Source organism: Streptomyces sp. NPDC000404, assembly GCF_040300365.1.
In the GTDB taxonomy this organism is placed as follows: Bacteria; Actinomycetota; Actinomycetes; order Streptomycetales; family Streptomycetaceae; genus Streptomyces; species Streptomyces ramulosus.
In genome coordinates this window covers 230,687-288,357 of the sequence record NZ_JBEPDN010000013.1, presented here as the reverse complement: position 1 = coordinate 288,357, position 57,671 = coordinate 230,687, and the positions used below count along the sequence as shown (strand labels likewise).

The 57,671-nt window shown below is 72.1% G+C and carries 39 protein-coding genes, 1 tRNA gene and 1 pseudogene (2 of these 41 running past the window's edge); 21 read left to right on the top strand and 20 right to left on the bottom strand.

Annotation, left to right across the window (positions count from 1 at the left end):
- The 12 genes from ABT345_RS25495 to ABT345_RS25440 form a co-directional block, all read right to left on the bottom strand.
- Window positions 1-423 carry the 5' portion of a right-handed parallel beta-helix repeat-containing protein gene (locus ABT345_RS25495; RefSeq protein WP_345092151.1) on the bottom strand. 3,039 nt of this gene lie to the left of the window's left edge, so only the first 423 of its 3,462 coding nucleotides appear in the window; the start codon lies at window positions 421-423; the stop codon falls past the left edge of the window.
- A gap of 55 nt (window positions 424-478) precedes the next feature.
- The gene (locus tag ABT345_RS25490) at window positions 479-2,020 is read right to left on the bottom strand and encodes a hypothetical protein (RefSeq protein WP_345092148.1); all 1,542 of its coding nucleotides are present in this window, start codon (window positions 2,018-2,020) and stop codon (window positions 479-481) included.
- Between the two features lie 101 nt (window positions 2,021-2,121).
- Complete coding sequence (locus tag ABT345_RS25485) at window positions 2,122-16,635, bottom strand: WXG100-like domain-containing protein (RefSeq protein ID WP_345092145.1); 14,514 nt, start codon at window positions 16,633-16,635, stop codon at window positions 2,122-2,124.
- Window positions 16,632-16,964: a hypothetical protein gene (locus ABT345_RS25480; protein WP_345092142.1), complete on the bottom strand. Its 333-nt coding sequence runs from the start codon at window positions 16,962-16,964 to the stop codon at window positions 16,632-16,634. The genes ABT345_RS25485 and ABT345_RS25480 overlap by 4 nt, the downstream gene beginning before the upstream one ends.
- Before the next feature lie 118 nt (window positions 16,965-17,082).
- A complete protein-coding gene (locus tag ABT345_RS25475; RefSeq protein ID WP_502965934.1) occupies window positions 17,083-17,433 on the bottom strand; it encodes a YbaB/EbfC family nucleoid-associated protein in 351 nt (116 codons plus the stop codon).
- On the bottom strand, window positions 17,339-19,501 hold the full coding sequence (locus tag ABT345_RS25470; protein WP_345092136.1) for a hypothetical protein: 2,163 nt from the start codon (window positions 19,499-19,501) through the stop codon (window positions 17,339-17,341). Before ABT345_RS25470 ends, ABT345_RS25475 begins: the two co-directional genes overlap by 95 nt.
- A gap of 81 nt (window positions 19,502-19,582) precedes the next feature.
- Window positions 19,583-20,098, bottom strand: a complete 516-nt coding sequence (locus ABT345_RS25465) for a hypothetical protein (protein WP_345092133.1) — start codon at window positions 20,096-20,098, stop codon at window positions 19,583-19,585.
- A 156-nt stretch (window positions 20,099-20,254) separates the two neighbouring features.
- Window positions 20,255-20,566 (bottom strand): WXG100 family type VII secretion target, encoded by a 312-nt coding sequence (locus ABT345_RS25460; RefSeq protein ID WP_345092130.1) that lies wholly within the window; start codon window positions 20,564-20,566, stop codon window positions 20,255-20,257.
- A gap of 93 nt (window positions 20,567-20,659) precedes the next feature.
- Window positions 20,660-20,983 (bottom strand): WXG100 family type VII secretion target, encoded by a 324-nt coding sequence (locus tag ABT345_RS25455; RefSeq protein WP_345092128.1) that lies wholly within the window; start codon window positions 20,981-20,983, stop codon window positions 20,660-20,662.
- 105 nt (window positions 20,984-21,088) lie between these two features.
- Complete coding sequence (eccB, locus tag ABT345_RS25450; RefSeq protein WP_345092125.1) at window positions 21,089-22,606, bottom strand: type VII secretion protein EccB; 1,518 nt, start codon at window positions 22,604-22,606, stop codon at window positions 21,089-21,091.
- A gap of 154 nt (window positions 22,607-22,760) precedes the next feature.
- Window positions 22,761-24,155 (bottom strand): type VII secretion integral membrane protein EccD, encoded by a 1,395-nt coding sequence (eccD, locus tag ABT345_RS25445; protein ID WP_345092122.1) that lies wholly within the window; start codon window positions 24,153-24,155, stop codon window positions 22,761-22,763.
- Between the two features lies 1 nt (window position 24,156).
- Complete coding sequence (locus ABT345_RS25440) at window positions 24,157-24,456, bottom strand: hypothetical protein (RefSeq protein ID WP_351323394.1); 300 nt, start codon at window positions 24,454-24,456, stop codon at window positions 24,157-24,159.
- A 242-nt stretch (window positions 24,457-24,698) separates the two neighbouring features.
- On the opposite strand from ABT345_RS25440, the gene eccCa reads away from it, so the two are divergent.
- Window positions 24,699-28,595, top strand: a complete 3,897-nt coding sequence (gene eccCa / locus ABT345_RS25435; RefSeq protein WP_345092119.1) for a type VII secretion protein EccCa — start codon at window positions 24,699-24,701, stop codon at window positions 28,593-28,595.
- Window positions 28,596-28,889: 294 nt separating this feature from the next.
- On the opposite strand, the gene ABT345_RS25430 is transcribed toward eccCa, so the two are convergent.
- Both ABT345_RS25430 and ABT345_RS25425 read right to left on the bottom strand, forming a co-directional pair.
- Window positions 28,890-30,089 carry a S8 family serine peptidase gene (locus ABT345_RS25430; RefSeq protein ID WP_345092117.1) on the bottom strand — a complete coding sequence of 400 codons (1,200 nt, stop codon included), beginning with the start codon at window positions 30,087-30,089 and terminating at the stop codon, window positions 28,890-28,892.
- A gap of 175 nt (window positions 30,090-30,264) precedes the next feature.
- Window positions 30,265-30,981, bottom strand: a complete 717-nt coding sequence (locus tag ABT345_RS25425) for a class I SAM-dependent methyltransferase (RefSeq protein ID WP_386459911.1) — start codon at window positions 30,979-30,981, stop codon at window positions 30,265-30,267.
- 222 nt (window positions 30,982-31,203) lie between these two features.
- On the opposite strand from ABT345_RS25425, the gene ABT345_RS25420 reads away from it, so the two are divergent.
- The 5 genes from ABT345_RS25420 (at window position 31,204) to ABT345_RS25400 (ending at window position 36,671) form a co-directional block, all read left to right on the top strand.
- On the top strand, window positions 31,204-32,109 hold the full coding sequence (locus ABT345_RS25420; RefSeq protein WP_345092111.1) for an ABC transporter ATP-binding protein: 906 nt from the start codon (window positions 31,204-31,206) through the stop codon (window positions 32,107-32,109).
- A gap of 1 nt (window position 32,110) precedes the next feature.
- A complete protein-coding gene (locus ABT345_RS25415; RefSeq protein ID WP_345092108.1) occupies window positions 32,111-32,863 on the top strand; it encodes an ABC transporter permease in 753 nt (250 codons plus the stop codon).
- Window positions 32,864-32,940: 77 nt separating this feature from the next.
- Complete coding sequence (locus tag ABT345_RS25410; protein WP_345092105.1) at window positions 32,941-34,200, top strand: sensor histidine kinase; 1,260 nt, start codon at window positions 32,941-32,943, stop codon at window positions 34,198-34,200.
- A complete protein-coding gene (locus ABT345_RS25405) occupies window positions 34,193-34,834 on the top strand; it encodes a response regulator (RefSeq protein WP_345092102.1) in 642 nt (213 codons plus the stop codon). The genes ABT345_RS25410 and ABT345_RS25405 overlap by 8 nt, the downstream gene beginning before the upstream one ends.
- A gap of 331 nt (window positions 34,835-35,165) precedes the next feature.
- Window positions 35,166-36,671 (top strand): FAD-dependent monooxygenase, encoded by a 1,506-nt coding sequence (locus ABT345_RS25400; RefSeq protein WP_345092099.1) that lies wholly within the window; start codon window positions 35,166-35,168, stop codon window positions 36,669-36,671.
- A gap of 128 nt (window positions 36,672-36,799) precedes the next feature.
- Here ABT345_RS25400 and ABT345_RS25395 read toward each other — a convergent pair whose 3' ends face one another.
- Window positions 36,800-37,588, bottom strand: coding sequence for an alpha/beta fold hydrolase (locus tag ABT345_RS25395; protein ID WP_345092096.1), 789 nt, complete (start codon window positions 37,586-37,588; stop codon window positions 36,800-36,802).
- A 125-nt stretch (window positions 37,589-37,713) separates the two neighbouring features.
- Here ABT345_RS25395 and ABT345_RS25390 point away from each other — a divergent pair, with 125 nt between their 5' ends.
- Window positions 37,714-38,352: a TetR/AcrR family transcriptional regulator gene (locus ABT345_RS25390; RefSeq protein ID WP_345092093.1), complete on the top strand. Its 639-nt coding sequence runs from the start codon at window positions 37,714-37,716 to the stop codon at window positions 38,350-38,352.
- Between the two features lie 67 nt (window positions 38,353-38,419).
- On the opposite strand, the pseudogene ABT345_RS25385 reads toward ABT345_RS25390, so the two are convergent.
- Both ABT345_RS25385 and ABT345_RS25380 read right to left on the bottom strand, forming a co-directional pair.
- Window positions 38,420-39,081 (bottom strand): annotated as a pseudogene (locus tag ABT345_RS25385) (class I SAM-dependent methyltransferase).
- A 188-nt stretch (window positions 39,082-39,269) separates the two neighbouring features.
- Window positions 39,270-40,259 (bottom strand): GlxA family transcriptional regulator, encoded by a 990-nt coding sequence (locus ABT345_RS25380; protein WP_345092090.1) that lies wholly within the window; start codon window positions 40,257-40,259, stop codon window positions 39,270-39,272.
- 74 nt (window positions 40,260-40,333) lie between these two features.
- Between ABT345_RS25380 and ABT345_RS25375 the strand changes: the two genes are divergently transcribed.
- Window positions 40,334-40,921, top strand: coding sequence for a cysteine hydrolase family protein (locus ABT345_RS25375; protein ID WP_345092087.1), 588 nt, complete (start codon window positions 40,334-40,336; stop codon window positions 40,919-40,921).
- Between the two features lie 143 nt (window positions 40,922-41,064).
- On the opposite strand, the gene ABT345_RS25370 is transcribed toward ABT345_RS25375, so the two are convergent.
- On the bottom strand, window positions 41,065-41,601 hold the full coding sequence (locus ABT345_RS25370) for a GNAT family N-acetyltransferase (protein WP_386459882.1): 537 nt from the start codon (window positions 41,599-41,601) through the stop codon (window positions 41,065-41,067).
- Window positions 41,602-41,791: 190 nt separating this feature from the next.
- Here ABT345_RS25370 and argC point away from each other — a divergent pair, with 190 nt between their 5' ends.
- The 5 genes from argC to ABT345_RS25345 all read left to right on the top strand — a co-directional run bounded on the left by argC (window position 41,792) and on the right by ABT345_RS25345 (window position 46,836).
- Window positions 41,792-42,820, top strand: coding sequence for an N-acetyl-gamma-glutamyl-phosphate reductase (argC, locus tag ABT345_RS25365; RefSeq protein ID WP_345092084.1), 1,029 nt, complete (start codon window positions 41,792-41,794; stop codon window positions 42,818-42,820).
- An 85-nt stretch (window positions 42,821-42,905) separates the two neighbouring features.
- Complete coding sequence (gene argJ / locus ABT345_RS25360; RefSeq protein WP_345092081.1) at window positions 42,906-44,084, top strand: bifunctional glutamate N-acetyltransferase/amino-acid acetyltransferase ArgJ; 1,179 nt, start codon at window positions 42,906-42,908, stop codon at window positions 44,082-44,084.
- Window positions 44,085-44,145: 61 nt separating this feature from the next.
- Complete coding sequence (gene argB, locus ABT345_RS25355) at window positions 44,146-45,072, top strand: acetylglutamate kinase (protein WP_345092078.1); 927 nt, start codon at window positions 44,146-44,148, stop codon at window positions 45,070-45,072.
- Window positions 45,069-46,286 carry an acetylornithine transaminase gene (locus tag ABT345_RS25350; RefSeq protein ID WP_345092075.1) on the top strand — a complete coding sequence of 406 codons (1,218 nt, stop codon included), beginning with the start codon at window positions 45,069-45,071 and terminating at the stop codon, window positions 46,284-46,286. The genes argB and ABT345_RS25350 overlap by 4 nt, the downstream gene beginning before the upstream one ends.
- 7 nt (window positions 46,287-46,293) lie before the next feature.
- The gene (locus ABT345_RS25345) at window positions 46,294-46,836 is read left to right on the top strand and encodes an arginine repressor (protein ID WP_345092072.1); all 543 of its coding nucleotides are present in this window, start codon (window positions 46,294-46,296) and stop codon (window positions 46,834-46,836) included.
- A 143-nt stretch (window positions 46,837-46,979) separates the two neighbouring features.
- On the opposite strand, the gene ABT345_RS25340 is transcribed toward ABT345_RS25345, so the two are convergent.
- On the bottom strand, window positions 46,980-47,309 hold the full coding sequence (locus ABT345_RS25340) for a TraR/DksA family transcriptional regulator (protein ID WP_345092069.1): 330 nt from the start codon (window positions 47,307-47,309) through the stop codon (window positions 46,980-46,982).
- A 440-nt stretch (window positions 47,310-47,749) separates the two neighbouring features.
- On the opposite strand from ABT345_RS25340, the gene ABT345_RS25335 reads away from it, so the two are divergent.
- From ABT345_RS25335 to ABT345_RS25305, 7 genes are all read left to right on the top strand, one after another.
- Window positions 47,750-48,712, top strand: coding sequence for a HAMP domain-containing sensor histidine kinase (locus ABT345_RS25335; protein ID WP_345092066.1), 963 nt, complete (start codon window positions 47,750-47,752; stop codon window positions 48,710-48,712).
- Window positions 48,709-49,377, top strand: a complete 669-nt coding sequence (locus ABT345_RS25330) for a response regulator (protein ID WP_345092063.1) — start codon at window positions 48,709-48,711, stop codon at window positions 49,375-49,377. Before ABT345_RS25335 ends, ABT345_RS25330 begins: the two co-directional genes overlap by 4 nt.
- A gap of 76 nt (window positions 49,378-49,453) precedes the next feature.
- Window positions 49,454-50,116: a hypothetical protein gene (locus ABT345_RS25325; RefSeq protein ID WP_345092060.1), complete on the top strand. Its 663-nt coding sequence runs from the start codon at window positions 49,454-49,456 to the stop codon at window positions 50,114-50,116.
- Window positions 50,117-50,182: 66 nt separating this feature from the next.
- Window positions 50,183-52,627 (top strand): protein translocase subunit SecD, encoded by a 2,445-nt coding sequence (gene secD, locus ABT345_RS25320; protein ID WP_345092058.1) that lies wholly within the window; start codon window positions 50,183-50,185, stop codon window positions 52,625-52,627.
- 439 nt (window positions 52,628-53,066) lie between these two features.
- Window positions 53,067-54,161, top strand: coding sequence for an ABC-three component system protein (locus ABT345_RS25315; protein ID WP_345092056.1), 1,095 nt, complete (start codon window positions 53,067-53,069; stop codon window positions 54,159-54,161).
- A complete protein-coding gene (locus ABT345_RS25310) occupies window positions 54,158-54,619 on the top strand; it encodes an ABC-three component system middle component 2 (RefSeq protein WP_345092053.1) in 462 nt (153 codons plus the stop codon). Before ABT345_RS25315 ends, ABT345_RS25310 begins: the two co-directional genes overlap by 4 nt.
- The gene (locus ABT345_RS25305) at window positions 54,612-56,456 is read left to right on the top strand and encodes a hypothetical protein (RefSeq protein WP_345092050.1); all 1,845 of its coding nucleotides are present in this window, start codon (window positions 54,612-54,614) and stop codon (window positions 56,454-56,456) included. The genes ABT345_RS25310 and ABT345_RS25305 overlap by 8 nt, the downstream gene beginning before the upstream one ends.
- Window positions 56,457-57,321: 865 nt before the next feature.
- Here the strand turns inward: ABT345_RS25305 and ABT345_RS25300 are convergent.
- Window positions 57,322-57,395, bottom strand: a tRNA-Pro gene (locus ABT345_RS25300).
- Between the two features lie 188 nt (window positions 57,396-57,583).
- Between ABT345_RS25300 and ABT345_RS25295 the strand changes: the two genes are divergently transcribed.
- Window positions 57,584-57,671 carry the 5' end (the start) of a DUF488 domain-containing protein gene (locus ABT345_RS25295; RefSeq protein ID WP_345092047.1) on the top strand. 305 nt of this gene lie beyond the right edge of the window, so the window shows 88 of its 393 coding nt (coding positions 1-88); its start codon is at window positions 57,584-57,586; its stop codon lies beyond the right edge, outside the window.

Below are 57,671 nucleotides of genomic sequence, written 5' to 3'. Positions count from 1 at the left end.
GACGACGATGCCGGCGCCCTTGGGGTTGGTCACCTCGCAGTGGCGCATGGCGAGGGTGCCGGTGTCGCGGGCGAGGACGGTGGCCCATGCCGCGCCGCCGACCTCGCAGCCGTCCAGCTCCAGCTGGCCGTCGGCCACGTCCACGGCCGGGCGCTCCGGGTCGCTGCCGTGCACCACCAGACCGGTCAGCTTCACCGCCTCGGCGGCCACCGTGACCGCGGAGCCGGTGCGCGGCGCGATCCGCACCGTGCCGAGGCCCTCCGCGGCGACGACGGTCACGATGCCGGTGAACACCAGCGCCTCGGCGTACCGGCCCGGGGCCACGGTGATCAGCGCACCGCTCGGCGCCGCCTGCACCGCCTCCGCGATCGTCGCGAACGCCCCGGACCCGTCTGGCCCCACGGCCAGCACCTGACGGCTCATCGCCGCTAACTCCCTCCAGGGCCCGACGCCGCGTCGGCGCCGGGCCCGAACGTGCTCACTCTGCGCGGCATTCGGCCTTCACCTGGGCGGCGGCGACGTGCGCCAGCGTCGAGGTGTCGCCCTCCCAGTCCTGCCCGGCGTTGGTCACCCGGAGGGTGAACCGGCCGCCCTCCACGTGGACCGTGGTGCCGAGCACCCAGCTTCCCTTGTTGCGAGGCTGGTCGATGTGGAACCCGGCGAGGTCCCCGCCGTACCACTTGGTGCCCTTGTGCACCGAGTATCGCGCGGGAGCCCCGCCCACCTCCACCGGGCTCTTGCCCTGGGGGATGTAGACGGAGATACGGCAACTTGCCGACTTCATCCCGGAATTGAACTGCCAGTACGCGGTCACGTCCGAGTCCGGCGAGTCCGCGTCGCCGGACATCGGTATCGCCCGCGAGCCGCCGCCGCATCCCCCGGCCGTCGACCCGCCGGTCCGCGTCAGCCACCCCTCCTTGCCGTCGCCGTACGCACCGATCTCGCGGTACGCGGCGGCGCCGGTGTTCGCGCAGGTCGGACCGGCGAACGCGGTGAAGGTGCGGGTGGCCAGCGTCCGGGTGTGCGTCTCGGCGGTGGAGCCCTTGTCGTCCGCGCCCGCCTTGCCGCCGTGGTCGGGGGCGTCGGCGGTCGGGTCGGTGCGGGGGGTCGTGTCGCCGTCGGTGTGCGGGCCGGAGCCGGCACCGCCGGCGCTGCCGTCGCCGGGGGCGTTCGCGTTGCCGGCGGGGGCGTCGCTGTCCGTCCGGGGGGCCGTGCCGCCGTCGTCGCGGACGCCGCCGGGGACGGGCACGAAGCCCTTGCCGCCGTCGCTCCCGGCGTCCGGCAGCGGCTGCGTCAGATCACCGGCGGCGTTCGCCGGCGACGCGGCGAAGGACTTGCTCAGCGCGGAGATCGCGAACGGCGCGCCCAGCAGCACCACCCCGGCCAGCGCCGCGCCCGCCACCACCCCGGGCGAGACCCGGCCGCCGCTCTCCGCCTTGGCGCCCGCGCCCGCCGCGCCGCCTGCCGCACCGGCCGCCGCGCCCGCCGCCGCGTCCATGCGGCGGAAGAGGCCGAGGCCGCGCCGCCCGGCGGACGCCTTCTTCCCGGCGGCCGCCGCACCGGCCGCACCGGCCGCACCGGCCGCACCAGCCGCCTCGGCCGCGAGGGGCTCGGTGGCCTCCGCCGCGGCCGCACCGTCGTCCGCCGCCGCGCCGTCCGCACCGGGCTCGGCCCCGGCCTCGGCGCCCGCCCCGGCCTCCGCCTCCGCCTCCGCCGCTCCGGGCAGCGGCGCACCGGGACGCAGCACGGTCGCCCCGGCGGCCGCCGGGGCCTCGTCCGCGGTGTCCGCCGCGGGCTCCGGCTGCTCCTGCTCCGGGCGCAGGGCCGTCCCGCCGGCCGGGGGCTTCGCGGTGCCCGCCGACGCGGTGGGGGCGCTCGTGGCCGGGGTGCCGTCGCCGCCGGCCGGGCCGTGCTCCGGCCGGGTCCGCGGTGCGTCGGTCGCGGGCGCGGGGGTGTCGCCGGTGGCTCCGGCGGCACCGGCCTCTTTCGCGCTGCGGGAGTTCGCCGTCTCGTCGCTCATGATGAGTTCCGCTTCACTCGTCGGGTGTTCGGGTGGGGGGTGTGGGCACCGCCGCGCGGGACGCGGAGGGGGCGCTGCGCCCGGCGGTGGCCCGGCCGCGGTCAGTAGTGCTCCATCGCCTCGTCCAACGCCGTGTTGACCGCATCGGCCCAGCGCTTGAGGCCTGCCGGCTCCTTGGGCAGTTCCAGCAGGCCGGGGGCGTCGGGCTCCGGCGTCTTCGGGCGTGGCCCGTGGGCGGCGAGGGCGTCGCCCGGCAGGTCGAGGTGGAGCAGGAGCGCCGCGCCCGCCCCGCCTTCCCACCGGGCCAACGCGTCTAGTTTCGCCGCCTGTTCGGGCGTGAGGTGCGGTTTCACATAACGATCGAGGAACTGCTGACGGCCCATCCGCTCGCCGCCCACCAGCACGTCGTCGCCGTCGGCCGTCAGATGGACGGTCTGCCGCTGGTCGTCCGGATCCGTGTCCTGCGCCGTCAGCAGCGCGTCCCGCATGGCCTGCTGCTGCGCCTCGTTGGCCTCGCCGTAGGGGTGCGGCGGGACGTACCAGCCGGACTCCACCCGGATCGCGCCGGGTCGCACCCCGCCGACGCCGCGCAGCACCGCCTCGGGGCTGAAGCGCAGCTGCAGCGCGTCGTTCAGCGTGAAGGTCCCCTCGAAGACGTTCTTCCCGGAGATCTTCGGCTTCCCGAAGGCGTCGAACGTGCCGTACGTGGCGATCTTCACCACCACGTCCACGGAGGTCGGCGTGTGCCGCTGCCAGTGCACGGTGCGGTCGATCGAGCTCTTCTGCACCGCGACCTGGCCACCGGAGTCGTTCTCCAGCGTGTGCGTCACCGACGAGGACGCGGCGAACGCCTGCTTGACGCCGTGGAAGCTGCCGCTGACGCCGCCGCCCAGCTTGCTGCCGACGTTGTCGGTGTGCGCATCGATGTCGTTCTGCAGGTCGTAGTCCGCCCGCTCCCCGGTGCCCTGGTGCCAGCCCTGCGACAGGCCCAGATCGCGGGGCCGGAACTCGACGGTGAGCTGCGCGTGGGTGTGCGTGGCCACCCCGCCCTCCGCGGTGATGCGCACCGGGAACGTCGCGGTCTGCGTGGTCGGCGTGCCAAGGCCGGTGCGCGCCATGTGGCGGGCCAGCTCCCGGGCGCCGATCAGCTGCTTGAGCTGCACATGGCCGCCGTGCCGGGGGTCGGCGAACACCTTGGGCGTGCCGGGGTGCGTGGCCAGCTGCTCCATCAGATCGGTGAACAGCGTGTGCCCGGCCTTCTCGTCCATGTCCACCAGCACGTCGTGGCCCAGGAACTCGTGGGACGTGATGGGGGACATCGGGGTGGGCGCGCCCTCCACCGGGACCGGCAGTTCGGACCGGGGGACGAAGACCTCCTCGTGGACCGGAAGGACGATCCGGTGCGGTTCCTTGCGGCCGGGGGCGAACAGGGTGGCGACCTTGTCGACGCCCGCCCCGATGAGGTGGGCCCTGCCGAGCAGCAGCGCGTCGACCAGCTGCGAGGCGTGCGTGAAGCTCTCGACGGACAGCGTCAGGTGGGCATCGGCCTCGTAGACGAACAGGTCCTCCGCGCCGGTGGTGTACGCGTCGTGGCGGCGGACCATGACGCTGGCGTTGTTGGCGACGCCGTCCCCGGTGGTGCGGGTGAAGGACGCGGACACCGAACCGCCGCCCCCGGGCCCGCTGCCGCCGGCGCCCAGCGTGATGCCCTTGCTGTGCTTCCGGGAGGTGCTGAACTGCTCCTCCTGGCGGGTGTTGGACTGGATGTAGCGGGAGAGGACGCCGTGCGCCGACTTCCCGGTGAAGCGGGCCGCCTCCGCCGTGTCCCGGTCCATCCGCAGGTGGACGTCGACCCGGTCGTGGTGGCCGAAGCCGTCGAGACGGATCTGCAGGGTCAGTCCGGTGTCGCGCAGCAGGCTGGACAGGTTCCGCAGCGAGGTGCCGTCGAGAATGCTGTCGGCCATGGACTTCATCGTTCCGGCCGGGGTGTTGAGGGTGTGCAGCGGGCCGAGGACCTGCGGCGCCGCCTCGGACAGCAGCGTGACCAGCTCCGTGAGCACCCGCTGCGAGAGCGTCGGGTGCAACACCGTCTGCCGCTCGTCCGGCCCCCGCGTCCCGTCGAGGTTCCCCTGCCGCTCCAGCTCCTCCCGCTCGTCCCGGTCCTCCCGGCTCTCCTGACTCTCCTCGTGGTTCCCGCCCGGCGCCCGGTTCTGCTCCCGCGGCCCGCCTGCGGGGTCGTGGACCGGCACGGGCGTGAGCCCGGTGGTCATCGACAGGATCGGCAGCTTCTCCAGTGTCGGCGGCACGCCCGCCTCCTGCGCCGACTGCCGGGTCAGCACCGGACGCTGGATCGTCGCGCCGCCCGGCACGTACAGATCGGTGCTGAGCCCGTCCGCCTTCCAGGTGCCCAGCATGTTGTCCCGGGTGACGGCGATGTTCAGCCGCCAGACGACGTCCAGGGAGTGGTACTCGTGCGGCACGTCGATCGAGTAGAACTCGCCGGGATGGGTGTCGTCGATGTCGATGACGGTCCGCCCCTTGGCGCGGCTCCAGGTCTCCGCGTAGCCGAACGAGCCGCTGCCGGCGTTGTCGCCCCGCGTCCCCTCGTAGGCCATGCCGCCGTTCGACGTGAACGAGTTCGTGCCGGAGATCTGCGTCTTGCGGGTGTGGCGGAGCATGTACTCGGTGAGGCCGAACGAGGACAGCTCCTGCGTCCCGGTGCTGAGCGGCTTCTTGTTGCCGGTGACCGCCTGCGCCATCAGATACACCTGCGTGTCGGCGAACTGCCCGCCGATCACGAACCGGCCCGGCAGCGTCTTCGCATCGCTGCTCAGCGCCCCCTTGAGCTGGTCGGTGGTGATCATGTGCTGGAGGTACGAGACGACGTACGGCGGTATGCGCAGCTCGGACAGCAGCTCCGCGGCGGCCCGCCGGAGCGCCTGCGCGTGCCGCACGTGATCGAGGCGGTCGTCGGGCCGCAGCCGCTCCTGCGTGAAGCCCTCGGGCAGCGCGATGTCGGAGAACGTCATCGTTTTGCCGTTCCACACCGGCCGCTGCGCCCGCTGCGGGACCGGCGGCGGACCGTCGCCCGAGCCGTCGGCGTGCGCGATCAGCGGCAGATCGGTGAGCGACTTCGGCACCAGGTACTGCACCCCGCCGGTCGGGGTCGTGACATGCGGCGCGGACGTCTCGGACTCGGCCCCGGTGACCTTCTCGGCGTACACCGACACCTCGTAGCGCGCCGGGTAGTGGTCGTGCCACATCGTGCCGGACGCGTTGGTGCCCTGGTGGGAGAAGGCGTACGTCGTGATGCCGTTGGTCAGCGAGACGTCCCGGGAGCGCCCGAAGCTCAGGCCGGGCGGCGGCGTGAATGTCACCCCGCCGCCGCCCAAGGACATCGAGAAGCCGAACGAGAGGGACTGGCCGTTGCCGACGGACTCGGTCGTGGCCAGCCAGTTCCAGTGGGTGGGCCATTTCTGGACGGTGGCGTCCTCGACCGGCAGCCGCCACGGCGCGTCGGTGCCGTCGCCCGTGTGGCGTTCGCCCTTCACCGTGAAGTGCAGCAGCAACTGCGTGCCGCTGTTGCCGCGCGGCCCGAGGAATGTCAGATGAATGCCGTCCCCGAACATCTCCCCGGTCTTGCGCGACAGCTCGTTCGCATGGAACTGGATCTCCAGGAAGCGGTTGAGCTGGTCGAGGTGGCGGGTGCGGTGCTCGGGCGTCGGATGGGAGAAGCCGACGTCCCTCTCCGCCACGACCGCCTGCCTGCGGAAGTGGTCGACCAGATGCGACAGCCCGGAGACCCCGAACCCTTCGTACAGCCCGAACGCCGGCGGGTTCGGCGGCGGCACCGTCCTCATCAGGGGCGGCAGCACCGGCCGGCCCGCGGCCTTCGCGAGCTGGTACTCGAAGTGGTCCGCCAGATGCTCGGGGACGTGCACGACCAGCCGCACCGGCACGGCCTGCGGCGGCATCGCCGGCGCGCCCACCTCGGTGAGCGTCGCCTCCATCATGAGGTGCACCTCGTACGGGACGCTCTTCCCGTTGAAGCGCACGGTCTCCGACGTGCCGCCGGTGTTGCCCTCGGTCAGCGACGCGGAGTTGTTGCTGCTCAGCGCGAAGGAGAACGGGACCGACAGCGACGGGGCGTCCTCGGAGAGCTTCGGCCCGACGGTGAGGTCCACGCCGAAGCTCTTGCCGCCGCCCTGTGAGGTGGTGTGGAACAGCGAGTCCCACATCCGGACGTTGTTCGCCAGCCCCGCCTCGATCGCGTCGCCGGAACGCTTGAGGGACAGGATCTCGGCGCGGACGTCGGAGACGTAGTGGTGTCCGTTGCTGTGGACCGACGGCAGCCGGGTGGCGCTCAGCATCCGGGAGAAGTTGGCGATGGTGCCCATCTCGCCGAACCAGTGGTTCAGGAACGCATGCGCCCGCGACCCCTCGCCCATGTGCGGGTACGGAGCCGTCAGCCGGGTGACGAGCTGCTCCTGGCCGCTGCTCTCCCGGACGAGGAAGAACATGTCCTGGAGCGCCCGGGCGACGCGGCTGCGGTCTTCCGGGGTGTGCGGGGCGATCTCCCAGTCGTGGCTGGTGTGGTTGGCCTCGTGGCTGGTCAGCTCGTGCGGGAAGGCCACCTCGACCGGTACCGGCCGGTGGAACGGCGGCTGGTCCCCGGGGGACTTGGGGACGCCGTACAGGATCGTCTTCACGGTGGCGTGCGGGAACGCGAAGTGTTCCTGCTTGCCGTCGAACACGAATTCCGGGCGGTCGTAGGAGTTGTGGAGGAAGCTCTGCCCGGCGGAGGCGCTGGACGAGCCGCTGAGGTTGACGGCGAAGCTCAACGCCGCGTGCTCGGCGGTGGGCTGGAACGACGTGGTGCTGGTCACCGAGCGCGAGTTGGAGGTGGTGTGGGTGCCGCCGTACTGCCGGTTGAGGATCGCCTCGCGGTGCCCCACGACCTTGGCGCCGTACGGCAGCGGCCGGCTGACCTGCTCGTGGACCAGATGAATCGCCTCGTTCCGGGACAGCCCGTCGAGCCAGACCTTCATCCGGTACTTCGACTGCCGGTCGTCGTACAGATCGAGCAGGAGCCCGTCCTTCGACAGCAGCTTCCGTACGAGCAGCTTGCCGTCGGGGCTGGAGATCTTCTGCCACATATCGGCGGCGAGCTTGTTGACCAGGGCGTTCTTGTGGCCGGGCGTCAGTGTCGTCCCGGTCTGGTCGACGGCCGCCCGCACCAGTGAGGTCAGCGAGGCGGGACGCGGCCCGGGCACGCCGATCGGGATGTCCCCGATCCGCACCAGCGACCCGAACTGCCCGAGCGGATGCTGCCCGCCGTCCCCGAACCCCCGGGGGACCTGGGGGCCGTGGACGGGAGGGAGGGGTGAGGCGGGGGTGGGGTCCGGGGTGTTGTCGGGATTCCCGTCCTGGTGGTGGTTCCGGTCGTCGTCGGGGTTCTCGTTGGGGTCGTCGTTCCGGTTCTCGTTCCGGCTTTCGTCCCGGCTCTCGTCCGGGGTGTTGTCCCGTTCCTCGTCCAGGTTCTCGTTCCGGCTCTCGTTACGGTCCTCGCCCCGGTGTCCGTTCCGCTCCTCGTCGGGGTTGCGGTGGGAATCGTCCGAGGTCGGGCGCGTGGGGTTGTCGATGTGGAGGCGGCGCAGGGAGCCGGGGGTGTCCTCGCCCTCCCAGTGCATCAGCTGGTGCAGATCCGCGTTCTGTTCGGCGGTGAGCTGCGGGCGGACGTAGCGGTCGAGGAAGTCCGCTTCGCTCAGGCGCTCGTCGCGGACGAGGACGGTGCCGTCGCCGCCCGAGGTGACATGCCAGGTGGTGCGGTTGTCGGTCGGGTCCGTGTCCTGGGCGGTGCGCAGCGCGTCGAGCATGCCGGCGGTCTGCCGGTCGTCCCCGGCGTGGTGCGGGGCGAGGTACCAGCCCGAGTCGACCTGCACCGCCGCCTCGGTGACGCCGCCCACCTCGCGGACCACCGCCTCCGGCGAGTACCGCAGTTGCAGCATGTCGTCGAGGACGAAGCTGCCGTGGTAGCCGTCGTCGCCGGTGACGGCGCCGAGGCCGACCTTGTCGGCGGAGCTGTCCGCGGTCAGCTGGATGTCGACCCGGAGCTTCGCGGGGCTGTGGCGCAGCCAGTGCACGGTGCGGTCGATCGACTCGGTGGGCATCGAGGTGAACCCGCCGCTGTCGTGTGTCTCGGTGCGGCCCTGCTTGAACTTGCCGGTGAGGCCCTGGGTCATCTTGTTGCCGGTGGCCGCGAGGAAGTTGGCGGTGCTGCCGCCGCCGATGCTGCGGTCCTTGCCGACCGCGTGCGACTGGGTGTTGTACTGGTAGCGGTAGTCGGAGCGCTCCGAGGTGCCCTTGGTCCAGCCCTCCGGTGAGCCGAAGTCCAGCTGGGTGAAGGTGAGCCGCAGCTTCCCGTAGGTGAGCGTGGTGACACCGGCCTCGGTGGTCAGCCGCGCGCCGAAGTCGCTGGTCACGCCGAGGCCCGAGCCGTGCAACTGCCAGGCCAGCTCGCGGGAGTTGAGGAGCTGCCGGAGCTGCTCACGGCCGGCCTGCCCCTGCTCCGCGAACTTCTTCGGGGCGCCGTCGTGCTTGCTCAGCTCCTTCATCAGATCGTCGAAGAGCTTCCGCGAGGACGACTCGTTCATGTCGACCAGCACGCCGTGGTTGCGGAACTCGTCCTTGCCGATCGGCGTCGGCTTCGGAGTAGGCGTCGGCTGCGGGGCGGCCGTGTGCGCGTCCTGGTTCCCCGTCTGCCCGTCCTGCTGCTCGTTGTGCTGCTCGACCTGCCGGAGCTGCTCCGGGGAGAGCTCCGAGCGGGCGACGACGACTTCCTCCCGGACCGGGATGGACAGCGTGCGGGTGCCGTCGTCGTTGTTCCTGATGTACTTCCACACGGCTTCGGCGCCGCCCTTGATCGCATCGGCCTTGCCGCCGGTGATGGCGCTGACCAGCTGCGACGCATGGCTGACGCTCTCCACGGTCAGTTCGATCGAGCTGTCGACCTCGTAGACGTACAGGTCCTCCTCGGCGGTCGTGTACGCATCGTGGCGGCGGATCATGATCGCGTCGCTGTCGGAGAGCGTGGTGCTGCGGCCGAATCCGACGGAGAGGGACGGCGAGGCGCCGTCGCTGCCCTTGCCGCCGGAGCCGCCACCGCCGAACGAGCCGGAGTGCTTGACGGTCTGTGAGTGCGCTTCCTCGGTGCGGATGTGGGACTGGGTGTACCGGGAGAGCACGCCCTTGGAGACCTTGCCGGTGAAGTGCGCGCCGTCGGAGCCCCGGGTCAGCTGGGCGACGACATTGGTGTACGTGTGGTGGCCGAAGCCGTCCGTCCGCATCCGGAAGTGCAGGCCGGTGCCGCGCAGCACGCTGCTGGTGCTCTGCAGGGAGCGGGCGTCGAAGATGCTGTCGCCCCCGGCCTTCGTCATGGTGCCCGGTTTGCGGTAGTCGTGGTTCTTCCCGAGCGCGTCCGGCGCGTACTTCTGGAGCAGCGTCTCCACCGTCGTGAGGATCGAGGACGACACCGTCGGCGTCGATCGGCCGGGCGCGCCGTTCCCGTCCTGGCCCGTCGTCGAGGCGTCGCTCCGGGGGGACAGGTCCGTGGTCATCGCCGTCAGCGGCAGCTTCGTCAGCCGCTCGGGGACCTTCGCCTCCGCCGCCGTCACCTTGGTGTACTCGGGGCGCAGATACGACACACCGCCCTCGACCTGGACGTCCTTGACCAGGACCTGCGGCGTCCCCCACGTGCCGAGCATGTTGGTGTCGCGCTGGACGACGCTCAGCCGCCAGATCACGTCCGCCTCGTGCTGGCGGTGCGGCAGCGTCTGGTCGACGAACTGGCCGGGGTGGATGCTGGTCACCTTGACGGTGGAGGTGCCGCTCGATGTGGCCTTGCCGAGGGACCCGTCGCCCGAACCGCCACCGGATTCGTCACCGTTCTCCCGGGAGCCGCTGAGCGAGCCGCCCAGCCCGCGGGAGTTGGTGATCACCGTCTTGTCGGTGCTGGTGAAGCGGCTCATGGCCTCGTCCAGCGTGAAGTTCGACAGCTCCTGCGTCTGCGCGAAGCTCTTGTCGTTGACGGTGATGGCCTCGACGACGAACTGCACGTTGTTGTCGGTGAACGTCTTCTCCCGGACCAGCCGCCCGGCCGACGACTGCGCGTCCCGGTTGAGGATGCCCTTGAGCTGGTCGGGGGTGAGCAGCTTCTCGACGTAGGGGACGGCGTCCTGCTTGGGGATGCCCGCCTGCTCGAAGAGTTTCGCCGCCTCGCGCTGGAGGTCCAGGGCGCCGTGGACGTGATCGATGCGGTCCTGGGTGCCGATCCGGTTCTCGGTCATGCCCTCCGGCGTCGTGAGCGGCGGGTAACTCTTCTTCCTGCCGACGGCGGTCGGCTCGACGTCCGTGACGGTGACCTGGTGCTTCGGCTGCGTCTCGGGCGTCTGCTCGGTGTGCGTCTCCTCGGTGTGCGTCTCCTCGGTGGGGGAGTGCTCCTCGACCGGCAGCGACTTCGGGACCAGGTAGTCGGCGCGGCCGTTGACGGTCTTTTTCACCGGCGGCAGCTGATCGTTCAGCACCTTCGTACCGGAGACGTGCTCGACCTCCACGGTCGTCTCGAAGACCACCGGGTACGAGTCGTGCCACATCTCGCCGGAGGCATTGGCACCCATGTGGGAGAAGCCGTACGTGGTGATGCCGTCGGACTGGGAGTGGTCGCGGCCCCGGGAGTAGAACGCGTCGGCCGGTGTCATCGCGAACTGGTCGGTCACGTCCCCGGAGAGGGTGCCGCCGACGGTGAACGACTGGCTGGTGGTGTGGCCCTGGGAGTCCTGGAGCCACGACCAGTTCGTCGGCCACTTCTGCACGGTGCCGCTGGCGACCGGCAGCCGCCAGGCGTCCGGCTGCTCGCCGGGCCGGGCCGGGCGGGCGGTGACGCCGAAGTGCATCAGCAGCTGACCGCTCTCGCCCTTCGGGCTGCGGAACGTCCGCCGCACGCCGCCGTTCATCACGTCGGGCGCCATGTGGGACAGCTGATCGGCGTGGAAGTGCGTGGTCAGGAACTCGCCCAGGGCATGGCGGTGCTCCTTGCCCCGGGCGGCGCTCTTGTGCCGGAAGTCCGTGCGCGATTCCAGGTGCTGGGCGTCGCGCAGGAACGTCGACGGCAGGTCCTCCAGGCCCTGGAGCCCGAAGACGCTGAAGAGTCCGCGGGTCGGAGGCTGCTTCGGCGGGGTGTGCTGCTCCCCGGAGCCGTGCCGCTGGTCCGAGGCATCCTCCCGCGGGACCTCGGTGATCTCGTCGGGGTCCTCCTCGGGGCGCTCGTGGACGGAGCGGGTGTCGTCGTCGCTTTGGTGAGCGGCGTCGTTCCCGGGGGCGGGCGTCGTGTGGGTGGTGTCGTCCCGGCCCTGGACGACCTGGCCGCCGTCCTTCCGGGCCACGTCCGCGAGCTGCTGCTCGAAGTGGCCGGTGAGGTGCTCCGGGACGCGGATGATCACCGTCACCTCCCGGGTCTGCGAGAAGTCCGCGCTCCCCACCGGATTGAGGCCCGCCTCGACGTTCAGCTTCAGCTCGTACGGCACGCTGGACCCGTTGAAGCGGGTGGTGTTGGACGTACCGCCGGTGTAGCCCTCGGTCAGCGACGCCGAGTTACTCGTACCGAAGCTGACGCCGATCGGGAAGGACATCGGCAGTGCCTCGGGGCCGATGACGACGGTCAGGTCGGCGGTCTTGCCGCCGCTCTTGGAGTCGGTGTGGAACACCGAGTTCCAGTCGCGGGTGTTGCCGGCCAGGCCCACCTTCGTCGCGTCACCGACCCGGCGGACGGAGGTGACCCCGGCGCGCGCCTCGGCGGCGTAATGGGTCCCCTTGTGGACGGTGGAGGGCAGCAGCGTGGAGCTGAGCAGCCGGTGGACGCTCCACAGCATGCCGTGCTCGCTGAACCAGCTGTCCAGCATCCGCGCCGGCCCCGACTCCGGGCCCACCGACGCGTACTGCTGCTTCAGGGCGGAGGCCAGCGACGACTGGCCGTGGCTCTCCTGGGCGATGAAGAACATGCCCTGCAACGCCCGCGCGAGCTTCTTCCGCGCCGCGTCCGAGGAGCCGCTGTGCACCTCCCACGGGTGCTCGGTGTGGTTGGCCTTCGGATCGGTCAGCTCGGTCGGGAACGTCACCTCCAGGGTGTCCTTCGCGCTGTCCGTCCAGCGCCGTCCGTCGCCGCCCCGGCGGATGTCGACGGTGAGCGTGGCGCCCTCGAAGCCGAAGTGCTCCCGCGTGCCGGCGAGGTTGATCTCCGGGCGGACGTAGGTGTTGGTGAGGTTGCTGTGCCCCTTCGACGCGCCGGAGGAGCCGGTCAGCGTCACCTTGGGCTTCACGCCCACGTCGTTCACGGTCGTGGCGTGCGAGGTGGTGGCCGACACACTGCGGCTGTTGCTCACCGTCGAGCTGTCGCTGACGTTGTAGTTGACCGCCGCTTCCCGCTGCCCCTTGTCGCTCTCGCCGAACAGCAGCTGCCCGGTCGCCTCGCTGTTCCTGGCGGCGCCGGGGGCCGGGGTGGCACCTGGTGCGGGGCCGCTGTGCGGGGGCGGCGCGTTGAGGTGCTGTGCCGCGTCGCGGTGCACCTCGCTCAGCTTGAGCGTGACGGAGTACGTGTTCTGGAACCGGCCCACCGGGACGCGCAGCTTCAGCCCGCCCTCGTCGAACAGCTTCCGGGCCAGGATCTGGCCCTCGGGACCCGACAGGTCCTGCCACAGCTGAGCGGAGAGCTTGTCCGCCAGCCGGTCGAGGTTGGCGGGCTTCGGCTGCTTCTTGGCGGCGTTCGGTCCCTGGGGGTGGTCGAGCGCCGACCGCACCAGCGTGTGCAGCCCGTCGGGGCGCCGGCCGCCCGAGCCGAACGCGATGTCCCCGAACCGGTGCACCCGCCCGAACTGGCCGAGCCCGTACCGCCCGTCCTTCCCGAAGCCCTGCGGCACCTCGACGACCTGCGGCGGCGTCGGCGAGGGATCCTGCCGGCCGTCGTTCGGGTCGTGCCGGTCGTTGTCCTGGCCGTCGTGCGGAAGGGGATCGCTGTGCCGGGGGTCCTGGTCCTGCTGCTCCGGCTGCTGCCGCTTCTCCGGCTGTTTCTGCTCCTCGTGCTGCTGCTGTTCCTGCTTCTCCTGCTGCTCCGGCGGGTTCTGCGGTGCGTTCTCCTTGGACGATCCGCTCTTGTCCTGGGACGAGGTGGGCAGCGGGCCGCCGGTGTCGTGCGGGGTTTCGGACATGGTCTTGGCCATGGCCTGGTAGTGCACGCTGCGGTCCTCGTAGAACACGTACAACGGCGGGGCGTCCGGGTTCCAGGCGAGCGGCTGCGGAGACTGGAGCACCGGGGGCGCGCCAGGTATCGGTGACGGCACGGTGGAGATGAGGGTGAGGTTGGCGCCCTGCATCTCGGGCAGGGTGGTCAGGAGCTGCGGCAGGTATTCGGCGAACGGCGAATTCCACAGGTTTTCCCTGCCCTTGGCCGCCTCCCGGACAAGGCCCGCGATCCCCAGGTCCCGCGCCTTCCGCGGGCTTGGTGCGACGTGCCGCAACCCTTGGTAGTTGCTGTGGGCGAGCAGCTTCTGCCACGCCCTCTCCTGAACCGCCGCGCTGCGGTGGGCCAGCCCCTTCTTGATCTCCTGCTGGAGCTTGTGGACATCAGCCGGCTTGCGGTCGCCGTGGGGATGGGTCCGGTGGTCGAAGACATCCTGCAGCACGAGGTCGACGGGATCGAGGACGGCGTCGTACTCGGCCAGCTTCTGCGGGTTCTCCTCCAGGTCCGTGGCCAGGCGTTTCCGCAGCCCCTGCACGTCCAGCCCCCGGATCTCGGGCAGCACGTTCTGGTGATACGCGCCCACGAGGACCGAGGCGAACAGGCAGTCGCCGTTGCCCGGGATGTTCAGCACCTGGTACGGGTCGCCGTCCACGGTGTGTTCGGCGATGGCATGACGTTCCCTGGTGACGAACTCCGGCGGAGTCATCGGAGCCGGCCCCTGATTCTGCTCGGTGAGCGTGGTCAGATCGCCCCACTTGCTGCCGGACGGCTCCGGCGGCGCCTGCTTCTGCGGCTCGGGCACCGGCTTCCGCTGCCCGTGCTGTTCCTGCTGCCCGGACTCCTGCTCATGCTGCCCGTGCTGCTCAGGCTCCGGGTGCTGCTTCTGCTCCGGTTCCTTCTTCTCTTCTTTCTTCTCTTCCTGCTGCTGCCCGGGCTCCTGCTGCGGGGGCTGCTGCTCCTCCTGCTTCGGCAGGTGCTCCTGCTGCGGTGTCTGCTGTGGTTCCTGGGTCTGCGGTTTCTGGGTCTGCTGTTCCTGCTGCGGCGTCCGGTGCTCGTCGGTGAGCTGCTCGGACGAGTCGGACGAGGTCGGGGTGGTCGCCGGCTGCTTCGGGGTGCCGTCGGACTGGTTCTCGGTGGCCGTGGCCGAGTCGTTGGCGGAACCGGTGTCGTCGGTGTGCGAGGACGTGGCGATCTTCTGCGGCTCGCCGGTCGCCTTCCCGGACGTGTCCTCGCCCGATGTGTCCGTGTCCGTCTGCTTCGGACCGTCCTCCGTGTGCACGGTCTCCTGCGTGCCGCTGCGGTGATCGGAGACCGGCGGGGTGGTGCCGTCCTTCCCGGTGCCGTCCTTCATCCCCTCGGACTTGGGCGCCGTCTGCGCCGTCTGCGCCGTCTGCGTCGGCGAGGTGTGCTGCTGGCCGGTCGTGGAGTGCTGAGAGCCGCTCAGGACGTGGGCCTGGGCGGCTGCCGTGTTCTGCAGCTCGCTCTCGTGCCCGGACGGCGACCGGTCGTTGCCGCTCTCCCGCAGGTCGTCGTCGGTCGGCGTGGTGCGGGTGTCCTGCGTGGTGTGCGAGGTGGCCGCGGGCTGCTGGTCGGTGGCGTTCTCCGTGCCGTTGAGCGCGTCGTCGTTGACCGACTCGTCGTCGTTGACCGAGTCGTTGTCCGTGTCGGAGATCGCGTCCTCGTAGTGCGAGGGCGCCGGGGGGCGGTTGTTGCCGTCGTCACCGCCGTTGCCGCCGCTACTGCTGTGGTTCGCGATGTTCTGCTGGGAGGTGTCCTGCTGGGACGAGGAGGGCGTGGCGGTGGCGTTCGGGCCGCCGCCGGAGTTCTGGTCGGACGCGGTGGGCTGCTGCTGCCCGTCGTTCGGGGGCGGGGTGGTGTCCGTCGGTGCGTTCTGCTGGCCGTCGCTGGAGAGGGCCGGCGGGACGTACGTGTCCGGCCCGGTGGCGGGGGAGTGGTCGACGCCGGTGGTGGGGAGCGGGCCCGGGGTGTTCTTGACGGCGTTGGTCAGGGCGGCGAGGCCGGAGGCGCCGCCGACGGTTCCGGCGTGGGTGGCCGCCTGGCCCGCCGCGGCCGAGGCGCCGGACACCGGTGTGACGCTGAAGCTCTTCTCGTCGGAGAAGAGCAGGTTGAAGAAGCCCTCGGAGAGATACGCCTGACCGGTCACCGCACCGGTCGCGCCGGCGAAGTGGCTGGTCTTGACGGCGACGTTGTCGTGGTGGTCGCGGATCGCCTTGAGGGTGGTGTCGGAGAGGTTGGTCAGCGACTGGTGCACGGCCGGGTTGAGGTGCTGGCCGCCGCCGTTGTCGAGGACTTCCTTGAGCGCGGGCCTGCTCTCGTTGCCCCAGTTCTTGGCGAAGGCGTTCCCGTACTGCTTGCCGAGGTCGCGGGCGGCCTGTTCGCCCAGCGTGTCCTTGAACGTGTGGGCGAAGAGGTCGCCGAAGTCGTCGCTGATCTTCTTCGTCGCGCTCTCGCCGACGCCCTTGCCGGCCGCGGAGCCGCCGAGCGGACGCAGGAGGTCGTCGGCGTTCTTGGTGATGATGTTCTCGACGCCGTCGGCCAGGCTCTTGGACGTGGTGTCCGCGACCGTGTCGGTGGCGATCGACAGATCGTTGGTGATCTGCTTGCCGACGTTCTTGGCCACCGGCCCCGCGAACAGGTCGGACAGCTTCTGGCCGACCTTGCCGCCGAGCAGCGACAGCGGCCCCTCCAGCAGCCCGTCGAGCAGACCGCCCAGCGCCGCGTCCTTCGTCAGGTTCACGTCCCAGGCGTCGCGGTGGCCCTTCGCCATCTGGATGCGCTGCGCGAGGGCGTCCAGGACCGTGCCGATGGACTCGTTGAGGACGACGTGCATCGCGAGGTGGTCGAGGAGGGAGCGGAGCAGGCGCTGCAGGAAGGTCGAGGCCTTGAACTTGATCTCGGGGATTTCCTCGAACTGCAGCATGGCGATGGCGATGACGATCTCGATCAGCATCTCGGTGATCTGGAGGATCGCCATGATCTTCATGTACTCGATGTTCACCGAGGACGACTTGGCCATCTTCTCCAGGCCACCGGAGAGTTCCTGACCGGCCCGGATGTAGTTGCGCTCGCCGGTGGTGAACTCCGAGAGCGACTTCGCGTACGCGTCGGCGGTGTCCCCCGTGATGCTGTTGCGGACCGTGTTGACGGCGTGGACGACCTGCTCGGGCAGCTCGTCCAGCTTCTGGCGGATCTGCCCGTAACCGTCGCCCAGCTCACGCAGCTTGTCCTCGTCCGCATGGGTGAAGTCCTGGCCGGTCAGCGCGATGAACCAGCCGCGGCCCTCGTCGGATATCTGGAGGCTCACCGGGTCATCCGCTGCTTCAGACGGTGGGAGGCGTCGATGTTGTCCTCCTCGGCGTTGGCGAAGGACTTCTGGGTGCCGAAGGTGTCCTCGGCCGTCTGCTGGAAGGCCTTCGCGAGGTTCCCCAGCAGGCCGTGGAAGGCTTCGGCACCGGGCAGGAGGGTCTTCCGCAGCTGCTCGGACGTCTCGTCGCCGGAGCCGCACGCCTCGTTCACCAGCAAGGAGACCGCTTGTGTCTGCTTCGAGATCTCCAGGACGATCGCGGACAGCTCGTCCGTCTGCGACGCACCATGGTTGATCCCGCTCAGATCGGCAGCCAGATTCTCGGCCACGGCCGTCTCCCTTCGTCCCCGTCACATCCGTCGCACACCGGCGGCCCGGATGGTGCCGCCGTACGCCGTGCCGCACGGCTGTCCCGTGCGGCACGGCAACTTTCCGTTCCGTTCCCCGCTAACCGTGCTGCTGGCCGGGGAGGGTGCCCCGGGTGAAGGCGGTCAGGAGGTCGTCCAGGGTGGAACGGCCCTCGGACAGCGCCTTCATGTCGAGCGTCTCGGGCAGATGCGCCGCCATGGTCCGCCGCTTCGCCTCGGCGGCGTCCTCCTGCGCCTGCTGCACCGTCTCCAGCAGCACCTTCGCCAGCTCCGCCGCGGCCATCGAGCGGTAGCGGGTGCTGTGCACCTTGACGCCGGTCACCCGGCCCCGGGCGTCAGCCGTGACGCTGAGCAGATGATCCTTGGCCGTAGCCGTCACGCTGACCGTTTCGAGACTCTCCCGCGCCGCCTTGGCCTGGACGCGGGCCACCTCCAGACGTTCCAGGGCGTCCTCCATACGGCCCAGCAGCGGGTTGCCATTCATCGGTCTCTCCCTGATATGCGGTGTCGGCGAAGAGTTGGGTGCCCGGACGGCCGAGCACGGTGGGCGCCAGCTCCGGGTCGGTTCCCCACACGGAGGCGTCCTCGGCCAGCCAGGTGGTGCGCTCCCGCTCCTGATTCTCCTGGCCCTTGCCGCCGCCCATGCCGTTGGCCATCGGCGGGAACAGTGGAACACCCGAACCGTTCTTGCCGCCGGACGACGAGGTGGAGATCGGGCCGCGCACGCCGGGTGCGCCGTTGGTGCCGGCGGAGCCGTTCGAGGTGGTCTGCAGCCCGCCGGTACCGGACCCGGTGCCGACGCTGCCGGGGCCCGTGTGGGAGGTGCCGGAGGAGAGCCGTGGCGGGGTGTAGTTCTTGACGTCGTTGGGCATCCACCGCTTCAGGTCGGTCTGCCCCGGGCGCGGCGGCTTGTACGTGGAGTTCTTGCCGCCGTTGTGGTTGCCCTTGTCGTAACCGGTGTACGGATTCTTCCGGTTGACGTCGGTCTGGCCCGGGTGCGTCATACCGGCCGGGTTGCGCAGGTACGGCGGCACGTAGTGGTTCGGCTTGTCCGTGTCGGTCTGGCCGGGCGAGAGATCGCTGCCGTTGCCGAGCCCGTTCTTACCGCCGAGCCCGTTGGTGTCGGTCTGGCCCGGGGAGAGGTCGCTGCCGTTGCCGAGGCCGTTGGCATCGGTTTGGCCGGGGGACAGATCCGTGCCGTTGCCGAGTCCGTCCGTGCCGCCGAGTCCGTTGGTGTCGGTCTGGCCCGGGGAGAGGTCGCTGCCGTTGCCGAGGCCGTTGGCGTCCGTCTGCCCGGGGGACAGGTCGTCCCCGTTGCCGAGTCCGCTGTCGCCGCCGAGTCCGTCGGCGTCGCTCTGGCCCGGGGGGAGGTCGCTGCCGTTGCCGAGTCCGTCGGCGTCGCTCTGACCGGGCGGCAGGTCGCTGCCGTCGCCCTTCCCGAGGTCCTTGTCACCCCCGGTGCCCGTGCCGTCACCGGTACCGGTCCCGTCGCCCTTGCCGTCACCGGTGCCGCCCGGCGGCGTCTGGGAGCCGTAGCCGCCGCCGTTGATGGCGTTCTCGATGCTCGGCGGGACGGGCTTCAGCGTCAGCGCCGCGTTGTTGTACGCCTGCGACAGCTTGACGTGGACGTCGTTGACCATGCCGTTCAGATACTGCTGAGCGGTCTTCAGCCACAGGTCCTTCGCATGCTGCTCGATCAGGTCCCAGGTCCCCTGCTGATCGACGTAGCCCAGCTCGCCGTACTCGCTGTGGGTGAGCTTGGTGGTGCCCAGACCGCCGCCCGGGTTGTCCTTGTGGTCGACGTTCAGCCCGGACAGCACCTGCTGGAGCGCCCCGGCCGGCGACCACGTGGGCTGGGAGCCCCAGGTGCTGTAGATCTGCTGCATCTGGTCGACCGCGGCACGCAGCCCGTCGCGCGCCTGGGCGACGGCGCCGAGATAGCCTCCGTTGCCCTCCGGGCCACCGGTCAGCGTGTTGATCTCCTCGAAGGCGCGGGAGAGACGCAGCAGGACGTCCGCGAAGGCCGAGGAGGCGGAGCCCTTCCAGCCGCTCTCCGGGTCGTCCATCTTGGCCCGCCACTGGTCGAGGCCGATGTGGAAGTTGTTGAAGTACTGGATGGCGGCCTTGAGCTGCTGCTCGGCGTTGGTGAAGCTCGGCAGCGAGGTGACGTCGGTCCCCGAGCCCGCCAGCGCCTGGATGACGTGGAAGGACCCCATGTTCAGCTTGGGCCACGCCGAGTCCTTGCTGTCCGGACCCTGCTCCTCCTCGCCCTTCATCGTGATGCCCGCGGTGCGCGACAGCCCGCGGCCGTCGTCGTAGCGCGTGTACCACTGCGCCTTGAACGGGTCCTGCCCGAGCGCGAAATTCCAGTACGCCTTCGTCCAGCGCGGCTCCGTCACCGCCTCCAGAGGCGGGATCGGGTCGATGGCCGTACCACCCGGCAACCCCTTCGAGAAGAAGGAGTTCAGCAGTTCGGGCCAGGTCGTGGGGTCGGCCATGGGGGCTGCTCCTGCGTGAGATGCGGTCGGGGACGGGGAGGGGGACGGCCCGGGCCCTTCGGGGGCCGGGCGCCCCGCGGATCAGGCGGTGGTGCCGGTGTTGTTCCCGGTGCTGTTGTTCGTGTTGGAGTTGGAGTTCGTGTTCTGGCCACCGCTGGTGTTCTGGCCGCCGTTCGGGTTCTCGGTGGCGGAGCCCGACGGCTCCGTGGCGCTCGTGGTGCCGGCGCCCTTGCCGCCCGCCGCCAGTGCGCCGCCGATGATGCTCTGCAGCTGCTGGGCCGTCAGCTGGGTGTTCTCGTCCTCGATGTTGCTCATGGCGGTGCTGGTCTCCAGCAGCTGCATCATCATCTTGTCCGAGAGGTTGTACGCCGTGGTCAGCTCGTTGAGCAGCGCGGTCGCCGCCTCCTTGAAGCGGTTTTGCAGGTCGACGGCGGGCTGGTAGTTCGGCCCGCCCGGCAGCAGCTTGTTGGGGCCCTGGAACGCCTGGAGGGCGAGGCGGGCCCGGTCCGCCTCGTCGCGCAGCCGGGTCAGCTCGTTCGCCCGGAAACCCTCCAGGGTCGCCTTCGTGAACGTCAGGGTTCCTTTGTCGTCCGCCATGTCTCGCTCCTGCTGGGTGAGGGCGCGCGCACACGGCGCGGCCACGGTGATCGGCGCGGAAGTACGAAGTGGTACGGGGAACGGGGCCCGCCGCGTACGGGGCCACGGGCACGGGCGGCGTGCGAAGAGCGCTCCGCACGCCGCCCGTACGGGCCGTCAGCTGGTGGTCAGGGAGTTCCACTTGTTGTGCTCGTTGCCGTCGACGGTCTGGTAGTTCATCCGGACCTGGCCCAGCGTCTTGCCGCCGATGCCCAGCGTCGCGCGCATCTCGTCGACCTTGCGGATCCAGCTGCGGTGCGCGGCGTCGTACGCCTCGACGGCCTGACCGGACATCTCGCCGCGGACGGTGTTGACCTGGGCGTTCAGCTCATCCAGGTAGTTCTCGATCTGCTGGGTGTAGTTGGCCAGTTCCTGGTGGCCCTGGTCCATGGCGGCATGGTTGGTGCTGAAATCGGAGAGGCTGGGCATCTGGTCGTCCTCACACATCGATGGGGTGGCAGGGGAGAGGCGGCCGCCCGCAGGCAGCCCGGTCGTGGACCGGGACCGGTCCGCGCGCAGCGCTCAGTGGGGGGCGGTCGCCGTCACCCACTTCTTGGACACGTCGAGGTTGTCCGACTCGTTGTTGGTGAAGTTGGTGCGCGTGCCGCTCAGCTGGTCGCCCATCGCCTGGAGGGAGTCCATGAGCGACTTGAGCTGGGTCTGCCAGGTCGCCAGGGCGTCGCCGAAGCCGCCCGAGGCGTTACCCGTCCAGGAGCCGGACAGCGCGACCTTGCTGTTCTCGACGTTGGTCTGGATGTTCTGGCAGCTCTGGTGCGTGTTTTCGATGGCCTGCGCCGCGACCTGGAGCGCGTGCTCGGTACTGGTGAACTGGTTTCCGGCAACCATGCGGAACTCCTCAGAGATCGGCGCCGGACGCGGACCCGGTGTCCGTGTCCCGGCGGGAACGTGCGGTGAACGGCGTCCGGTCCGGCGCGGCCGCGGGACGGTGCGTCATCCGGCCGCCCCCTTCCCGGAGTCTGCGGTGGCACCCGCGGAGGCGCGGCACTCGGGGTCCTCCGGCGCCTGCGGAGCCGTCAGCGCGGGCTGCGCCGCCGCCACCGGATCGAGCACGGGGCCCGTCGGCAGCAGCCGCAGCAGCGCGGTCGGCAGCCGCACGGCCTCCGGCTCGGTGAACGACAGCTTCTTCAGCACCGAGTCGTCGGCCAGCGGGTACTTGGTGCCGTCCCCGGTGACGAGGTACGGCGCGCCGGCGCCGCGGCCGCTGCCCTCGCCGCCGCGGCCCGGCAACGGGCGGGCCAGCACCGCGGTGCCCGGCCGCGCGGTCACCAGCCCCGGCTGCGGGCAGCCCGGCGCGGTGCTCTGCCGCGGCACGATCTCCCGGCCGCCGGCCAGCCGCCGGTCGGTCAGGGTGATCCGCTGGAGCGGCGCGTCGCCGTGCGGGGTGACCGTCAGACAGGGGACGGCGCCGCCGGGGGAGAGCGCACGGGGCGGCGTGGCGGGCAGCCCGGCCAGGAACTCCGCCGGCGCCTTGGCCAGCGCCGGGCGGACCTGGTCCGGGGTGAGGGCGACCGCGGCGGGCGCGGCACCGTCGTAGGCCTTCTTGCGGGTGGCGGCGTCACCGGTCAGCAGCTGCGAGCCGGTGAGGGTGAACGGCACCAGACCGTCCTTGGTCAGCAGGTAGTACTGGTCGGCGGAGCTGGGCGTGTGCACCACGAAGAACTGGCCGACGACCCGCTTCGACCCGCCGATCTCCGGGCCCGCCGAGCCGCGCCCGGGCACGTCCGGCGCCGCCAGATCGGGACCGGCGGGGACCGCGGCGAGGAACGAGTCGTCCACCGCGACCGGCTCGACGGTGCCGTAGCCGAGCGCCTGCACGGCGCCGCTGCGGTCGTCCAGCCGCAGCCGCTGACCGTGCCACAGCAGGTGGACGTTCTTCTTGGCGTCCTGGACGAGCACCGCCTCGGAGTCCGGCAGCGGCGGGCTCTGCGCGCTCACGCCGATCCCCACCGAGGTGGTCGCCAGCTCGCGCCCGTCGTCGCCGGTGCGGCTGGTCGCGCACACCTGCCAGGCACCCCGGGAGAGGTCGTCGCCCGACGGCAGCGAGTCCGGCGCGTCCGGGATGCCGATCGCGGTGCCGCGCGGCACGCCCGCGAGCGACTCCCGCGAGACCTCCTGCACCAGGCCCTTCTCGCCGACGGCGAGCTTCGCCGAGGTGTAGTTGAGGACCGGGCGCAGCTCCCCGCCGCCGTAGAGGTACCGGGCGCCGGTCTCCTTCTCCACGATGATCGCGCCCGCCTGCTGCCAGGACGTGGACCGCCCCGGGAACAGCAGCCCGGACACCGCGAACCCGACGCAGAGCAGCACCCCGATGACCAGTCCGATGACGGTCCCGCGCCGGGTGCGCCCCATATGGGTGTCGATGGCGTCCGGATCGGCGGAGAGCATGCTGGAGGTCAGGCGTCCCACCACGAAGGAGTACGCCTGGACCTGGTCCCGCCGTGACTGCATCTGCTCTCCTGCCACCGTGCTGCGCCCGCTGCTGCCGGGCTGTGTTGTCGGGGTCGTGCCTGCCGGACCGGACGGCGGGTCCGCACCGGTCGCGGACCGGCCGGGAAGACGAAGGGGCGCGCGGGGCCGGTCGTCCGCCGCGCGCCGCGGGACGTCAGCTCAGCCAGGCGCGCAGCGCGCCGAGCGCACCCAGATCGATCAGGACGAGCGGGAGCAGGGCGACGGCGCAGGCCGAGTGGAGCAGGTCGGCGGCGCGCCCCCAGTACGGCACCAGCCGGCGGCCGGGCAGCGCCCAGGAGGCGATGGTCAGTCCGGCGCCGACGATCAGCAGCACCAGCAGGACGAGGGCGCGGGTGCCGGGGGAGCCGTGCCAGGCGAAGCCGAGGGCGGGCAGCAGCAGACCGAGACAGCCGGGTAGTACCACCGACAGCCGCTGGCGGGTGCCGGCCATCGCGCGGGCGTGCAGCACCAGCAGCACGCTGAGCACCGCGCCGAGCACCAGCGGCTCCCAGCCGCTCCCGGTGGACAGCGCCACCAGGCACACCGCGCACATCAGGCCGCAGGCGACGTAGAGGGCGGTCATGTAGCGGTCGGCGACGCGGGTGCGCTCCAGCACATCGGTGGACGGCACCGGGTCGATGCCCTCCTGGAGTTCCTGGGCGTTGGTGGGCAGCGGCGGCAGCCGCAGTCCGGCCAGCCGGAACGACAGCAGGGGGACGAAGGTGCCGAGGATGACGGTGACCGCGGCGACCGGACCGGCCGCCTCCGACGGCGCCAGCCCGGCGGTCAGCCCGAGCACCCCGCCGACGGCGGTGAGGAGGAAGCCCAGCAGGACGGCGGTGAACAGCGGTGCCGCGGACGCCGCCGCGGCCAGCGCCAGGATCGCGGCGCCGGAGCCCGCCGCGGCACCGGCCAGCAGCCGCGCCCCGAGCAGCGGGTCGCCCGCGGGCCCGGCGGGCACGAACCAGCCCGCGACGAAGAGATAGGGGACGGCCAGCAGCCCGAGGGTGGTGCCGGCGACGGCGTCGCCCACGGCCCGGGCGGCGGCGATCGCGCCGAGGAGCAGCAGGACGCCGACGGCGGCGGTGGCCGCGGAGTGCAGCAGCGGCAGGCCGCTGGTGGCCAGCGGGACCAGACCGGCCAGCAGCACGGCGGAGCCGAAGCCGAGGGCGAGGCGCCGGGTGCCCTCCGGACCCCACTGGTCGGCGCGCTCGCGCATCCCGGTGGCGACGCCGTCGACGAGGTCGTCGAAGTGCACGGGGGGCAACTGTTCGCGGCGCGGCCGCAGATGGAGGGTCTCGCCGTCCCGCAGGCCGAGATCTGCGGGGGTCGACTCCTCGTCGAGGGCGGGCCGGCCGAGCCGCTGGAGGACCCAGCCGCCGTGCTCCACGCCCGTTTCGTCGAGATCGCCGCCGGGGACGGAGCCGTGCTCCAGCAGCGAGGGCATCACCTCGACCAGGGGCATGTCGGCCGGCAGACCGATCTCGAAGGAGCGCTCGGGCGCCTTGACGACGATCTTGCATATATCGGCAACGATGGTGCTGCTCACGTCAGTTCTCGCCTTCCGCCCCAACGTCGAGGGTCTTCCACCAGAACGTCCTGCCGGGGCAAATGCCCCTGTTGTAGGCCTGGCCGGTATAAAACGGATAGACATCCGATGACTGTGCTGACGCCTGTTTCTCGATTTTTTCGATGGATGGGGCCTCTGCACAGGCCGCGGAACGTCGTGCTCCCGGCGCGAAAGCAACTCGCTCTGCTTGCGTGGAGGGCGTCCTGGTGGAGAGGAAGTTAACACAAGTCGCTTTAACATTGGCCGGTCTGATGAAAACTTGTGTGATCTTCATCGTCACGGGGCGGTGCGGGGCGACGGGGCCCGCAAACGGCCATGGCATCATCTGGGCCCACCAGCCCGACGCGCCGCCGGCCGCCCGCTGTTGACGGAGCCGACCCTGCCCGGACACCCCCTCCGGACGGTCGGCCGGGCCCGGCGGCGGCCGGCCCCGCACGTACCGAGAGGACCCGTGTGAGCCTCATCCTCTTCCGCCGTCCACCACGCCGGCCGGGTCCTGAAGTTCCCGGTGGCGAACTGGAATTGCAGGAGCCGCCCGTCCTCCCCGAGCGGACCAGCAACCTCTCCGCGCTCTTCACCTATCTGCCGATGGCCATCGCCTCCACCGGCATGGTGCTGATCTTCCTGCGGCCCGGCGGCGGCAGCGGCGTCTTCACCTATATGGTCGGCGGAATGATGCTGGTCAGTACGTTGGCCATGCTGATCGGCCAACTCGTGCGCAGCGCCGGGGAACGCAAGCAGCGGCTCAGCGGCGACCGCCGCGACTATCTGCGTTACCTGTCGCAGAACCGGCGCCGGGTGCGTGAGGCCGTCGTCGGCCAACGCGACGCCCACGCCTGGCGCAACCCCGATCCCGAGGCGCTGCGTTCACTGGTGCGAACGAGTCGTCTGTGGGAACGGCGCACCTCCCACGAGGACTTCGCGGAGGTCCGGCTCGCCGTCGGCGACCAGCGGCTCGGCATGCGCGTCGCCCCCATGGAGACCAAGCCCGTCGAGGACCTGGAACCGCTCGCCGCGCACGCGCTGCGCCGCTTCATCCGCGCCTACACCTCCGTCGCCGACCAGCCGATCGCCCTTTACCTCCGCGGCTATGCCCGCGTCCAGTTCCGCGGCGACGACGAGAGCGCGCGGGCCATGATCCGCGCCCTGATCGGGCAGCTCGCCGTCTTCCACGCACCCGAGGAACTGCGCCTCGCGGCCTGCACGTCCAAGGATGCGCTGGAGCACTGGGAGTGGCTGAAATGGCTACCCCACGCACTGCACCCGACCGAGCACGACGGCGCCGGACAGCGTCGTCTGGTCACCGAGGACACCACCGAATTCGCCGAACTCCTCGGAGGTCTGCTCTCCGATCGGCCACGTTTCGACCCCCAGGCCACCCCTGGCAAGGAGGAGCCGTTCACCGTCGTCGTCCTCGACGGCGCCGACCTCCCCGGCGACGACCGGCTGTCCGGCGGCGGCTACCGCAACTGCGTCGTCCTCGACCTCTCCGGCACCCTCGCCTGGGGCGGCCCGCACACCCTCGGTCTGGAGGTCGAGCCCGGCCGGCTGAGCGCCGTCGGCCGCGACCGCAACGGACGCGAGACCGTCTCCCGGCTCGGCCGCCCCGACGCCCTCGGCCCGGTCCGCGCCCGCGCCCTGGCCCGCATGATCGCGCCGTACCGCATGAGCGTGACCACCGAGGTCGCCGAGCCGCTGGAATCCGACTTCCAGCTCACCACCCTGCTGGGCATCGCCGATCTGCACACCCACGAGCTGGAGCGGTTCCACGAGTTCCGCGGCCCGGGCGAGCGCGACCGGCTGCGCGTCCCGGTCGGCGTCGCCGCCGACGGCTCGCCCGTCGAACTCGACCTCAAGGAGTCCGCGCACAACGGCATGGGCCCGCACGGCATGCTCATCGGCGCCACCGGCTCCGGCAAGAGCGAGCTGCTGCGCACCCTCGTCACCTCGCTCGCCCTCACCCACTCCTCCGAGATCCTCAATCTCGTCCTCGTGGACTTCAAGGGCGGCGCCACCTTCCTCGGCCTGGAGAACCTGCCGCACACCTCCGCCGTCATCACCAACCTCGCCGACGAGGCCGCGCTGGTGACACGGATGCACGACGCCGTCCACGGCGAACTGATCCGCCGTCAGGAACTGCTGCGCGCGGCCGGCAACTACACCAACAACCTGGAGTACGAGAAGGCCCGCCTCGCCGGGACCCCGCTGGCGCCCATGCCCTCGCTCGTCATCATCGTCGACGAGTTCAGCGAACTGCTCGCCGCCCACCCCTCCTTCATGGACCTCTTCGTCATGATCGGACGGCTCGGCCGCAGCCTCGGCGTGCATCTGCTGCTCGCCTCCCAGCGCCTCGACGAGGGCCGCGTCCACCAGCTCGAATCGCACCTGTCGTACCGCATCGGCCTGCGCACCTTCTCCGCCATGGAGAGCCGCGGCGTCCTCGGCGTCCCCGACGCCCACCAGCTGCCGCCCGCCCCCGGCAACGGCTACCTCAAGAGCGACACCGCCACCCTCACCCGGTTCAAGGCCGCCTACGTCTCGGGCCCGTACGAGGCCCGGCGCCGCACCGCCCCGAGCGCCCAGGGCGGCGGCTCGGCCGTCCCCTACCGCTCCGGCTACGTGGCCCCCACCCGCCCCGTCGTCCCCGCCGAGCCCGAGCCGGCCGAGGAGCACGAGCAGCTCACCCTGCTGGAGACCGCCAACCGGCGCCTGCTGGACGCCGGCGGTCCGCCCGCCCACCGCATCTGGCTGCCCCCGCTGGACGTCCCGCCGACCCTCGACGAGATGCTCCCCGCCCAGCCCGACGACCTGGCCCGCCTCTACGACCCCGAGCGCCGCCAGGCCGGACCGCTGCGGGTGCCCGTCGGCGTCATCGACCGCCCCTTCGACCAGCGCCGCGACCCGCTCGTCGCCGACCTCTCCGCCACCGGCGGCCACCTCGGCGTGGCCGGCGGCCCGCAGACCGGCAAGAGCACCCTGCTGCGCACCGTCATCACCGCCCTCGCCCTCAGCCACACCCCGCGCGAGGTGCAGTTCCACTGCCTCGACTTCGGCGGCGGCAACTTCACCGCCCTGGCCGGCCTGCCGCACATGGGCACCATCAGCAGCCGCGTCCACACCGAGCGCGTCCACCGCACCGTCGGCGAGCTGGAGACTCTGCTGACCCGGCGCGAGGAGCAGTTCGCCGAGTCCAACATCGACGGCATCGCCGACTACCGCAGGCGCCGCGCCGCCGGGGAGTTCCCCGAGGACCCCTGGGGCGACGTCTTCCTCGTCGTCGACGGCTGGTCCACGCTGCGCAACGACTTCTTCGACCTCAGCCAGGACATCGCCCAACTCGGCGCCCGCGGCCTCAACTACGGCATCCACCTGTTGATCTCCTCGCCCCGCTGGGCCGACATCCAGCCCGCCCTGCGCGACCAGATCGGCAGCCGCTTCGAGCTGCGGCTCGGCGACCCGGTGGACTCCGTCATCAACATGCGCAAGGCCAAGGAGGTCCCCCGCATCCCCGGCCGCGGTCTGACCGAGGAGACCTTCCACTTCCTGACCGCGCTGCCCCGCACCGACGGCGACGGCAACGCCGCCACCCTCACCGAGGGCACCCAGGAGACGGTCGCCGCCGTGCGCGCCGCCTGGGGCGACCGCCCCGGCGCGCCCGCCGTGCGGATGCTGCCGCACACCGTCCACGCCACCGAACTGCCCGCACCGGCCGGCCGGGACATCCCGCTGGGCCTGGAGGAGACCGAACTCGCCGCCTTCCGCCAGGACTTCGACGCCAACCCGCACCTCGTCGTCATCGGCGACACCGAGAGCGGCAAGACCAACCTGCTGCGGTTCGTCGCCGACTCCATCGTCCGCACCCACACCGCGAGCGAGGCCAAGTTCGCCTTCGTCGACCTGCGGCGCGAGCTGTACGACGCGGTGCCCGAGGAGTACCGCCTCGACTACGCGGTCTCCCTCGACGCCGCCCGCGAGATGGTCCGCAACTGCGCCGCCTCGATGCGGCCCCGCATCCCCGGCCCGGACATCACCCCGGACCGGCTGCGCAAGCGCGACTGGTGGAAGGGCCCGCAGATCTTCCTCATCGCGGACGACTACGACCTCGTCGGCGGCTCCGGCATCGGCGCGCAGACCCCCTTCGAGCCGCTGATCGACATCCTCAACCAGGGCTCGGAGATCGGTTTCCACCTGATCCTCGCCCGCTCCGCGGGCGGCGTCAGCCGCGCCATGAACGACCCGCTGATGCGGCGTCTGATCGAGGCCAACACCAACCGGCTGCTGCTCTCCTGCCCGCCCGGCGAAGGCGTCCTCTTCGGCGACGTCCGGCCCCGTACGTACCCGCCGGGACGCGCCCAGTGGATCGCCCGCCGCCGCAACGTCCAGGTCCAGACGGCCCTGCTGGAGGAGAAGGAGCGCTGAGGCCCCCGGAGGGCTTGCCGATTTCCGCGGGGCCGTGGAGCGACAAGACACCTCCTGGCGGAAGTGCCGGTCACACCAGCGGTGTGGCCGGCGCCGCCGTTTGTGCAGGGCCCCTGCGCGCAGGTGCGCCCGCGCGCCGCATCCGCCGCCCGGGCGGGCCCGTTCCGGCGCACCGAACCGGCCGCACTGCCCCCGCTCGACCTCACCCGGCTGCCGGAGCCCGGCTGAGCCGGAACGCGGCGGCGCACCGGGCGGACGGGCCCGGCGCGCCTTCGTCCGTACGGGATGCGGCTGCTACGGCGCGCGCCACCCGCGGGCCCGGCCGCGCGGGACGACCACCGCCAGCAGCGCCGCGACCGCCGCCACCGCGGCGACCCCGCCCGCCATCGCCCACACCGGCCCGGACGCGACCTGCGGCGGCGGCTGATCCGCCTGGTAGGCGGCGGCGACCGTGCCGGGCGCGGGAGTGCCCTCGCCCGGCCGCAGCGCCGCCACCGCGCCCTCCGGGTCGACCATGCCGTACCCGGTCACCGCGTCCGGCACCGCTCCGGCGCCGCGCACCGCCGTGGCCCGCAGCCGCTCCCGTACCGCGTCGGCCGACAGCTGCGGATCGCGGGCGCGGACCAGCGCGGCGGTACCGGCGACGAACGCCGCCGCCACCGGGTCCCCGCCCCCGGTGAAGTGCCCGCCGCCGGGGCCCACGCTCAGCACCCGGTCGCCGGGGGCCGTCAGATCGACCCGGACCGTCGCCCCGCCGGTGGACGCCGCCTGCTCGGCGGTGCCGCCGAGCGGGGCGCCCGCCACGGTGACGGCGGCGACGCTGACCACCCGCGGATAGGCCGCCGGATACGAGACCCCGCGGCTGCGGTTCTCCGTCCCGGCGCCCGCCACGACCACGACATCCTTCTTCTGCGCATATGCGAGCGCCGACTTCAGCGCCTTGCTGGAGCGCGCCGCACCCACCCCGACCAGCACCACCCGCGCGCCGCGGCCGATGGTCGTGCGGATGCCCGCGGCCACCGCGTCCGGGTCGGCGGCGCCGCCGTACCCCTCCGCCCCGACGGCCGCCCCGACGACCCGCGCCTGCGGGGCGACGCCCTCGAAGCCGATGTCCGGGGTGCGCGCGGCCGCGACCACCCCGGCGAGGAAGGTGCCGTGCCCGGAGCAGTCCTTGCCGGTGCCCGACGCCCGCCCGGACAGCGCCGGGACGGAGGCGTCGAGCCCGCCGTCGATCACCCCGACCGTCACCCCGCGGCCCTCACTGAGCGGATGCGCCTTCTCGATGCCGAGCATCTTCTGCGGCCACGGCGTCGCCCGCGCCGTACCGGAGCTGTGCTTGACGCACTTCGTACCGTCGAGCGCGGTGGAGATCTGCGGCAGTACGGCGGAGTCGGCGAGCGGCGCGGCCACGGCCGGAACGGGCACCGCCGCGGCGAGCAGGACACAGCCCGCCGTGATGGCCCGCAGGGAGAATTTCCGCCGTCGGTCGGACACGAAGGTGCCTCCTGGAGCAGGTCGGACAGCGGCCACCCGAAGGGGCCGGTCTGTGCTTGACCGGGATCATACGCAGAACCGGCCGACGGACGAACGGGCAGGCGAGGCCGGTCGGTTTGTCCCCCGCGGCGCAAGCCGGACCCGCCCGCCGGCCCGCCGCCGCGGCCCGCCCCGCTCAGCCCGCCGGCTTGCGCGCCTCGATCAGGAACCGCGTGGTCCGCGCCTGGAACGGCCCCTCGGCCAGGATCTTCTCGTGCAGCTCGCGCAGCCGGTCGCGGTAGCCGTCCACGGTGAAGCCCGGCACCATCCAGACCACCTTGCGCAGGAAGTACACCACCGCGCCGATGTCGTGGAACTCCGTGCGCAGCGACTCCAGCCGCAGGTCGACGACGTCCAGACCGGCCGCCTCCGCATCGCGCCGGGCGTCGTCCGGATGGCGGCTGCGCCGCACCGCCTCCGGCTGCGGCCCCAGGAAGAACTCCACCAGCTCGAACACGCTGGCCGGACCGACCTGCTGGGACAGATACGTGCCGCCCGGCTCCAGCACCCGGGCGATCTCCTGCCACCACACCGTCACCGGATGGCGGCTGGTGACCAGGTCGAAGGCGCCGTCGGCGAACGGCAACGGCGGCTCGTCCGCATCGGCGACCACCACCACACCGCGCGGCCGCAGCAGCCGCGTGGCCGCCGCGACATTCGGCGGCCACGCCTCCGTGGCGGCCATCAGCGGCGGCAGCCGGTCCACCCCGGCCAGCACCTCCCCGCCGCCGGTCTGCACGTCCAACGCCGCCGATGCGCCCGCCAGCCGCGCTCCCATCAACCGCTGATATCCCCACGACGGGCGTTCCTCCGTCGCCCGCCCCGCCAGCCAGGAGAAGTCCCAGCCCGCCATCGGAGCCTGCTCGGCCTCCGCCACCAGATCCTCGAACGTCTGCGTCACGGGGGCGATGCTCCCAGCCGCCCCGCCCCGGATCCACCCGTTTTCCCCCGCCCGGCGCCCTCCGGGTCGTACCCCGGCCATCGGCCGATCGCCGCGCCGTCAACCGATCGGCTGATACGGCGTCGAGCGCGTCGGCCGATGCCGGGCGCGGGCCCGGCGGGCCAGGCTGGCGCCATGTCCATCATCGAAGTGACGGGCCTGCACCGGGCCTACGGGGGGCGCCCCGCCGTCGACGGCATCAGCTTCACCGTCGACGAGGGCGAGATCTTCGGCATCCTCGGCCCGAACGGCGCCGGCAAGACCACCACCGTCGAATGCGTCGAGGGGCTGCGCGTCCCCGACGCCGGAACCGTACGCGTCGCCGGCCTCGACCCGATCGCCGACCACGACCGGGTCACCGGCCTCCTCGGCGCCCAGCTCCAGCAGAGCGAACTCCAGCCGAAACTCACCGTCGGCGAGGCGCTGGAGCTGTACAGCGCCTTCTACCCGCACCCCGCCGACCGCGGCCACCTCACCGACCGGCTCGGCCTCACCGGCCTCCTCGGCCAACGCTTCGGCAAGCTCAGCGGCGGCCAGAAACAGCGCCTGTTCATTGCGCTCGCCCTCATCGGCAACCCGCGCGTGGTGGTCCTCGACGAGCTGACGACCGGCCTCGACCCGCGCTCGCGCCGCGACACCTGGCAGCTCATCGAGGAGGTCCGCGACAGCGGCGTCACCGTCCTCCTCGTCACCCACTTCATGGAGGAGGCGCAGCGGCTCTGCGACCGCGTCGCGGTGATCGACCGGGGCCGGATCGCCGCCCTCGACACCCCCGCCGGACTGATCCGCGGCGCCGCCACCGCCACCGTCATCTCCTTCACCCCCTCCCGCCCGCCGGACCCCGCTGACCTCGCCGCGCTGCCCGCCGTCACCGCCACCACCCGGGACCGGGACGGCCGCATCACCCTGCACGGCGCCGACGACACCGTCACCGCGCTCCTGTCGCTGCTCGCCCGGCACGGCATCACGGCCGGCCGGCTGCGCGTCACCGACGCCACCCTCGACGACGCCTTCCTCGACCTCACCGACCGGGAGAGCTGAGATGTCCACCGCGACCACGGCGCACACCGCCGTCCTCAAGACCGAGGCGAGACTCTTCCGCCGCGAGCCCGGGGCGCTCTTCTGGCTGGTGGTCTTCCCGAGCGCGCTGCTGACGATCCTCGGCCTCATCCCGTCCTTCCGCGAACCGGGCGCGGCCCCCGGCGGACTGCGCGTCATCGACCTGTACGTCCCCGTCGCCGTGCTGCTCGCGCTGAGCGTCGCCGGGGTGCAGACCATGCCGGTCCAGCTCACCGGCTACCGCGAACGCGGCATCCTGCGCCGCCTGTCCACCACCCCGGCCCGCCCCGCGTCGCTGCTCCTGGCGTCGCTGGTGCTGCACGCCGGCGCGGTCCTCGTCTCCGTGCTGCTCGCGCTCGCCGTCGGCCGCCTCGCGTTCGGCGTGGCGCTGCCCGCCCAACCCGCCGGATACGTCCTGGCGTTGCTGGTCACCACCCTCGCCGCCTTCGCACTGGGCTGCGCGCTGTCGGCCCTGTCCCGGACGGTGAAGGCCGCGCAGACCCTCGGGACGGTCGTCTTCTTCCCGATGATGTTCACCGCGGGCGTGTGGATCCCCGTCCCGTCCATGCCGCAGGCGCTGCGCCAGATCGTCGAGTGGTCGCCGCTCGGCGCCGCCTCCCAGGCGCTCGGCCAGGCGGCCGCCGGACACTGGCCGAGCTGGTCGCACCTGGGCGTGACCGCTCTGTGGGCGGCGGCGCTGCTGACCGTGGCGGTCCGCCGGTTCCGCTGGGAATGACGGACGGACGGGGCGTGCGCCGAGCCGTCCCCGGGCCGCGGGGGAGCCCGGGGACGGCGCGCGGCATCCTGAACGCCATGACGACCGAGAGCCGGCTGACCGGCACCGACGAGCGCTGGGAGCAGTTCCACCGCTGGGGCCCGTACGTCCTGTTGGCGATCAGCACCGCCCTCGCCGTGGTCTCGGGCCCCTTCCTCCCCGCGCACGGCCACCGCGACCTCACCGTCTGGCCGGTCGCCGCCGCGCTCGCCCTCCAGCTGTGGTGGCACCGCAGGCGCCGCACCGCCGGCCGGGGAACGCCGCCCGCCACCGCGTACTTCGCCGTCCGCACCGCCCTGGCCTTCGGCCTGACCTGGATGAACCCCTTCTACTCGATCTTCGCGGTGATGGGGTACTTCGACAGCGGGGCGCTGCTGCCGCCCCGGCTGATGAGGCTCGGCATGGTCCTCACCGCCGTGACGATGGCCGGATCGCAGTCCGGCGGGCTGCCTCCGGGGCCGGGCGCGGTGGGCTGGATCCTCTTCGGCGGGCTCTTCCTGCTCCACTGCGGCCTCGGCCTGCTCTTCGCCCACCTCGCGCAGCGTGACGCCGACCGGGCGGCGGCGAAGGCGGCCGCCATCACCGAGCTGGAGCGGACCAACGCCCGCCTGGAACAGGCGCTTCAGGAGAACGCCGGGCTCCACGCCCAGCTCCTCGTCCAGGCCCGCGAGGCCGGTGTCGCCGACGAACGGCGCCGGCTGGCCGCCGAGATCCACGACACCATCGCCCAGGGCCTGACCGGCATCATCACCCAGCTCCAGGCCGCCGCCGACACCCCCGACGCGCACCGCGCCCGCTCCCACGTCGAGCGCGCCGCCGCCCTCGCCCGCCGCTCCCTGGGCGAGGCCCGCCGCTCCGTCCAGGACCTCGGCCCCGGCGACCTGGAGCACGACGCGCTGCCCGAGGCGCTGGAGAAGCTGGTACGGAACTGGTCGGAGCGGGCGGGCGCCCGCGCCGGACTGACCGTCACCGGCACCGTCGAACCACTCCACGACGAACTGGAGGCCACCTTGCTGCGCATCGCCCAGGAAGCGCTCGCCAACGTCGACCGGCACGCCGCCGCCACCCGCGTCGGCGTCACCCTCTCCTACATGGGCGACGAGGTGAGCCTGGACATCCGCGACGACGGCCGCGGCTTCGACCCGCTGGCGCTGCCCCCGCGCTCGGCCACCGGCGGCTTCGGCCTCGGCGGGATGCGGGCCCGCGCCGAACGCGTCGCCGGGACCCTCGGCATCGAGTCCGAGCCCGGCGCCGGAACGGCCGTCTCCGCTCGCGTACCGTTGGTGCGCCATGGCTGACGACCCGACGATCACCCTCCTCCTCGTCGACGACCACCCGGTCGTCCGCGACGGGCTGCGCGGCATGTTCAGCGCGTCCCTGGGCTTCACCGTGCTCGGCGAGGCGTCCGGCGGCACCGAGGCGGTGGCGCTCGCCGCCCGCCTCGACCCGGACGTCATCCTCATGGACCTGCGGATGCCGGGCGGCAGCGGCGTCGAGGCCATCGCGGAACTCACCCGCCGCGGCGCCCGCGCCAAGGTCCTCGTCCTCACCACCTACGACACGGACTCCGACACCCTCCCGGCGATCGAGGCGGGCGCCACCGGCTATCTCCTCAAGGACGCCCCGCGCGACGAACTGTTCACCGCCGTCCGCGCCGCGGCGGCCGGCCGCACGGTCCTCTCGCCCGCCGTCGCCTCCCGTCTGGTCACCGCCGTCCGCTCCCCGGCCCCCGCCGACGCCACCCTCTCCGCCCGCGAACGCGAGGTCCTCGCCCTCGTCGCCAAGGGCACCTCCAACCGCGAGATCGCCCGCGTCCTCTTCATCAGCGAGGCCACCGTCAAGACCCATCTCACCCACATCTACGCCAAGTTGGACGCCAAGGACCGCGCGGCGGCGGTGGCGAACGCGTACGACCGGGGGATTTTGGGATAGCGGGGCGGAACCGGCGAAAGGCCGCACCGGCAGCCGGAATACGGCGCCGGAGACGCGGAATTCGGCGCCTGGAGGACAAAAAGTAAAGGCAGGGATGGATATCCGCTCCCTGCCACTCTCAAGATATAGCGCACAGGGGGCCTTGCCGCAAGGCCCCCAAGGCGTCGCAGAATATCCGCCGCACGTCCGGGACCAGCGCAAACGACAGGCCGCCGGTCCGGAGCGGACCGCCACGTGCCGGGCCACAGGCCCGTGGAAAACATTCCGTGGAACGGGGTATTCGATGCAGGACGCAGCGCACGACGCAAGGCGTGACGCGATGAATGACGCGATGAACGAAGCGAAGAATGAAGCGGAGAACGGCGCGGAGAACGACGAGCCGCGCCGGAAGACGTATGACGTGATCGTGGTCGGTGGCGGGCCGACCGGTCTGATGCTGGCGGCGGAATTGCGGCTGCACGGTGTCGGCGTCGTCGTGCTGGAGCGGCTGGCCGAGCCGTCCGGCCAGTCCCGCGGGCGCGGTCTGCACGCGCGCAGCGTGGAACTGCTGGACCAGCGCGGACTGCTGGAGCGCTTCTGCGCCGCCGGTGAGAAGTTCCGGGCCGGCGGCCTGTTCGGGGGCATCATCACGGCGTGGCCGGACGGGCTGGACACCGCCCATCCGTACGGCCTCGCCATCGGCCAGCCGGACACCGAGCGGCTGCTGGAGGAGCGCGCCCGGGAACTGGGCACGGAGATCCGCCGTGGCACCGAGGTCGTCGCGCTGCGCCAGGACGCGGCCGGGGTGAGCGTCGAGGCGGCGGACGGCAGCCGTCTGCGCACGCGCTACCTCGTCGGGTGCGACGGCGGCCGCAGCACCGTCCGCAAGCTGGCCGGCATCGGATTCCCTGGTGAGCCCGCCACCACCGAGACGCTGCTCGGCGACATGGAGGCGACCGCGGACCCGGCGGAGATCGCCGCCGCCGTCGCGGAGGTCCGCCGCACCCAACTGCGGTTCGGCGTCATGCCCGACGTGGACGGGAAGGCGGGCGTGCACCGCTTCCTCGTCCCGGCCGAGGGCGTCGCCGAGGACCGTACGGCGCCGACCCTGGAGGAGTTCCGGGAGCAGCTGCGGGCCTGGGCGGGGACCGACTTCGGGGTGCACAGCCCGCGCTGGCTGTCCCGCTTCGGCGATGCCACCCGGCAGGCCGAGCGCTACCGCGCGGGCCGGGTGCTGCTGGCCGGCGACGCCGCCCACATCCATCCGCCGACCGGCGGCCAGGGCCTCAACCTCGGTATCCAGGACGCGTTCAACCTCGGCTGGAAGCTCGCCGCCGAGGTGGCCGGGTGGGCGCCGGACGGGCTGCTCGACACGTACCACGCCGAACGCCACCCGGTGGGCGCCCAGGTGCTGGCCCACACCCGCGCCCAGATGACGCTGCTGGGCACCGACCCGGGCCCGGCCGCACTGCGCGCGCTCCTCTCCCGGCTGATGGAGATCGAGGAGGTCAACCGGCACATCACCGGCCTCATCACCGCCGTCGACGTCCGCTACGACCTGGGCGGGGGCCACGCCCTGCTCGGCCGCCGGATGCGCGACCTGCCGCTGACGCGGGGCCGCCTCTACGAGCGGATGCACGACGGCCGCGGTCTGCTGCTGGACCGCACCCGCAAGCTCACCGTCGCGGGCTGGGAGGACCGCGTCGACCGCGTCCCCGACAACGCCGTCGCCCCGGACGTGCCCGCCGCCCTGCTGCGGCCGGACGGCCATGTGGCGTGGGTCGGCGACGACCAGGGGGAGTTGGACGAGCGGCTGGCGGAGTGGTTCGGGGCGCGGGCCGGAGGCGGCAGCCGGTGACACGGCGGCCGGCGGCCTTCTTCCCGTAGGCGTATCCGTACGGGAACGCGTGCGGTCCGTGCGCGGTGCACGGGCCGCCGGGGACGACTGTGGGCGGCGCCGTCCGCGCTCTCGCCCGCTCCGTCCGGTCAGCGGCCGGCGGTGCGGGCGAGGAAGTCCTCGATGACCTCCAGCCACTGCCGGGGCTGATCGGCGAACGGGCAGTGTCCGGAGAGGACTTCGACGGTCTCGGCGGTGGGGACGGCGGCGGCCAGCTCGCGTTGGAGCACCGGGGAGACGAGCCGGTCCTCGGTGGTGACGACGACGAGGGCCGGCACCGTGAGGCCCGCGAGTTCCTCGCGGACGTCGATCCTGCGGACCAGGTTCACCTGCGCGGTGGGGCCGGAGGTCAGCCCGGCGGCGAGCTGCTCGGTGTCGGCCCGGACCTGGGCCGGGGTAAGGGCGTGCAGGGCCGGTTCGCTGAGCGCCATCAGCTGTGTGTAGGCGGCGAGCGCGGTGAGGTGCCCGGCCTCCAGGAGCTGCTGCCAGACGGCGGCGACCAGTTCGGTGCGGGCGTCGGTGTACCCGAACGTCGCGGTCAGGACGAGGGAGCTGACGCGCTCCGGGTACCGCGTGGCGAGGCGGATCGCGACCGGGCCGCCGAGCGAGTACCCGCTGACCGCGAAGGTGTCCAGCCCTTCGGCGTCGGCCGCCGCGATGAGCTGGTCCGCCAGCGTATCGACCTCCAGGCGGTCCGCCGCCGGGGTGGCGCCGGAGCCGGGGTAGTCGACGCCGACGACGGTGTGCCGCGCGGCGAGCCCGTCCAGGATCGGCCCGTAGTTGTCCTCGATGCTGCCGCTCGCGCCGTGGGCGAGCAGCAGGCCGGGGCCCTCGCCTCGGACGGTGCGGGCGAAGGCGGCCGGGATCGGTGTCGTCATCAGGGGGTCCTTTCGGGCAGGAGGGCGCCGCACCGGACAGCTGTAGCGATCACTAAAGCTGGGTGCGGGGCGACCGTAGCAGAGCTTCTTTAGCGATCGCTACGGTTGGGCGATAGGGTGCGGGCATGAGCAGCGTGAACTCGCCGTCCAAGGCCGCAAGGAGAGGCGGCGGGCCGACCCGCCGCGCATTCGACCGCGACCGGGCGCTGGCCGCCGCCCTGCGGGAATTTTGGACATACGGGTACGACACGACGTCCATCGCCACGCTGACCGAAGCGATGGGGATCAAGCCGCCCAGCCTCTATGCCGCCTTCGGCGACAAACGGCAGCTGTTCGAGGAGGCCCTCCAGCTCTACGTCCGCACCCACGGCACCACGCCCTCGCGCGGGACGGACGCCCGCTCGGCCGTCGCCGCGATGCTGCGGCACCTCGCCGCGGACTACACCGACCCCAGTCATCCGCCCGGCTGCCTCATCATCAGCGCGGCGGCCAACTGCGGCCCGGGCTCGCAGGGCGTCAAGGACCGGCTGCGCGCCCTGCGCGAGGAGGCCAAGGCCGCGATCGCCTCCTGCATCCGCGGCGACATCGACGCCGGACGCCTCCCCGCCACCACGGACGCCGACGCGCTGGCCGCCTTCTACGCGGCGGTCGTCCAGGGGATGAACCAGCAGGCCTGCGACGGGGTGGGCCGGGAGATGCTGGAGCGCCTCGCCGACGCCGCGATGTCGGCGTGGCCGGCGCCGCCGGCCGGCGGCGCGGACTGAGCCACGACGCGGCGGTGCCGACGGGGCCGGACGGGGCGGACGGCCCGACGGGTGCCGGGCGGTCCGCTCAGGCGTGACCCCGGCGCCACACGAGGGTGTAGCGCCAGAACAGCCGGCGGCGCAGCCGCGCCCCGGGCAAGGCGCCGCGGGCCTCCCGCACGATGTCGGGAAAGCTCATCTCCGCCGGCCGGGTCGGGGCGGTCATCGAGACCGGGCAAGGTGCCCTGCGGCCCTTGTTCCTGAGCCATCCGATGACGGCGTTCAGCGGGCAGGCGGCGGCGCCGAGCAGGAAGTCGCCGGCGCTCTGCGCCCGGTACAGCCCGACGATCACCAGGGTGCCGCCGGGGCCAGCTGCCGGCGGAAGGCGGTGAGCGCCTCGGCGAAGGGCAGATGGTGGACGGTGGCGACGCAGGTGATGACGGAGTGGGGGCCCGCGGGGATGCCGGCCGGCGCCTCCGCGACGGTGAAGGTCACCGGGGCCGAGGGCGGCGTCAGCCGCCGCGCCCGCGCGGTGATCGCCGGGTCGGCGTCGATGCCCCGGACCGCGGTGGCGCGGGTGGCCAGGAGCCGGCTCAGGTCGCCGCTGCCGGAGCCGACGTCCAGCGCATCGGTAAAACGCGCGGGCAGCTGCCGCAGGATCCACCGGTGGTAGTGGGCGTTGTGGTCCCAGGGATGGGCGGCGTTGAACCGGTCGAGCGCGCGGAGGACCCGCTGCGGCAGTGGCGTCATGCCCTCAGTCCACCAAGTCCCTGCCCCTGCGGCGCCGCGTTCGGGGGAATCCGGCCAACGGAGAGGCGACGGACGGGCTGCGCGGCGTACGCACCGGGGATCTTGCGGGCTTCCGGCTGAGACGCGGCGCGTGAGCCGGACTCCTGGCGGTCCGGCCGGCCCGGGCGGGCGTCGTGGCCGCCCCGCGGTCAGCGCCCGTGTCCGGCGGGCGGTTGCTCGGCGAACGAGGCGCGGTACGCGCGCGGGCTGGTCGCCAGGCGGGACGCGAAGTGCTGGCGCATGGTGACCTCGCTGCCGAAACCGGACCGGCGGGCGACCTCGGGCATGGGCAGGTCGGTGCGTTCGAGGAGTTTTTGGGCCGCGGCGATGCGGTGGTCCACGAGCCAGCGCAGCGGGGTGGTTCCGGTGGCCGCCGCGAAGCGCCGGGCGAAGGAGCGCGGCGACATCCCGACGCGGGCGGCGAGCGCGGACACGGTGAGCGGTTCGCCGAGATGCGCCAGGGCGAAGGCGCGTACCTCGGCCAGCGTGTCCGCGTCGCGGTCGGCGTGCCCGGTCGGGTGCTCGATGAACTGGGCCTGGGTGCCGGTCCGGAACGGCGCGGTGACCATGGAGCGGGCGACCGTCGCGGCCACCTCCGCGCCGTGCATGGTGCGCACCAGGTGCAGGCACAGGTCGATGCCGGCGGCGGTGCCGGCCGAGGTCCACAGATTGCCGTCCTCGAGGAACAGGGCGTCCGGCTCGACCCACACCCGCGGATGCCGGGCCCGCAGCTGATCGGCGAGTGCCCAGTGGGTCAGCGCCCGGCGGCCGTCCAGCAGGCCCGCCTGGGCGAGCGTGAACGCCCCGCCGCACAGCGCGGCGATGGTGGTGCCCCGGGCGTGGGCGCGGCGCAGCGCCGCGAGGATCGGCTCGGGGGCCGGGGTGAGGTCGTCCAGGCCCGGTACCAGGATCAGCTCGGCGCGCGGCAGCCAGGCCGGCGTGCGGTCGGGGGTGAGCGCGAGCCCGCCGCGCATCGGTACCGCCTCGGGGCCGGCGGCCACCCGGCGCAGCTCGAACGCGGGGACCCCGCGATCGGTGCGGTCCGTGCCCCACACCTCGGTGATCACCGTGACGTCGAAGGCCCGGATGCCCGGGAAGGCGAGCAGGGCGATGCGGTGGGCCGGGGCCGGTCGGATCATCCTGGCAGTAAACCATCGATCGCTGTCTTTCCTCCTGCTGTCGGCGGGCTCGGCCCGGAGGCAGGATCGTGGGCATGGAGATCACACGGAACGCCGCACTGGTGGTGGTGGACGTACAGAAGGGCTTCGACGCACCGGAGTTCTGGGGCCCGCGCAACAACCCGGCCGCCGACCGGAACATCGCTTCCTTGCTCGCCGCCTGGCAGGACACGGACCGGCCGGTCGTCTTCGTACGCCACGACTCCGGCGATCCCGGCTCACCGCTGCGGCCCGGGTGTGCGGGCAACGGCTTCAAGGAGTACGTCCAGGAGCGGCGCGGCAAGGGCGGCGGCCCGGAGCTGCTCGTGACCAAGTCCGTGAACTCGGCGTTCTACGGCACCCCCGACCTCGACGGCTGGCTCAAGGCGGCGGGCACCGCCCAGGTCGTACTGGCCGGCATCCAGACCAACATGTGCGTGGAGACCACCGCCCGCATGGGCGGCAACCTCGGCTACGACGTGCTGGTCGCCCTCGACGCCACCCACACCTTCGACCTGACCGGCCCGAACGGCTGGCGCCTGACGGCCGACGAGCTGAGCCGGGCGAGCGCCGTCTCACTGCACGGCGGCGGCTTCGCCCGGGTGGTGACAACCGGCGAACTGGTGGCAGCCGCCCGGCCCTGAGCTCCGGATCGGGGATGCGGGCCACCGCCCCGGCGCCGGTGCCGGTGGCCGGGGCCGCAGTGCGCGGAGACACGAGCCCGGTGCGAGTACGAGGAGGGCGTGACCACACCGCAGAGCCGGCTGATCGCCGTGCTCCTTGCCGTTCAGCCCGGGTGGGTGCCTTCCGGGGGGTGGCCAAGCGTGCGCTGCATCAGCACGGTGTCGAGCCGGCGGCCGTGCTTGTGGCCAACGGCGACCAGCCGGCCCGCGTCGGTGAAGCCGAAACGGCGGTGCAGTGCGACCGAGGTGTCGATGCCGGTGTCGGCGATGACGGCGATCATCTGCCGTACGTGAGTCCGGGCGCAGGCGGTCAGCAGGGCTTTCAGCAAGGCGCCGCCCAGGCCTCGGCCCGTCCGGCCGGGGGCGAGGTAGATCGAGTTCTCGACGGTGTGCCGATAGGCGGGTTTGGGACGCCAAGGGGCCGCGTAGGCGTATCCCACGACTTCGCCGGCGAGTTCGGCGACCAGAAAGGGCAGTCGCTCGGCGGTGAGGTCGTCGAGCCGCCGGTGCCAGGCGGCCACCGAGGGAGGGGTCTCCTCGAAGGTGATCACGGTGTGCCGGACGTAGTGCGCGAAGATCTCGGCCACGGCGCCCAGGTCGGCCGGGACCGCCGGGCGGATCACCGGCTGCATGGCTGTCACAGCGCGGAGTGTAGGCCGCGCAGGACGGGCCACCGGTTCGGCGGGGACCGATACCGAAGGCCTCCTCCACCGCCCGAGCGCGCGCCCCATCCCGCCGGCACGGGCCGGAGCCGCCGCTGCGCCACCCCTCGAATGGATTGCATAAAACTTCCCTCGACCGTATAGTCATGCCATCGAGGAGGAGGGTCCCATGGCGGTACGTGCAGCAGTGGCCGGTGCGAGTGGGTATGCGGGGGGTGAGGTCCTGCGCATGCTTCTGGGGCACCCGGAGGTCGAGATCGGCGCGGTGACCGGGCACTCCAACGCCGGGCAGCGCCTGGGTTCCCTCCAGCCGCATCTGCTCCCGCTCGCCGACCGCGAGGTGCAGCCGACCTCCGCCGAGGTGCTGGCCGGGCACGACGTCGTCTTCCTCGCGCTGCCGCACGGGCAGTCCGCGGCGGTCGCCGCGGAGCTGGGCCCGAACGTGCTGGTCATCGACTGCGGCGCCGACTTCCGGCTCCGCGACGCCGCCGACTGGGAGGCGTTCTACGGATCGCCGCACGCCGGTTCCTGGCCGTACGGGCTGCCCGAGCTGCCCGGTGCGCGGGCGGCGCTCCAGGGCACCCGGCGGATCGCGGTGCCGGGCTGCTACCCGACCGCCGTCGCGCTGGCCCTCTTCCCCGCCTACACCGCGCACCTCGCCGAGCCCGAGGCGGTGATCGTCGCGGCGTCCGGCACCTCCGGCGCCGGCAAGTCCGCCAAGCCGCATCTGCTGGGCTCGGAGGTCATGGGTTCGATGAGCCCGTACGGCGTCGGCGGCGGCCACCGGCACACACCGGAGATGATCCAGAGCCTCAGCGCGGTGGCGGGCGAGCGGGTCGGCGTCTCGTTCACGCCGACGCTCGCACCGATGCCCCGCGGCATCCTCGCCACCTGCACCGCCAAGGCGCTCCCGGGCGTGGACGCGGAGGCGGTCCGCGCCGCGTACGAGAAGGCGTTCGCGGACGAGCCGTTCGTGACGCTGCTGCCCGAGGGCCAGTGGCCGGCGACCGCCGCGGTCTGCGGCGCCAACACCGCGCAGATCCAGGTGGCCCTGGACCCGGCGGCCGGGCGGATCGTCGCGATCTGCGCGATCGACAACCTCGCCAAGGGCACCGCCGGCGGCGCGGTGCAGAGCATGAACCTCGCCCTCGGCCTCCCGGAGACCACCGGGCTGCCGCTCGTCGGGATCGCCCCGTGAGCCGTACGGGCGGCACGGGCGGGCAGGACGGGGCGGGCGCCGGGTCCACGACGGACGCGGCCGGAGCAATGATCGAGGAGAAGCAGTGAGCGTCACGGCAGCACAGGGATTCACGGCGGCGGGCATCGCCGCCGGGATCAAGGAGAACGGCAACCCGGACCTCGCCCTCGTGGTGAACCACGGGCCGCGCCTGGCCGCCGCGGGCGTCTTCACCTCCAACCGCGTCAAGGCCGCGCCGGTCCTCTGGTCCGAGCAGGTCCTGAGGGGCGGCGAGGTCTCCGCCGTCGTCCTCAACTCCGGCGGCGCCAACGCCTGCACCGGCCCGCAGGGCTTCCAGGACACCCACGCCACCGCCGAGAAGACCGCCGAATCGCTGAACACCGCGGGCCACGACGAGACCGGCGGCCACGCCCCCGGCACCGTCGCCGTCTGCTCCACCGGCCTGATCGGCGAACTGCTGCCGATGGGCAAGCTGCTCACCGGCGTCGACAAGGCCGTCGCCCAGCTCACCCCGCACGGCGGCGAGAAGGCCGCCATCGCCATCAAGACCACCGACAGCGTCCACAAGACCGCCGTCGTCTCCGGCGACGGCTGGACCGTCGGCGGCATGGCCAAGGGCGCCGGGATGCTCGCACCGGGCCTGGCCACCATGCTCGTCGTCCTCACCACCGACGCCGATGTGCCCGCGGCCGAACTGGACGCCGCACTGCGCGCCGCGACCCGCACCACCTTCGACCGCGTCGACTCCGACGGCTGCATGTCCACCAACGACACGGTGCTGCTGCTGGCGTCCGGCGCCTCCCGCGTCGTCCCCGAGGCCGCCGCGTTCGCCGAGGCCGTCCGCGCCGTCTGCGACGACCTGGCCCGGCAGCTGATCGGCGACGCCGAGGGCGCCAGCAAGGACATCCGCATCGAGGTGATCCATGCCGCGAGCGAGGACGACGCCGTCGAGGTCGGCCGCTCCATCGCCCGCAACAACCTCCTCAAGTGCGCCATCCACGGCGAGGACCCCAACTGGGGCCGGGTCCTCTCCGCCATCGGCACCACCTCCGCCGCCTTCGAGCCCGACCGGCTGAACGTCGCCATCAACGACGTCTGGGTCTGCAAGAACGGCTCGGTCGGCGAGGACCGCTCCCTGGTCGACATGCGCTACCGCGAGGTGCGCATCACCGCCGACCTCGCCGCCGGCACCGACTCCGCGGTCATCTGGGCCAACGACCTCACCGCCGACTACGTCCACGAGAACAGCGCGTACTCGTCGTGACCCACCGCCCGCAGCCCGTCGCCCGCGCATCCGCCCCGAGCCACGCCAGCGAGGCCCTCGCATGAGTACCCGTAAACACACCGCGCTGCCGAAGGCCCGCACCCTCATCGAGGCGCTGCCCTGGCTGACCCGGCACCACGGCAAGACCGTCGTCATCAAGTTCGGCGGCAACGCCATGGTCGACGAGGACCTGAAGAACGCCTTCGCCCAGGACGTCGTCTTCCTCCGCCACGCCGGACTCCGCCCGGTCGTCGTGCACGGCGGCGGCCCGCAGATCAGCGCGCAGCTCGACCGCCTCGGCCTGGAGTCGGAGTTCAAGGCGGGCCTGCGGGTCACCACGCCCGAGGCGATGGACGTCGTCCGGATGGTGCTCGCCGGAAAGGTGCAGCGCGAACTGGTCGGCCTCCTCAACCGGCACGGCCCGCTCGCCGTCGGCATGACCGGCGAGGACGCCCAGCTGATGACCGCCACCCGGCACTACGCGTCGATCGACGGCGAGCGGGTGGACATCGGCCGGGTAGGCGAGGTCACGGCCATCGACACCGGCGCCGTCCGGGCGCTGCTGGACGACGGCCGCATCCCCGTCATCTCCTCCGTCGCGGCCAGCGGCGACGACGGCGACCACGGCGTCTTCAACGTCAACGCCGACACCGCCGCCGCCGCCCTCGCCGCCGCCCTCGGCGCCGAGACCCTGATGGTCCTCACCGACGTCGAGGGGCTGTACGAGGACTGGCCGAACAGCGACGAGGTCATCTCCCGGCTCACCGCCACCGAACTGGAGGCGCTGCTGCCGGATCTGGCCTCCGGCATGGTCCCCAAGATGCGGGGCTGTCTGCACGCCGTCCGCAACGGCGTGCACACCGCCCGGGTCATCGACGGGCGGGTCCAGCACTCGATCCTGCTGGAGATCTTCACCGACGAGGGCATCGGCACGATGGTCGTGCCGGATCAGGACACCGGGAACGGTACGGACGAGGGGACGGCATGACCGACGCGAGCGGCAACACCGGCTTCCAGCGGCGCTGGCAGGGCGCCATGATGGACAACTTCGGCACCCCGCGCCTGGCGCTGGTCCGCGGCGAGGGCACCACGGTCTGGGACGCCGACGGCGGCGCCTACCTCGACTTCCTCGGCGGCATCGCGGTCAACGCCCTCGGCCACGCCCACCCCGCGGTGGTCCGCGCCGTCACCGACCAGGTCGCCACGCTCGGCCATGTCTCCAACTTCTTCGTCTCCGGGCCGACCGTCACGCTCGCCGAGCGGCTGCTCGCCCTCGCCGGGCGCCCCGGGCGCGTCTACTTCTCCAACTCCGGCGCCGAGGCCAACGAGGCGGCCTTCAAGATCGGCCGCCGCACCGGCCGCACCCACATGGTCTCCACCGCCGGCGGCTTCCACGGCCGGACGATGGGCGCCCTGGCGCTGACCGGCCAGCCCGCCAAGCAGCAGCCGTTCGCCCCGCTGCCCGGCGACGTCGACTACGTCCCGTACGGCGACGTCGAGGCGCTGCGCGCGGCGGTCACCACCGACACCGCGTTCGTGATCCTGGAGCCCGTGCAGGGCGAGAACGGCGTCGTCGTCCCGCCGCCGGGCTACCTCCGCGCCGCCCGGGAGATCACCGCCGCCACCGGCACCCTCCTCGTCCTCGACGAGATCCAGACCGGCATCGGCCGCACCGGCCACTGGTTCGCCGCCCAGGAGGAGGGCGTCGAGGCGGACGTCGTCACGCTGGCCAAGGGGCTGGGCGGCGGGCTGCCGATCGGCGCGACGCTGGCGTTCGGCCCGGCAGCCGAACTGCTGACGCCCGGCTCGCACGGCTCGACGTTCAGCGGCAACCCGGTCGTCTGCGCGGCGGCGCTCGCCGTATTGGACACCATCGAGCGCGACGGTCTGCTCGACCACGTCAAGCGGACCGGGGAGCGGCTGCGCGCCGGGATCGAGGCGCTGGCGCACCCCGCGGTCGCCTCGGTCCGCGGTGCGGGCCTCCTCCTGGGTATCGTCTTGACGGAGCCCCTCGCGCCGCTGGCGCAGCAGGCGGCTCAGGACGCGGGCCTGCTGGTGAACGCGGTCGCGCCGGACGTCATCCGGCTCGCCCCGCCGCTGATCGTCTCCGACGACGACGTGGACACGTTCCTCCGCAAGCTGCCCGGCGTCCTCGACACGGCCCGCGAGGCGGCCGACGGGGAACAACGATCCGGAGACTGACGAAGCGATGATCGACGAGCAGGACAACGAAACACTCGGTGGAGGTCAAGCCGTACCGCAGACCCGTACCGCCCGCCACCGCCGGATCGTGGACATCCTCAACCGGCAGGCGGTCCGCTCACAGAGCCAGCTCGCGAAGCTGCTCGCCGACGACGGACTCTCCGTCACCCAGGCGACGCTCTCCCGCGACCTGGACGAACTGGGCGCGGTGAAGATCCGCAACACCGGCGGTGAGCTGATCTACGCGGTACCCAGCGAGGGCGGCGACCGCACCCCGCGGGCGCCGCTGGGGGAGTCGGCCAAGGAGGAGCGGATGCGCCGTCTCTCCGGGGAGCTGCTGATCTCGGCCGAGGCGTCCGCCAACCTCGTCGTGCTGCGCACCCCGCCGGGCGCCGCGCAGTTCCTCGCCTCCGCCATCGACCAGGCGGAGCTGCACGACATCCTCGGCACCATCGCGGGTGACGACACGCTGATGCTGATCAGCCGCGACCCGGCGGGCGGTCAGGCGCTCGCCGACCATCTGCTGCGGCTGGCGCAGAAGGCACACTGAGCCACCCCGCGACGCGGGCCCGGCCCCGACCATCAGGTCAGGGCCGGGCCCGCGCCGTCGTGCGGGGCGCCCTCACGCACGAAGGGCCCGGGCGCCTGCCCCCACCACGGCGGCGCGCCCGGGCCCTCGTCACACCGGGCCGCTCAGCCGGTGTGCTCCTGGCAGCCGACGCAGCACCGGGCGTACGGCAGGATCTCCAGCCGCTCGGCCGGCACCGGCTCGGCGCACCGCACACAGGTCCCGTAGGTGCCGGCCGCCAGCCGCGCCTCGGCCTGCTCGATCTCCGACAGCACCTGGCGGATCGCCGCGGTCTGCGACGTCAGCAGCGCATCGGTGCTGCCGGGCGGCGCCTCGCCCTCGATGGCCGTGAGCTGCGCCAGCCGGGCGTCACGCTCGTGCACCAGGCGCCGGCGGGCGTCGTCGGCGTCGATCCGTTCGGCGGGGTTCTCGGAGCGGGCCGCATCGGGCGACATCGTGGGCGGTTCCTTTCGCTGCGCCACGGGGGCCGCGGCGGGCGTGCCCCGGCCCGGGTCCGAGACCGGGCCGGGACGCGGCCACCGCGGCCCCCGATACGCCGCCGGCGACGGTGCCGGGGCGGGCGGGTGACGGGACGGCGGGCGGTGGTCACCGCCCGGCCGGGAGCAGCCCGGACCGCCCCCGCGACGGCACACCCGTCCGGCGAACGCGACCCGTCGCTCCCGCATCCCAGCCTGGCCGCGGCGGCGCGCCCCGTACATGGGTGGCACCACCCATCTCGGGGTGCGCCGGCGCTGTATCCCCCGGCCGGGGATGGACCGCGTACCCGATCGACGCGCCCGCGGCGCCCCGGCAGGCTGGGCCCGGCGCCCGACCCGGGCGCCCCCGAGGTCCCGGCGGATGGGAGAGTGAGCCGATCAAGGAGGTGTGGCGCGCGGTGTCGCTGTTCTGGCGGATCTTCGGGCTGAACGCGGTGGTGCTGGGAGCGGCCACCGCGTTGCTGCTGTGGGCGCCGGTGACCGTTTCGGTGCCGGTGGGGCTGACCGAGGCGGTGGTGCTGATCGGCGGTCTCGTCGTCATGCTGGTCGCCAACGCGGCGCTGCTGCGCATCGGCCTCGCCCCGGTCGACCGGCTCACCCAGCGGATGGTCACCGTCGACCTGCTCCGCCCCGGCCACCGGCAGCCCGTCGACGGCCACGGCTCCGTCGCCGTCCTGCTGCGCACCTTCAACGAGATGCTCGACCGGCTGGAGTCCGAACGCGCCGCCAGCTCCGCCCGCGCCCTCTCCGCCCAGGAGTCCGAGCGGCGCCGCATCGCCCGCGAGCTGCACGACGAGGTCGGCCAGAGCATGACCGCGGTGCTCCTGGAGCTGAAACGCGCCGCCGACCGCGCCCCGGAAGAGCTGCGCGGCGACCTCCGGCACGCCCAGGAGACCACCCGGCAGAGCCTGGACGAGGTCCGCCGCATCGCCCGCCGGCTGCGCCCCGGCGTCCTCGACGACCTCGGCCTGACCAGCGCCCTCACCGCCCTGGCCACCGACTACGCCACCCACACCGGGCTCACCGTGCGCTGCCGCTGCGACAGCGGCCCGCCGGATCCGGGCGCCGCCGCCGAGCTGGTGATCTACCGCGTCGCCCAGGAGGCGCTGACCAACACCGCCCGGCACGCCGACGCCCGCACCGTCGACCTGACCCTGCGCCGGGCGCCCGGGGCGGTGGTCCTGGAGGTTCGCGACGACGGCCGCGGCATGGGCCGGGCCCGCGAGGGCGCCGGGATCCGCGGGATGCGCGAGCGCGCCCTGTTCATCGAGGCGGACCTGGACATCGGGCCCGCGCCCGCCGGGGGCCTGAGCGTCCGGCTGACCGTCCCGCTGCCCCGGGAAGAGAGGGGAGCCGCATGATCGACCGCACCGCGCCCGGACCCGTCCGCATCCTGCTCGCCGACGATCACGCCCTCGTGCGGCGCGGCGTCCGGCTGATCCTGGACGGCGAGCCGGACCTGGAGGTCGTCGCCGAGGCGGGCGACGGCGCCGAGGCCCTCGCACTGGCCCGCGAGCACCGCCCCGACCTGGCGGTCCTGGACGTCGCCATGCCCCGGATGACCGGCCTCCAGGCGGCCCGCGAACTCTCCGCGGCCCTGCCCGGTCTGCGGCTGCTGATGCTGACGATGTACGACAACGAGCAGTACTTCTTCGAGGCGCTCAAGGCGGGCGCCGCCGGCTACGTCCTCAAATCCGTCGCCGACCGCGACCTCGTCGAGGCCTGCCGCTCCGCGATGCGCGGCGAACCCTTCCTCTACCCGGGCGCGGTCACCGCCCTGATCCGCCACTACCTCGACCGCGCACGGCAGGGCGAGGGCGTACCGGAGAAGATCCTCACCGCCCGCGAGGAGGAGATCCTCAAGCTCGTCGCCGAGGGCCACTCCTCCAAGGAGATCGCCGCCACCCTCGTCATCAGCGTCAAGACGGTCGAACGCCACCGCGCCAACATGCTGCACAAACTCGGCATGCGCGACCGCCTGGAGCTGACCCGGTACGCGATCCGGGTGGGCCTGATCGAGCCGTAACGGCGCCGGCCACGACAGCGGCGGCGGGACGGGACGGAGCGGACGAGGCGGGCGGGAGAGGGGAGGGAGGGACGGGATGACGCGACGGAACGGACGACGGCCGGACCCGGCCGCCCGAGACCTGCGCGGCCCGGTGCTGCGCACCCTCCTGCTGCTCACCGCCCTGCTCCTCGGCGCGCTCCCGCCGCCGACGGGGGAGCGGGCGGCGCTCCCGCCCCTCCCCGCGACGAGCACCGTCCGGCCGGCGGATGCCGGGTATGCGCCGGGTGCCGTCCCGGCGGGCGCCGCCTCCCGGCCGGGCGCCGCCTCCGGGTCCCGCGCCACCTCCGGGCCGGGCGTCGCTTCCGGGCCCCGCGCCGCTTCCGGGCCGGATGCCGCCTCCGGGCCCCGCGCCACTTCGGCCACGGAAGCCACCACCGAGCCGCACGCCCCCGCCGCTCCCTCCGTCCCCGCCGCCCAGCCCGCGCCCCCGCACCCCGAGGCCCCCCACGCCGCCCGCTTCACCGGTGGGCTGCGGGCCGCCCCTCACGTCCGGTGTCCGGCGCCCGTGCTGCGGGCGGGCCCGGGCGCCGGTCCCGAGCAGACGTACCACCCGCTGTCGGGCACGCCGCCCGCGGCCGTCCTCCCCGTACCGCCGTACACCGGGCCGCGCCCGCCGCGGATCCGGGCCGCCTTCGCGGGCGCGCCCGGTTTCGCCGCGCTTCCGCCGGCTCGCGCCCCGCCCTCCTCCGGCAGCTGACCGACGTCCTGTCGCATTCCACCGCGCCCGGCAACGCCCGGACGCGGTACGCCTGTTGGAGGCACCATGACCCGCGCCACCAGGGTGCGCGCGCTGTTCGCGTTCGCCGTGCTCGCCCTGTCCGCCTATCTCGCCGTGACCCAACCCGTCCGGCTCGGTCTCGATCTGCGCGGCGGTACGCAGCTCGTGCTGGAGACCCGCGACTCCCCGTCGGCCACGGCCGACCGGGACGCCACCGACCGCACGCTGGAGGTGCTGCGCCGCCGGGTGGACGCCCTCGGCGTCGCCGAACCCTCCCTGACCCGCTCCGGCGACCACCGCATCGTCGTCGAACTCCCCGGCGTCCAGGACCCGGCCCACGCCGCCGGCGTCCTCGGCCGCACCGCCCAACTGACCGTCCACCCCGTCCTCGGCACCGCCGCCCCCACCGATCGTCCGGCCACCGGCAAGGAGGGGACCGGCAAGGACGGGCCGGACAAGGCCACCCCGGCCCCCGGCAAGGGCTCCGCGAAGGACTCCGGCCAGGATTCCGCGAAGAATTCCGGCAAGAATTCCGGCAAGGACCCCGGCCCCGTTCTCCCCGACGAGTCCGGTGCCCGGCTGCGGCTCGGCCCGCCCGCGCTCACCGGTGACGGGGTGGAGAACGCCACCGCCCGGTTCGACGCGGAGCGCGGTACGGGCTGGCACATCGCCCTCGACCTGCGCGGTTCGGGGGAGCAGGCCTGGGAGAAGCTCACCGCCGAGGCGGCCTGCGCACCCGCGGGCGATCCGGCCCGCCGCGCCGCCATCGTCCTCGACAACAAGATCATCTCGTCCCCGCAGGTCGACCCGTCCGTCGCCTGCGGCACCGGCATCACCGGCGGCGCCACCCAGATCACCGGCGGCTTCGACCAGGATTCCGCGAAGGAACTCGCCCTCCTGATCAACGGCGGCGCCCTGCCGGTCCCCGTCGAGACCGTCGAGCAGCGCACCGTCGGCCCGACCCTCGGCGCCGCCGCCCTCGACTCCAGCGCCCGCGCGGCGCTCCTCGGCACGGCGCTGACCGCGGTCTTCCTCGCCGTCGTCTACCGCCTCCTCGGCGCCCTCGCCGCCGCCGCGCTGGCCTGCTACGCCCTGATCTCGTACGCCGCGCTGCTCGCCGTCGGCGCGACCCTGACCCTCCCCGGGCTCGCCGGGTTCGTCCTCGCCATCGGCATGGCCGTCGACGCCAACGTCCTGGTCTTCGAGCGGGCCCGCGAGGAGTACGCGGCGGGCGGCCGGACCCGGCGCGGCGCCCCGCGCCGCAGCCCCCGCGCCGCGCTAACCGCCGGATTCCGGCACGCCTTCAGCGCCATCGCCGACTCCAACCTCACCACCCTGCTCGCCGCGGGCCTGCTGTTCGCCTTCGCCTCCGGCCCGGTCCGCGGCTTCGGCGTGACCCTGTGCATCGGCGTCCTCGCCTCCATGGTGAGCGCCCTGCTCATCACCCGCGTCCTGGCCGAACTCACCCTCTCCCGGCAGGCGGTGACCCGCCGCCCGGGCCTGACCGGGCTCGCCCGCCCCGGCCGGGTCCGCACCTGGCTGGAGCGCCGCGCCCCCGACCCGCTGCGCCACCGCCGCCGCTGGCCGCTGCTGGCCGCCCTCGCGCTCGCGCTGGCCGTGACCGGCATCGTCGTCCGCGGTGTCGACTACGGGGTGGAGTTCACCGGCGGCCGGATGATCGAGTACACGACCACCGCGCCCGTGGACGCCGAACGCGCCCGTACCGCCCTGGGCGACGCGGGCTTCCCGCGCGCGGTGGTCCACACCTCGGGCACGAAGGAGCTGACCGTCCGCACCGAGCCGCTGTCCGCCACGGAGGGGAAGCGGGTCACCGAGGTGGTCTCCCGGCTCGGCGGCGGCGCGGAGAAGGTGCGCGACGAGCAGATCGGGCCGAGCCTCGGCTCCGAACTGCGCCGCGGGGCACTGATCGCCCTGGGCGTGGCGCTGGCCGGCCAGATGCTCTACCTGGCGATCCGCTTCCGCTGGACCTTCGCCCTCTCCGCGGTCGCCGCCCTCGCCCATGACGTGGTGGTGCTGGTCGGCGCCTTCGCCTGGCTCGGCAAACCGGTCGACGGCGTCTTCCTCGCCGCGCTGCTGACCGTCGTCGGCTACTCCGTCAACGACTCCGTCGTGGTCTTCGACCGGGTCCGCGAACTGTGGGCCGCCGACCGCGCCGCACCGTTCCGTAAGGTCGCGGGCCGGGCGCTGCTGCAGACCGTGCCGCGGACGGTGAACACCGGCATCGGCGCGGTCTTCATCCTCGCCGCGCTGGCCGTCCTGGCCGGTGACACGCTGACCGACTTCGCGGTGGCGCTGCTCATCGGCATCGGCGTCGGTACGTACTCGTCGATGTTCACGGCGCTGCCGCTGGCCATCGCGCTGGAGGCGGCGAGCGGCGCCCCGCCGCCGCAGCCGGCCCGCCCGCGCGGCGCCCGCACCCGCCGCCCGGCGGGCGAGCGGCCGCGCCACGACACGGGCGCCCGCGTCTGACCCGGAGGGCGGTGGCCCGGCCCGCGCGGCCGGACCACCGCCCACCCCGGTGCGCGCACACGGAAAAACCCGCCGACCTGGAGATTTCTCTCCGGCCGACGGGCCTTCGCACCGTCGGGACGACAGGATTTGAACCTGCGACCCCTTGACCCCCAGGAGTAATGGGCGACCGAAGTCCAACTCTCCGTGATCACGGAAACCGGGAGAGGGAGGTCCGGACGGACTCTGGACCTCCCTCTCCGGGAACGCTGCACCATGCGGCGTTGGTCGGACTCAAGGCCCGCGATCGCCGCACCGCGGGGACGGTTCACACAGCATGCCTGGCCGAATCTGGCCGGAGAACATGCAGCGACTCTTTCTTGACCAAGCGCCCGATGATATTCCTTGCCCCGCTGTTCCGTGTTGATCACTGCGGGACGTGGCCCACCGGGGGGAATGCGTGCTGGACGATGGCGACGCTGCGGCGAATCGTGACAAGGCTGCCAAGCTCAGGCTGTCCGGAGCCGGGCTGCACTTCCCGTCCTTGCCGAGCCCCAAGAAGCAGGTCTTCGCCTACGATCCCAACGAGTTCGAAGAGTTCGTCGAGGAATGGGTTCCAGCCCTTAATACCCGCTACGCGCGCGTGGAACGGCACGGCGGCACCGGAGATCACGGAGTGGACGTCGCCGCCTACCTCACGCCTCAGGCCATGGAAGGTGAATGGCACAACTACCAGTGCAAGCACTATGGCGACGCTCTTACCTGGTCGAAGGCCGCACCTGAGATCAGGAAGCTCTTCGCCTCAGTTGTGCAGAAGCGCTACACACTGCCGAGCCGGTACATCTTTGCCGCGCCGATCATCGGTCGCAGCCTGGTGAAGCAGTTCGCCAGGCCCTCTGACACACGGGCGAGGTTCCTGGAAGAACTCACCTCCACCAAGGACACCGCCATCACCTCGCTCAGCTCTGCCGAGCGCGAGAGCGTCGCCAGTCTGGCGCAGAGCACCGACTTCTCCATGTTCGAACCGGTCGCCATGGACGAGATGCTTGAGCTGCACAAGACCACCCGGCACTGGGCCGACCGGTTCGCCCAGCCGCTGCCACCTCGCCCGCAGATCATGAACCCGCCAGCGGAGCACACACCCCTTGAGGCGCGGTACATCCAGAAACTACTCGACGCCTACCGCGAGGAATGGGGCGAAGGGACCAACACGCTGGAGCGCGTCGCCGAAAACGAGGACGCCCAAGATCACCTCAACCGTCAGCGTGAAGCCTTCTACAGCGCCGAATCCCTGCGCGTGTTCGCCCGTGATGCCACTCCCGAGGGCCACTTCGAAGCCGTTCTCGACGACATCCACGCGATCGTTGTTGAGGTAGCGCGCGGCCGGCACCCCAGCGCCCTTGAGCGACTCCAAGCCGTCCTCGTCACAGCTGGTCAGGTGGTGCTCACCGAGACAATCCTCGCCAAGCAAGTGAGACCTCTCGACCGTAAAGGGGTATGTCACCACCTGGCGAATGACGATCGGCTCACCTGGCGCCAAGGAGGTAAGGCATGAACCCGCTCAACAGTCCGCTGGAGGTCGGTGTGCGTGCCCTGGCTCTGCTGGCCGAGAGTCACCCCGAACCCATGGACCTCGCCCAGCTTGTCCTGCTCGACTACGCCCTTCTCCACAGCGCGGAATTCGACGGCCCGCCGAGCTTGCACCCCGACCTGCCTGCGCGCACCGGAGAGCTTGGCATGAAGCGTCGGGTCCTTGAGCAGGGCCTGCTCGTACTGATCCGTGCCGGGCTGGCCGGGATCGAAGCACAGCAACAGGGCCTGATGTACCGGGCCACAGAGCGGGGGCCGGCGTTCATCGACATCCTCGAAACCCCTTATGTAGACCGCCTGCGCGATCGCGCCGAGTGGGTCGTGCACGAATACGCGCCCCAGGTCGAGGTGGACGCCGTCACACGCGACCTCATCAATCGTCCCGCCGACACACTGCTGCCGCACGAGGTCTACCGTGACTGACCTGAGACTGCTCCACCTCACCTACGCCGGATCAGCAAAGCCCCCCGCGCAAGTTGTCTTCGACAACGACATGACGGTCATCTACGGGGCCTCCGACACTGGCAAGTCGTTCATTGTCGATTCCATCGCCTACATGCTCGGCAACAGCAGCCTGACCCTTATCCCCGAAGCCGAGGGCTACAGTCAGATCCTTCTCGGGCTGCGTCTGCGGGATGGCAGCCCTGTCACTCTCGTGCGTCGGCCCGATAGCAACGCCGTACAGGCGCACTTCGCCGATCTCCGAGACCTGGTGACCCGTCCCGCGGATCGTCACCTGACAGCCACCCACACCGCGCGCAGCACCCGCAGCCTGTCCATGTTCTTGTTAGGTGAGCTCGGCCTAGGCGATGTACGCATCCGCAAGAACGAAGCGGGCGGGACGCGCGATCTGATGCTTGCCGACCTTGCACACCTATCGGTTGTCACGGAAACGCGCATGGTCGACCCGCTCTCCCCGGCCCTGACCTCTCACGCCAATTCGATCAAGACACCTGCTGCTTCGGTGATGAAGTTTCTTCTCACTGGCGAGGGTGACCCCGTCGTCGACACGGGACCGAACCAAGGCCAGCGCCGGGTCCACAAAGGGAAGATCAATCTTCTGGACCAGATCGTCCTCGACCTCACGGGCAAGCTCACAACCCAGGAGAACGAGACGCAGCTGCGCGAGCGGCTGACACGGATCCAGACCACGATTGACACACAGTCCCAGTCCCTGAGGTTGATCGCTGACCGGCACATGAATGCGGTTTCCAGTCGTATGCAAACATCCCAGAAACTGGCCGCACTGGAGAACCGTCTGGCCGAAGTTACCGACCTCCTCACCCGATTCAGGCTCCTCGAGCAGCAGTACCGCTCCGACCTGGAGCGCTTGGAAACGGTCAGCGAAGCCGGCAGTCTCTTGGGCTTCTTCCGTATGGGAACCTGCGTCTTCTGTGGTGCCGAACCCGAGCACCAACACCCCGACCACAGCGCCGAGGAGACCACGCAGCTCCACGAGGCCGTCCATGCGGAGATGAGCAAGACCACCAGTCTGCTTACTGACCTTCTTCCCACGATCGCGCAGCTGGACGCTGAGCTGGCCACCCTGCGCATGCACCACGAATCCGGCAGGGCACAGGCTGTTGACCTCGACACACAGATCGAATCAGCCGAAGGCCAGTTGGGGCCCCTGCGAGGGCACATGGAAGATCTTCTTGCCGCCCGATCCACGGTGGAGCGAGAACTGGAATTGCATTCTCGTATCAGCGAACTCGAGCACCGACGCTCTGCCCTCGACTGCGAAGGCGTGGGCGCCACCAATCGCCCGGTCGAGCACATCCCCGCACGCGTGGTGAACGCCTTTGACAGCGCTCTTAGGGACACCCTCGCCGCCTGGAAGGTGCCCGCTGTCGACTTCGCCGAGTACGACCAGTACACCGTCGACATCCGTGCCGGTAGCCGGCCCCGCGCGGGGCGAGGCAAGGGGGTGCGCTCCGTGCTGCACTCGGCGTTCACCACCGCTCTTGCCCGCTACTGCCACGACCACGAGCTCACGCACCCTGGCTTCGTTGTACTCGACTCCCCAGTTGTCACCTACCGAGAGCCCGTAGGTGAGGACGTCGACATCACCGGACAGGTCGTCGACCACTTTTACCGCGACATGGCCACGTTTCCTGGCCAGGCTGTCGTCATCGAGAACGGAGACCCCCCGGACGACGTCCTGTCCCACGTCACCGCCTACCGCTTCACCGGCTCGACCGAAGGCCGCCGCGGCTTCTTCCCCACCAGCGTCGCATGCTCGCCGAAAGCACCCAGGTAAAACAGATTCTCGAGAATCCAATACCTGAGATGCCTCTGCCCGATCCCGCAAGGGCACGGGTAGAGGCGGAAGCCCTCTGGCTGCCGAAACCGTATTTAACGGGCTCGCCCGCTGCCCGGGAGGCATTTCCTGGCCAGTGCCGTCGCAAGCCGCGTCTACCGCCGTGTTGTGGCTCCAGGGAGCTCTATTGCCACCAGATCGATATGAACTGTGTTCATTTGTTCACTGACAGTGAATGCGGGATCTGGATCTTCGCCGTCGATGTTCCCGTCCCGAGCCACCGCCGGACGGCGGGGCGTGGGGTGGTTCGCCAATCAGCGCTCGACCGAAAAGGTCCTGCGGCGGTTCCTCGAGGGTGAGGCCGACAGGTTCGCGCAGACCCGAACCGGACGGTCGCCGCTTACCTGGCGGCCCGACGGGCGGAAAGCGCTCATGCTGAAACCAGCCATCATGGCCTGGTACTGCGACTGCGTCCGCCATGACCGCGTCCCCAGCATTCAGTGGCCTCAAGCGCAACAGCTCGCCCGCCGCCACGTCTCGGTCTTTGTCGCCAGCCGGGTCGTCGCCGCCCACTGGCGTGCATCACCCACTCCAGCGCATTTGGCGACGCGGCGGCCAGCCCAGCCTCCCCGCACTCCGGTTTCTCTTGGCCCTTCGCTGGCTGTCATCGCTGGAGCGACGAATCTGGACTGTATAGGAGGTGGCCTGCTTCCTCGCCCACTGCGACCAGGTCGACCTCGAGGCGACCGATCTGATCAAGGTCTTCAGTGGCGCTGGCATGGCAAGGTCGACCGCCCACCCCGCGCGCACACGAAAAAACCCGCCGACCTGGAGATTTCTCTCCGGCCGACGGGCCTTCGCACCGTCGGGACGACAGGATTTGAACCTGCGACCCCTTGACCCCCAGTCAAGTGCGCTACCAAGCTGCGCCACGTCCCGGTGCATGTACCGACCGGAAGTGCTCCGGTCGGGGCGTGCAGAAGAAAAGTACCCTGTCCGGTGCCCGGAGACCAAAAGCGGGGTCCCGAAGCGCTCTCCGGCGGCGTCCCGGCGCCCTGCGTGAGGCCCCCGGACCGGGCCCCGGCGTCCGCACCGGCGGATCGGCGCGCGGCGTGTTTCGATGAGGTATGGCCACAAAATCTTCCGGGCGGAAGTCCGCCGACGGCCTGCGCGTCCGCCGCGTCTACGAGACGCCGGAGCCGTCCGACGGCGCGC

Excerpts from the sequence above, each read along its gene's own strand:
- ABT345_RS25310 (WP_345092053.1), top strand. The coding sequence starts at position 54,158 with ATGAACCCGCTCAACAGTCCGCTGGAGGTCGGTGTGCGTGCCCTGGCT.
- ABT345_RS25490 (WP_345092148.1), bottom strand. The coding sequence starts at position 2,020 with ATGAGCGACGAGACGGCGAACTCCCGCAGCGCGAAAGAGGCCGGTGCC.
- ABT345_RS25325 (WP_345092060.1), top strand. The coding sequence starts at position 49,454 with ATGACGCGACGGAACGGACGACGGCCGGACCCGGCCGCCCGAGACCTG.
- ABT345_RS25345 (WP_345092072.1), top strand. The coding sequence starts at position 46,294 with ATGATCGACGAGCAGGACAACGAAACACTCGGTGGAGGTCAAGCCGTA.
- ABT345_RS25455 (WP_345092128.1), bottom strand. The coding sequence starts at position 20,983 with ATGGTTGCCGGAAACCAGTTCACCAGTACCGAGCACGCGCTCCAGGTC.
- ABT345_RS25330 (WP_345092063.1), top strand. The coding sequence starts at position 48,709 with ATGATCGACCGCACCGCGCCCGGACCCGTCCGCATCCTGCTCGCCGAC.
- argB (WP_345092078.1), top strand. The coding sequence starts at position 44,146 with ATGAGTACCCGTAAACACACCGCGCTGCCGAAGGCCCGCACCCTCATC.
- ABT345_RS25425 (WP_386459911.1), bottom strand. The coding sequence starts at position 30,981 with ATGGCGGGCTGGGACTTCTCCTGGCTGGCGGGGCGGGCGACGGAGGAA.
- ABT345_RS25420 (WP_345092111.1), top strand. The coding sequence starts at position 31,204 with ATGTCCATCATCGAAGTGACGGGCCTGCACCGGGCCTACGGGGGGCGC.
- ABT345_RS25410 (WP_345092105.1), top strand. The coding sequence starts at position 32,941 with ATGACGACCGAGAGCCGGCTGACCGGCACCGACGAGCGCTGGGAGCAG.
- ABT345_RS25375 (WP_345092087.1), top strand. The coding sequence starts at position 40,334 with ATGGAGATCACACGGAACGCCGCACTGGTGGTGGTGGACGTACAGAAG.
- ABT345_RS25470 (WP_345092136.1), bottom strand. The coding sequence starts at position 19,501 with ATGGCCGACCCCACGACCTGGCCCGAACTGCTGAACTCCTTCTTCTCG.
- ABT345_RS25415 (WP_345092108.1), top strand. The coding sequence starts at position 32,111 with ATGTCCACCGCGACCACGGCGCACACCGCCGTCCTCAAGACCGAGGCG.
- ABT345_RS25350 (WP_345092075.1), top strand. The coding sequence starts at position 45,069 with ATGACCGACGCGAGCGGCAACACCGGCTTCCAGCGGCGCTGGCAGGGC.
- ABT345_RS25405 (WP_345092102.1), top strand. The coding sequence starts at position 34,193 with ATGGCTGACGACCCGACGATCACCCTCCTCCTCGTCGACGACCACCCG.
- ABT345_RS25465 (WP_345092133.1), bottom strand. The coding sequence starts at position 20,098 with ATGGCGGACGACAAAGGAACCCTGACGTTCACGAAGGCGACCCTGGAG.
- ABT345_RS25380 (WP_345092090.1), bottom strand. The coding sequence starts at position 40,259 with ATGATCCGACCGGCCCCGGCCCACCGCATCGCCCTGCTCGCCTTCCCG.
- eccB (WP_345092125.1), bottom strand. The coding sequence starts at position 22,606 with ATGCAGTCACGGCGGGACCAGGTCCAGGCGTACTCCTTCGTGGTGGGA.
- ABT345_RS25390 (WP_345092093.1), top strand. The coding sequence starts at position 37,714 with ATGAGCAGCGTGAACTCGCCGTCCAAGGCCGCAAGGAGAGGCGGCGGG.
- ABT345_RS25400 (WP_345092099.1), top strand. The coding sequence starts at position 35,166 with ATGAACGAAGCGAAGAATGAAGCGGAGAACGGCGCGGAGAACGACGAG.
- ABT345_RS25395 (WP_345092096.1), bottom strand. The coding sequence starts at position 37,588 with ATGACGACACCGATCCCGGCCGCCTTCGCCCGCACCGTCCGAGGCGAG.
- ABT345_RS25340 (WP_345092069.1), bottom strand. The coding sequence starts at position 47,309 with ATGTCGCCCGATGCGGCCCGCTCCGAGAACCCCGCCGAACGGATCGAC.
- secD (WP_345092058.1), top strand. The coding sequence starts at position 50,183 with ATGACCCGCGCCACCAGGGTGCGCGCGCTGTTCGCGTTCGCCGTGCTC.
- ABT345_RS25460 (WP_345092130.1), bottom strand. The coding sequence starts at position 20,566 with ATGCCCAGCCTCTCCGATTTCAGCACCAACCATGCCGCCATGGACCAG.
- argC (WP_345092084.1), top strand. The coding sequence starts at position 41,792 with ATGGCGGTACGTGCAGCAGTGGCCGGTGCGAGTGGGTATGCGGGGGGT.